This window comes from Pseudomonas mosselii, from assembly GCF_005796105.1.
GTDB classification, from domain to species: domain Bacteria; phylum Pseudomonadota; class Gammaproteobacteria; order Pseudomonadales; family Pseudomonadaceae; genus Aquipseudomonas; species Aquipseudomonas mosselii_C.
In genome coordinates this window covers 169,780-225,446 of the sequence record NZ_VAUO01000009.1, presented here as the reverse complement: position 1 = coordinate 225,446, position 55,667 = coordinate 169,780, and the positions used below count along the sequence as shown (strand labels likewise).

Sequence of the window (55,667 nt, the reverse complement as noted above, 5' to 3'; positions counted from 1 at the left end):
TGACGAGGCCAAACAACGGTGCCGCCGCATCCAGCATCAGGTTGTCGTAGCCGCCCCGCAACTGAAAGTCCGGGTCAGCTGGGTACCCCTGATAGGTGGGTTCTCGCTCTGGAAAAGTTGCCTCGGATGCTGTGGCGTCATCGGGTAAAGACTTCTCAAGCATCGATTGCAACTGCTCGGCTTGAGCAGAGGCGGCTTCATTGCGTGCCAGGTTGTTCTCTTGCATCTCACTCACTCCTGATTGCCCAGAACTGCAACTCAAGCCCAGGGAACTCCCCTGCGATATGAATCCCGAAACCGTTGGCCGTGTTCATGCAGGCCCACGCCGGGTCGAAGTAGCTGAACCCTGTATGGAAGGGCAGATCGCGAGGGGCTACAGGTAGCGGATGCAGCGCAATGCCGGGCAACTGCTTGTGCACCAGATCATTCAAGGTCTCCAGGGAGGTGACCTTGGCTTTCTGCAAAAACAGCCGACGCAGTGTTGGCGGCGGCAGGTCAGCACGCACGGCCAGAATGAAGTCCGCGTCATCGATCAGGCGGCGGTCTTCGAGTGTCGTCAGTGCTGGCTTATCCAGCAGCTTGCCGAAGTCGACATCGTCGGCGTCGCTGACAAGTTCCAGTTCGAGGGTGAACGGTGCGCTGAGCGCCTCCGTAAGTTTGAATGTCACCACATCGAATTCGGCGTCGCTGCTCAGCGGCTCGAAGCTGTAGTGCAGATTGGCTGGGTGTCGCATTGACCGCTCCTTGTCCAGATTACAACGAGCGCGAGCTCTGGCATGGGCGCTCGGTTGAACATCGGAGAAAGACGGTAAATACGAGTAGCTAGGAAGTAATGCCGGGAAATTCCGAGGTGGTCGTAGGAAACTTCCCTAGATAAGGGCGGGTATCGTGCCGGCCCGCCGAATATCTTGGCGGTTAACAAAACATAACGTCCCGCGCGTTGTTTTCTGTCGGACAATCCCGCTAGCATGGCCGAAAGCTATTCCAGGGCTCTGGAACAGGGTTTTCGCAGTGCCTGGCAATAGATTGACCCGCGACAAGAACACAACAGGGGGCAGTCATGAGAGAGCGGATCAACCCGCGCCGCAGGCTTGCGGTCGGCGCCATGCTGGCGCTGGTGCTGGGCATCGGCGCCAGCGAAGTGCGAGCGGCAGTGGCCGCCGAGGCGTACTCGGTGGAGTCGGCCAAGGCTGCCCAGAGCCTGCTGATCGGCACCACCCATGCTGGCAATCGCCTGGTGGTGGTCGGTGATCGTGGCCACATCCTGTTCTCCGACGACCAGGGCAAGACCTGGACCCAGGCCCGCGTGCCCACCCGGCAATTGCTTACCGCGGTGTTCTTCCTCGACGACAAGCGCGGCTGGGCGGTCGGCCATGACGCGCAGATCCTCGCCAGCAACGATGGTGGCGCGACCTGGAGCAAACAGTTCGAGGACCTGTCGCGCGAGGCGCCGCTGCTCGATGTGCGTTTCCTTGATGCCCAGCACGGCTTTGCCGTCGGCGCCTATGGCGCACTGCTGGAGACCACCGACGGCGGCCAGCACTGGCAAGACGTCGGCGAGCGCCTGGACAACCCTGACCAACTGCACTTGAACGCCATCACCCAGGTCAAGGATGCCGGCCTGTTCATCGTTGGCGAGCAGGGCAGCATGTTCCGCTCTGCCGACGACGGCCAGACCTGGAGCAAGGTCCAAGGCCCCTACGAGGGCTCGCTGTTCGGTGTGATCGGCACTGCCCAGCCACATACCCTGCTGGCCTATGGGCTGCGCGGCAACCTGCTGCGCTCCACCGATTTCGGTGACAGCTGGCAACCCATCGCATTGATGGCCGAGCGCGGTCCGCTCGAATTCGGCCTGGCAAGCGCTACGCTTCTGGGGGACGGCAGCCTGGTACTGGTCGGCAACGGTGGCAGCGTGCTGCGCAGCGTCGATGACGGGCAGACCTTCAGCGTGCGCAACCGCGCTGACCGCATTGCCCTGGCTGGGGTGAGCGGGCTGGCCGATGGCGGCCTGTTGCTGGTGGGGCAGGGTGGTGTGCACCTGGCCACGGCCGATGGTGTAGAGGAGGTACGCCCATGACCAGCCGGGAGAGCTTCGACATGCAGCACAAGGACAAGGCCACCCTGCTGGAACGGCTGATCTTCAACAATCGCCCGGTGGTCATCGCCATCTGTGTGCTGGTGAGCATTTTCCTGTTCTGGCAGGCCACGCAGATCCGTCCTTCCACCAGTTTCGAGAAGATGATCCCGCTCCAGCATCCGTTCATTGAACAAATGATGGAGCACCGCAACGACCTGGCCAACCTGGGCAACACCGTGCGTATTTCGGTGGAGTCGACCAAGGGCGACATCTTCGACAAGGACTACATGGAGACCCTGCGTCAGATCCACGACGAGGTGTTCTACATCCCCGGCGTCGATCGGGCAGGGCTCAAGTCATTGTGGAGCCCCAGCGTGCGCTGGAGCGAGGTCACCGAAGAAGGCTTCTCCGGTGGCGAGGTGATCCCCAACACCTACAACGGCTCCCAGGACAGCCTCGATACCCTGCGTGACAACGTGCTCAAGTCTGGCCAGGTGGGGCGCCTGGTGGCCAACAACTTCAAGTCCAGCATCGTCGATATCCCGCTGCTGGAAAGCTACCCCGATCCGCTGGACCCGGGTCGGCAGGTCAAGCTCGACTACCAGCAATTCTCCCATCAGCTCGAAGAGAAGATCCGCGACAAGTTCCAGGCGCAAAACCCCAACGTGAAGATTCATATCGTCGGTTTCGCCAAGAAAGTCGGCGACCTGATCGACGGCCTGGTGATGGTGGCGATGTTCTTCGGCGTGGCGCTGGTGATCACCTGGGCGCTGCTGTACTGGTTTACCTGGTGCATTCGCAGCACCATCGCCGTGCTCATCACCACCCTGGTGGCGGTGGTCTGGCAACTTGGGCTGATGCACGCGGTAGGCTTCGGGCTTGACCCTTACTCGATGCTGGTGCCGTTCCTGATCTTCGCCATCGGCATCTCCCATGGGGTGCAGAAGATCAACGGCATTGCCTTGCAGTCGAGCGACGCCGACAACGCCCTGACCGCCGCCCGGCGCACCTTCCGGCAGCTGTTCCTGCCGGGGATGATCGCGATTCTCGCGGACGCTGTGGGCTTCATCACCCTGCTGATCATCGATATCGGCGTGATTCGCGAGCTGGCCATTGGTGCGTCCATCGGTGTGGCGGTGATTGTCTTCACCAACCTGATCCTGCTGCCGGTGGCCATCAGCTACGTCGGCATCAGCCAGAAGGCCATCGCCCGTAGCAAGAAGGACGCCACCTGCGAGCATCCGTTCTGGCGCCTGCTGTCGAACTTCGCCAGCCCCAAGGTGGCGCCGGTTTCCATCGTGCTGGCGTTGCTGGCCTTTGGTGGCGGGCTCTGGTACAGCCAGAACCTCAAGATCGGCGACCTCGACCAGGGTGCGCCCGAATTGCGGCCTGACTCGCGCTACAACCAGGACAACAGCTTCATCATCAGCAACTACTCCACCAGTTCCGACGTACTGGTGATCATGGTCAAGACCCCGGCCGAGCAGTGCTCGGTGCACGCGACCATGGCGCCGATCGACGAGCTGATGTGGGCCATGGACAACACCCCTGGGGTGCAGTCGACGATCTCGCTGGTGACCGTCTCCAAGCAGGTCATCAAGGGCATGAACGAGGGCAGCCTGAAGTGGGAAACGCTGTCACGCAACCCGGACATCCTCAACAACTCTATCGCCCGTGCCGACGGCCTGTACAACGCCGATTGCTCGCTGGCGCCGGTGCTGGTGTTCCTCAACGACCACAAGGCCGAAACCCTGGAGCGGGTGACCGCAGCGGCTAAGGCATTCGCCGACAGCCACGACAAGGAAGGCCTGCAATTCCTGCTGGCCGCTGGTAATGCCGGGATCGAGGCGGCCACCAACGAGGTGATCAAGTCGGCCGAGCTGACCATTCTGATCCTGGTCTACCTGTGCGTGGCGGTGATGTGCATGATCACCTTCCGCTCTTTCGCTGCGACGCTGTGCATCGTGCTGCCGCTAGTGCTGACCTCGGTGCTGGGCAATGCGTTGATGGCGTTCATGGGCATTGGCGTGAAGGTCGCGACGCTGCCGGTGGTAGCGCTGGGCGTCGGTATCGGCGTGGACTACGGCATCTACATTTACAGCCGTCTGGAGAGCTTCCTGCGCGCCGGCCTGCCCTTGCAGGAGGCCTACTACGAGACCCTGCGCTCCACCGGCAAGGCGGTGCTGTTCACCGGACTGTGCCTGGCGATCGGCGTGTGCACTTGGATCTTCTCGGCAATCAAGTTCCAGGCCGACATGGGCCTGATGCTGACCTTCATGTTGCTGTGGAACATGTTCGGTGCGCTGTGGCTGCTGCCGGCGCTGGCGCGGTTCCTGATCAAGCCAGACAAGCTGGCGGGCAAGGCCGGCGGGTCGATTTTCGCGCATTGAGACCTCTGGGGCCGCAGCGCGGCCCCATTGGTTATAATGGCCGACTCATTTTCCCGGACATTCCCATGACCCTAGCCACCGCCCTCGCAGCTTGCGACATGCTTCTGATCGACGGCCTGCACGCCTTCGACTTCACCTTCGACGACGCCGGCCTTGTGATCGAGTGCATGGATGGCCGTCAATTACGTCGCTGGACCTTCAGCCCCGAGCAGGTCGCCGCCGCCACGGGGGCGGGTGACGACTGGCAACTGAGCACGGGCGAGGCCGAGCATCGTCTAGTCTGTATGAGTGCTTTGCGTGCCCCGGACGAAGACGACGATGAACCGCCACTGGACGAACCTGCTGATCGCTAGCCTGATGTTTTCCATCCAGGCCCACGGCGCCACATTGCTGGTGGGCACCTACACCGACGGTGCCAGCCAGGGCATCTACCGCTACGCTTTCGACGAACGCACCGGCCATATCGATGCCACGCCGCAGCAGGTGGTCAAGAGCGTCAGCCCCTCGTGGCTGGTGCTGTCGGCCGACCGGCGCTTGCTGTTTGCGGTCAACGAAACCGTCAATGGCCAGGTCAGCAGTTTCGCCCTGGCTCCCAGCGGCCAGATCAGCCCGCTGAACCAAGTGCCCAGCCAGGGTGACGAGCCTACCCACGCCAGCCTCAGCCATGACCAGCGCTACTTGTTCGTCGCCAACTACGCTGTCGCCCCTGATCCCGGAGGCAACCTGGTGGTGTTGCCGGTAACCAGGGACGGCACGCTCAAGCCGGTGGTACAGCAGGTCCGGCATGTGCCCAGCCAGGTCAACCCTGAGCGCCAGGCCGGTGCCCATGTGCATGCGCTGGTGTTGTCACCCGATAGCCGGCACCTGTATGCCTGCGACCTGGGCGCGGACAAGGTATTCATCTACCGTTACGACGGGGCCAGCCCCGAGCACCCGCTGAGCCCGGCGATACCGCCTGCGGTCGCCTTGCCGCCAGGCAGTGGCCCACGCCATCTGCTGTTCGACGCCAAGGGCCAGCACGCCTATCTGACCCTTGAGATGAGCGCCGAAGTGGTGATGTTCGAGGTGCGCGACGGTGATCTGCTGGAGCGCCAACGTCTGCCGTTGACTGACCTCAAGGACCCCGCTGCCAAGGCCGCTGGTGGCTTGCACCTGTCGGCGGACGGGCGTTTTCTGTATGTCAGCAATCGCGGCACCGCCAACCAGATCGTGGTGTATGCGGTGGGTAAGGAGCAGGGGCAGTTGACCCTCTTGCAGCGCCGAGAGGTGGAGGGTGATCACCCACGGGAATTCGCCCTGGACCCCAGTGGCAAATTCTTGCTGGTGGCCAACCAGAAAAGCGACCAGATCGTGGTGCTACAGCGCGACCCGCGCAGTGGCAAGCTGGGCGAAACGGTGCAGAAGTTCGACCAGCCAGCGCCGTCGGACCTCAAGTTCATCGAGTGACGCCAGGTTTTCAGCGTAAAGCAGAACTAGCCTGGGGCAGCGTTATTATCGATCCGGGTGATATTGGCTACTGCCCCAATGAATTTCAGCCAGCGGCTGCATCGGCGTAAGTTTTGACCCAAGGCCCCCGACGGGCCAACGTCAATCCACCGAAATCGAGGTCCGCCATCATGAACTTCAATCTGTTCCCGCTCATTGCTGCCCCCGCCATTTCCGCCTCGGTCGTACTGCCCGCGCAGGCCCAGGCCGAACACTCCGGCAAAGCCTCCAGCACCCACAGCTACACCGAAAAATACCTGCAACAGAGCACGCACTTCCATGCGGCCCTGAGCAAGCACAGCCATTAAGTGTGTAAAGCCATTGGTAATGGCACAAAGCCATGTGATTTAATTTGACGCTGTATTTTTGACTCTCCGAAGGGGCAGAGCATGATGTGGCGAATCACGGCGGTCGTGTTGTTGCTGATGTCCGCGCCGATCCTGGCGATCTGAATTCAATCGGTTTTGGCCATGACGGCCTTGAACACGTCTGACGCCAGCCAGCCCTGTAACCAGCTGCGCAACTGCGGATAAGGCGCCTCGGCGAACCATTTTGGTTCGACCCCGGCAAACTGGCGCAGCAAGGGCAGCAGGGCGGCGTCAGCCAGGCTTGGGTGGTCGGCCAGCAGGTAGGGCCGCCCGCTTAGCAGGCCTTCCAGCTCGGCAAGCCAAGGCTCGGCTTGCAGGCGGTATTGCGCCCGGGTGTACTCGGGGTATCGCTCGGCGTATTTGTACAGGTTCACCTGTGACTTGAACGTGTTGTCGTTACGCGCGATCAATGCCTCACCCTGCTGCGCCGCTGCGGGGTCGTCGAGCAGGCGCCAGTCCTGCGGATCATGCTGGGCCAACGCCCAGCGCATGATATCCAGGCTCTCTTCCAGCACCACGCTCCCGGTATCGAGTACCGGCACCGTGCCCTTGGGCGACAGTGCCAGCAATTCGGCGGGCTTGTGCTTCATCGCCACCTCATGAACCTGTACCGCGCACCCGGCGTAGTGCAGAGCCAGGCGCGCGCGCATGGCCCACGGGCAGCGCCGGAACGAGTAGAGAATCACCCACACACCTCGACATCGCTCAGTCCGTTGCCCTGGCGGCGCACCTGGATTTGCACCGGGATTCGCTCGTGCATCTCTTGGACGTGGGAAATCACCGCCACCTTGCGGCCCTGAGCCTGCAAACCGTCCAGTGCGTCCATGGCCAGTTGCAGCGACTCGGGATCGAGGCTGCCGAAGCCTTCGTCGATGAACAGTGACTCGATGCGTAAGGTGCTCGAGGCCATCGACGCCAGGCCCAGGGCCAGTGCCAGCGAGACTAGGAAGGTTTCGCCGCCTGACAGCGAATGCACCGAGCGCGTCTCGTCACCCATCTCGGTATCGAGCACCAGCAGGCCCAAGGCGCTGCCGCCACGCTTGAGGCGGTAGCGCCTGGCCAACTGGCGCAGTTGGCTGTTGGCGTGGTGCAGCAGCAGGTCGAGGTTGTAGCCCTGGGCGATCTTGCGGAATACATCGCCCGAGGCCGAGCCGATCAGGCTGCTCAAGCGTGCCCAGCGCTGCCACTGCTGGTAGGCCTGCTCGATCTGCTCGGCCAGCGCGCTGCTGGCCTGCTGCCGGCGCTGGTCGTCGGCTTGCTGGGCGCGTAGCTCGGCGCACTGCTGCTCCTGGGCTGCCAATTGGCCTTGTAGGGCGTCGAGGTGTTCCTCCAGGGTGTGTTCGGGCACTTCGTCGTGGGCCAGGGTGCTGTGCTGTTGCAGGCGCTGTTCACGCTCCTGCAACAGCACGCGGCCCTGCTCGACGGCTTTTTCTGCCTGTTGCAGATGCAGGCGCAGGTCGGCGACCTGGGCGTCCTCGAAGGCCAGCAGGCGGTCGAGGCCGGCGTCGTCCAGCTCGGGGTGCTCGGCACGCCAGCGGGCGATGTCGCCTTGCAATTGATGGTGTTCCTGGGCCAAGGCCTGCTGGCGTTCGAGGCTGGCCTTCAGTTCGCTGGCCAGTTGCACACCCTGGGTGCGCAATTCCTGCAACTGCCCTGCGCTCTGCGCTTCGGCCTGGCGGGCCTGCTCCAGGTGCGTGTCCAGGTGTTGCTGCCAGGCTTCGGCGCTGGGCTGCCCGCCGAGCAACTCGGCCAGGGTTGCCTGGATGAGCTGGTGCTGAGCCTGGACAGCGGCCTGTTTCTGCTGCATCTGCTGCTGGCTGAGCTGGCGGGCCTGCTGCTGATCGTGCAGCTTGTCCAACTGCACCTGGCGGGCCAACTGCTCCTGCTGCTCGTCCTTGCGCAGGTCCTGCTGTTGGCGGCGCTGGGCGATCTGCTGGTCGAGGCCGAGGAAGGCGTTGGCCGGATCGTCGCGCAGGGCCTGGAGAATTTCCTGAGGCAGCACGCTGGCCAGGTCGTTCAGGCTCTGCTCAAGTTGCTGCTGGTCGCCGGCCATGGCCTGGTGCTGGTGCTCCAGGTGGCGTTGGGCTTGCTGCTGGGCGTCGCTGGCGGCTTGCAACTGTTGGTTCAGGCGCGCCGCGTCTTTTTGCAGGGTGAGCAAGGTGGCCTGGCGTTTCTCGTCGCGCTCAATCTCATCGCCCAGGCGCCGCAGTTGTGCCTCCAGCCAGACACTGCGGGCGTTGTCATCCTGGGGCGCGAGGGCTGGCCACAGCGCGTGGGCGTGCAGTTGCGCGGTCAGTGCTTGCAGTTGCTCGGTCAGTTGAACCTGTTGTTGCTGGGCATCCTTGAGTTGAGCGTTGATCACACCCAGCTGGGTACGCAGGTCCACCAGGCGGGTATTGAGGCTATCGACCTGCTGGCGGGCAGCGGCCTCTTCGGCCTGGTCATGCCGGCCGAGGCTTTGCAGCAGCGCATCGGGTTGGTGGAACGGGTGTTCGGCGCTGCCGCACACCGGGCAGGGCTCTCCGTCCTGCAACTGCGCGCGCAGTTCCTCGACGCTGGTATTGCGGGCCAGGCGCTGGCGTTCGAGCAACTGGCGGGTGAGGGTCAGGGCCTGTTCGGCGGCTTCGAGTTCAGCCTTGGCGGCGGTGCCTTCGCCGATCAATTGCTGGCGCTGCTGCATGGCTTGCTGCTGGCGTTCGTGCAGGACGTTGAGCTGCTGGCGCATTTCCAGTTCGCGGCCATGCAGGCGCGACAGCTCTTCGACTGCGCGCTGTTGTTTGCGGTTGTCTTGCAGCATGCCGCCGAGCAGGTCGATCTGCTCGGCCAGCGCCTGGGGCTCGGCGCCAGCTTCGCGGAACAGCAGCTCGAAGCTGTCGCGCTGCGCTTGCAGGTGCGCGTTGGCCTGGCTGGCCTGGGCTTGCAGACCGGGCAGTTCCTCCTGGGCCTTGGCCAGACGGCCGCCGACCAGCATCACTTGCTTGAGCTGCGGCAGGTAGGCCTGCCAGGCATCGGCCAGGCCTGCCAGGTGCGCGCTGTCGGCCAGTGCCGCGTCGATCTGCGCCAACTGGTGCAAGGTGCGTTGCTGGTGGTCTTGCAACTGCTGCAACTGCTCCTGCCCCTCGGCCAGGGCCTGGTCGGCCTGCTGGCAGGCTGCGCGGTGCTCGCCCAGTTCCTGATCCAGACGTGCCAGGTCGCCTTGGGCGGCGAAGGCCTGGCGCAGGCGCGGTGCGCTTTCGGCATGCACGGCCTGGCCCTGGGCGAGGGCCTGACGCGCGTCTTCAAGGGCTTGTTCGAGCGTGCGCGTCTGGTTGTCCAGGGCGGCTTGCTGCTGCTGACGCTCGGCGATCTGCGTCTGCAACGGGGTGATCTGCGCGGCCAGGTGCTGCTGGCGGTGGAACTGGTGGCGCTGGGGCGCCAGGCGCTCCAAGCGTTGCAGGTCGAGGCGCTGCTCGCCGAGCTGCTGCCACTGGGTTTCGGCCTCGCTCAGCGCCTCGCGGGCTTGCGTGTGCTGGGCCTGCAACTGGCGCTGTTCATTCAGCCAGGCGCGCTGCTGCTCCAGTTGGCGTTGGCGCGCCTGGTCGGCCTTGAGCTGCTGCTGCGCAAGCTCCAGCGCCTGATCGAGGGCTTCGCGCTCTTCGGCGGCCATCGGCAACAGGTGCTCGGCCTGTTTTTTCAGCTCGTTGTGCGCCTCGGCGGTTTCCCGTGCCTTGCTGAACGCGCGTTGGCCCAGGCGGCTGTAGATCGAGGTGTTGGTGAGTTTTTCCAGCAGTTCGCTGCGCTCTTTGTCCTCGGCCTTGAGGAACGCGCCGAACTCGCTCTGAGCCAGCATCACAGCTCGGGTGAATTGCTCGAAGTTCAGCCCCAGGCGCGCTTCGAGCAGCGGTTTGTATTCTTTCTTGCCGCTGGCCAGCAGTTGCTCGCTGTCCAGGTCGTACAGGCTCTGACGGCTGTGTTGCAGCTTGCCATTGGCCTTGTCGCGGGCGCGGTTGGCCTCCCAGCGGGCGCGGTAGCGTCGGCCGTCCACACCCACGAAGTCGACCTCGGCGTAACCGCTGCCGGTGCCACGACGCAGCAGGTTGCGTGGGTCGCCGGTGAGAATTTCGCCGTCGGCGTCGGGCACCTTGGCTTCCTGGGCGATGCCGCCGAGCCGTGGCACGCTGCCGAACAGTGCCAGGCACAGGGCATCGAGCAGGGTGCTCTTGCCGGCACCGGTGGGGCCGGTGATGGCGAACAGGCCGGCGCTGGCCAGGGGTTCTGCGCTGAAATCGATGTCGATGGGGCCGGCCAGGGACGCCAGGTTCTTCAGGCGGATGGCAAGAATCTTCATGGCTGCTCCTCGGCTTGCAGCACGTCCTGCAACAGTTCGGCAAAGTCGGCCAGGGCCTGTGCGTCGGCGGGGCCGCCATAGGCTTGCTCCCAAGCGCGACCGAACAGGTCTTGTGGGGTCATGCGGGCAAGTTCGACGAACGCCTGTTCGTCGTCCTCCTCGCGTCCGCTCCCGGCATACTCGGCGCTGATGCGCACCAGACGCACGGCTTTGCCGTGCAGGGCGCGTTCGATCTGCTGGCGCAGGTCGGGCTGTGGTTCATCCAGGCGTACCCGGACTTCGAGCCAGGGCTGGCGATTGGGGTCTTCGAGCAGATCGATCACCGGCAGGTCGTTGAGCAGGGGCAGCAGCTCGGCCAGGGGCGCTGGGCCGAGGCGTTGCAAGGCCACGGCGCGCGGCACCAGACGCGGCTCGACGCTGACCAGCTGACTGCCGGAGAATTCCACTTCGAGTACCTGGTGTGGGTAGTTGATCTCGGCGAACGACAGCGGGATCGGCGCACCACTGTAGCGGATGCGCGCCTCGCGGTTGACCTTCTGCGGCTTGTGCAGGTGGCCCAGGGCGACATACCCGATGGCCTTGTCGAACAGCCGCGCCGGTAAGGCTTCGGCGTTACCAATGATCAGACTGCGTTCGGAGTCTTCGCTGACGCTGCCGCCGGCCATGTGCGCGTGGCTGATGGCGATCAGTGCCTGGTCTTTCTTGCGTTTTTTCAGCGCCGCTTCGATCAGTTGTGCATGCACCTGGGTGATGCCTTGCAGGTAATCGTCGCCAAGCCCGGGGCCGGTGACCTCGGCCGGACGCAGGAAGGGCAGGGCCAGGCACCAGGCCTGGACCTTGCCGCGTGCATCGCTCAGCGGGATCAGCAGGCGTTCGGCGTCCAAGCGGCCTTCGTCGAGCCAGTGCACGCGACCCAGGGCATGCGTGCGCAGACGACGCATCAACGGCGCCGGCAGCTCGATGCGCGAGCCGGAGTCGTGGTTGCCGGCGATCATCACGATGTCCAGCTTGGGCTGCTGTTCGTGGGCCTGGACGATGAAGTCGTACAGGCGCTCCTGGGCTTTGACCGGCGGGTTGACGGTGTCGAAAATGTCGCCGGCGATCAGCAAGGCATCGGGCTGGCGCAGGCGCAGTTGGCCCAGCAGCCAGTCGAGGAAGCAGGCATGTTCGAAGTCGCGTTCCTGGCCGTGCAGGCTCTGGCCCAGGTGCCAGTCGGAAGTGTGAAACAGACGCATGAATGACCTGTAGGTGTCGAGTCAGGCAAGGCCTGAAAGGTGCTCGGAAGGGCGCGTATGGTAACCCAACTTGGGCCTGCGCACTGGCATGCGCACGCCTCGGGTTGTTCGCTATCCGGCGAGATGGTTAAATATTTTGAAACAAGGATGTTTGATGATGCACCCTCGCTGTCTCCCACCTCTTCTTCGATGCCCTTCGGATGCAATGGCCCGAGATGTTGTCGTGGGTGAAGCAACCAAGGGGGCAAACGCAATGCTCGGCACCACGGATCTGGCGGCCGTCGATGTCCACTGAACAGTGTTTGAAAGGAAAGAAAATGGAAAGTATTCCGCAACCTCAGCTCGACTTGAATCGCTACAAGCCCAAATGGCAGGAGCGTTTCGCGTTCTTCGAGGCGCATGGCTACCCTGGCAGCCAGGCTTACAATGAGGCATTCAAGGCACTGCCTGCCGGCAAGCGGTTGTTGCTCAACCTGAACTTCATCGCACTCTTCTTTGGCCCGATCTACTTGTTCGTGCTGGGCCTGTGGAAGAAGAATCTAGCGCTGCTGGGCATCACCATGGTGGTGGGCGTGGCGCTCGGCATGTACGAAGTCTTTACCGAGACCGAATTGCCGCGTGCCCTGGACACCGGTCTGAACATTGCCTTTGCGATGATGTGGGCCAGTGTGACCAACTATGCCTATTACCTCAAAGAGGTGAAGGGCCGGCAGGGCTGGAACCCGTTCGAAAAGTAACCATGTCCAAGCCTTGAGCGTACTTGCCGCCGCTCTGTCACTTCGGATATAGCGGGGGCAGGTTGCCCGACTCGCCGCTCGGCGCCTTCACCTGCTCGGCAGGCGGAATGGCGCCAATCGCCCGCCATAGCTCATCGCCCTGCCAGTATTGGCCCGTCTCGCTGTACAACGCCCCGTTCAGCCCATCCAGCGCATCGGACAGCGGCACGAAGCGCGCCGCCATCTCGGCCAGGGTTTCCGGCTGCTGCCGGGCCCACGCATCCAGGGCCTGACGGGTCGCCTGCGGGTCGTTGGCCTGGCAGGCACGTTTGAGATCGTCCAGCAGGGTGCGCGGGCTCGGGCCGCTTTGTGCGGCGCGCAGCACCGCCGGCTGCGAGCGGGCGCGCCACCACAGGGCGAAGCCGAGCACGCTGGTCAGTGCGAACAGCAGCGTGGCCAGTTGCCAAGGCCACAACGGGTGCTGGCGCGTACTGCCGTCGCTGACCGGCGTGTCGGCACTTAGCGCGGGGTTATCCTGCACGTTCAGGGTGCGCGCTGGCAGGCTGCTCTGTTCGAGGTGGTCTTCGAGGGTATTCCACCAACTGACCTCCAGCGCAGGCAGGCTCAGTTCGCCGCTGTGGGTCGGCACCAGGGCCTCGCGTTCCTCGCGGTTGCCGAGCATGCCGCGTTCACTGATCTCGTTGCGCAGCAGGGGTTGGTCGGGGTAACGGCGCAGGCCTACTGCCTCGGTGGCTGGCAGCGGCGGCAGTTGGGTACTGGACAGCCCTTCGGCGCGCAGCGTCACGTTGCGTGTCAGCGAATCGCCGATCTGCGTGGGCTGGCTGGCTGGGTCCGGGTTCCAGCGCTCTTCGAGGGTCAGGCTGCGCGCCGGCAACCACGGGCGATTCTTTGGATAGCTGGCTGGAATCGGCTTGACGGTCAATTGCAGGGGCTGCGAGCTGACCTGCACCTGGCGCCCGACCCGTGGTGTACCTGCAGGTTGCTCGCCGTTGTCGGCGGCGGTGGCGGTAAAGGTCAGTGGCGGGATTTCCAGCGCGCCGCTTTGCTGCGGGTAGATCGCGTAGCGCGTTTCAATGACGCCGTGGCGCACACCGTTGATGTCTTTTTCGTAAGTGCGCGACTCGCCCAGTGGGTCGACCTTGGCATTGTCCAACTGTAGCGGGGTGAGGCTGCTGTCGTCGTACAGCGCCACCGAATGGTAGATGCGCACGGTCAGTACGGCCTGGGCCTGGACGTAGACCTCGGTGCTGTCCAGGGTAGTTTCGATGAACACCTGCGAGGCGATGTCCGGGCGCTGGCTGTCGGCTTGCTGCACTTGCAGCTCGATCGCCTGGCTGCGTGCCTGGCCCAGTTGCAGTTCGGGGATACGCAGGCTGCCGCTACGCCGTGGCAGCAAGGTGATGATCCAGCGTGTGCTGGCGCGGGTTTCGCCATCGAGACTGTGCAGGCTGTTGAGCTGGCGCGTGCCGCGCACCTCGAAGTCGCTGTCCAGGGCGCGCAGGTCGGGCTTGCCGAATTGGGTGACGTCCTGGCTCTCGAGGGTGAGTTCCAGGGTTTCACCGGCCTCCAGGCGCGTGCGGTCGACACTGGCCTGCAGGGTGGGGTCGGCCAAGGCCGCGAGGCTCCACAGCAGACCGAGCAGTAAGGCGCCGAGGCGACTCATCGTGGGGTTTCCTGATGCAATTGCTGTTCATACCAGAATTTGCGCCGTAGCAGCTCGGCCGGGTTGTCGGGGATTTCCCGCAACCATTGTTCCAGAGCCTGGCGCTGTTCGGCGTCGAGGCTGGTGGAGGCCGGCCGTTGAGGCGGCTGGGTGACGCTGTCGTCATTGCCATCGGCGTTACCCGGTGGCGCCTGGGTCGTGCTGGTGCTGTTGTTCGAACCTTGCGCCTGGGCCTGCTCGTCGTTGCCCGGTGAGCCTTCGGCTTGGCCGCTGGACGAGCTGCTGTTGCCCTCGGTCTGCTTGCCGGGGCTGCCTTGGGCGTCAGCGTCGTTGTGTTGCTGCGCCTCGGCCTTGGCCTGACGCTGTTGCAGCAGTTGTTGCACCAGGGCCTGGTTGTCCAGCGCGGCCTTGAGTTCGGGCTGGCGCTCCAGGGCCTGTTCATAGGCGTCCAGAGCCGCTTCCAACTCACCGGCGCGGGCCAGTGCGTTGCCTCGATTGTAGTGGGCGGCGGCGTTGTTGCCCTGGGCGAATGCCGCAGCGGCGCCTTCGAAGTCACCCGCTTGGTACAGGGCCATGCCGCGCCACTGCGGGTTCTCGAAGTGGCGCGCCGCAGCGAGTGGCTGCTGGTGTTCGAGCAGACGTTGGCCCTGCTGGTCGGGGCGTAGCCATAGGTCGTTGAACTCGAAGGCCTGGCTCGGTTGTGGCAGGGCCAGCAACAACGGCAGGCAGAACAGCCAGCCGCGTCTGCCGGCGCAGGCGGCGAGCAGCAGCAGGGGCAGTAGCAGCCAGTAGCCCTGGTCGGCCCAGCTGTCCAACTGCACGGTCTGGCCGTCATCGCGCAGCAGTCGCGGGTTGTCGAACAGGCCTAGGCCGCGCAGGTCGAGGTCGTCGATGCGGGCGTGGCGGTAGCGCCCGCCGGTGCCACTGACGAAGGCCTTGAGCGAAGCGCTGTCCAGGCGTGGCAGCAGGATGCCGCCATGCTCGTCCTTGAGGTATTCACCATTGGCTTGGCGCACCGGCGCACCCTCGGCGCTGCCGATGCCCAGCATCAGCAGGCTCGGGCCCTGGCGCCCAAGAGCCTTGACGATGCCGTCGCGCTCGGCGTTGCTCAGCGAGGAGCCGATCAACAACAATCGGCCTTGGCCGAGGCCGCTCTGGGCCAGCAGTGCCAGGCCTTTCTGCACAGCCAGGTCGGCGCGTTGGCCGGGCTGCGGCATGATCGATGGATCGATGGCTTCGAGCAGGTTGCGGGTAGTGCCCAGATCGTCCGACAGCGGCACCAAGGTGTGGGCCGAGCCTGCATAGACGATCAGCGCGGTCTGGCTGTCGCTGCGGTGTTCGAGCAGGTCGAGGATCTTGCGCCGGGCCTGCTCCAGGCGACTGGGGGGGCTGTCTTTGGCCAGCATCTGCGGGGTGAGTTCGAGCAGGATCACCAATGGATCGGCCGGGCGCTGCCGGGTATCTTCCAGGCGTTGCCAGCTGGGGCCCAGCAGGGCCAGGACGACCAGCAGCCAGGCCAGGCCCAGGGCGATCCACGGCAACTTGCTGGTATTGCCGTTGCCGCCACCGAGCAGCACCGCGTGAAAGGCCTGTGGCAGGATCAGTTGCCAGCGCCCGGCGCGCTTGCGCCGGTGCCAGAGCTTGAACAGCAGCCAGCCGAGCAGCGGAACAACCAGCAGCCAGAGTGGGCGTAGCCATTGCGGCCAAAGGTCGATCATCGCCGCCTCCTCAGGCGCAGGCGCTTGAGGCGCTGGCGCCATTCCGGGTGAGGTTGCAGGAAGCGCGGCTTGCGTAGCAGGCGCTGCAACCGGTTGTCGGGCCATTGCACGGCAATCACCAGCAACAGGCTCAACAGCAGGGCCAAGGCCAGTGGCCAGGCGTACAGTTCCTTGGCGGTGCGTGCCTGGGTGGGCTGCTGGGCTACCGGCTCCAGTTGGTCGAGGGTGTCGCCGATGGCGTCGAGTTCGGCGCCATCGTGGGCACGGAAGTAGGCGCCGTGGGTGATGTCGGCGATTTCCTTGAGTGACGCCTCGTCCAGGTCCAGGCTCGGGTTCAGCCCCAGTAGGCCTGGGGTACCACTGGCTTCGGGGTTGGCGCCGATGCCAATGGTGTAGACCCTTACGCCTTCCTGCGCGGCCAGGCGGGCGGCGGTCAGTGGGTGGATCTGCCCGCCGTTGTTGGCACCGTCGGTGATCAGGATCAGCACGCGGCTTTGTGCCGGGCGCTGGCGCAGACGCTTGACCGCCAGGCCAATGGCATCGCCCACGGCGGTGTTCTTGCCGGCAATGCCGATCTGCGCTTCGTCGAGGAAGGTGCGCACGGTGCGTCGGTCGAAGGTCAGCGGAGCTTGCAGGTAGGCTTGGCTGCCGAACAGGATCAGGCCCACTCGATCGCCCTGGCGGTCCTGGAGAAAGTCGCCCATCAACGCCTTGACCAGGTCCAGGCGGCTGATTTCGTCGCCTTGCCACTGCATGTCGGGGAAGTCCATGGAGCCGGACACATCCACCGCCACCAGCAGGTCGCGTCCGCTGGCCGACACGGGAACCGGCTCACCGAGCCATTGCGGGCGGGCGGCGGCGAGCAACAGCAGCAGCCAGATCAGGATGAACGGCGCCTGCTGCCGCCAGGTCGGCAGGTTCAGCCGGGCGCGACGCCCGGCCAGGCCTTCGAGTTCATCGAGAAAGCCCACCTTCAGCACCGGCTCCCCGCTGTCGGCAGCAGGCAGCACCAGGCGTGCCAGCCACGGCAGGGGTAACAGCACGAAAAGCCAGGGCCAGGCCAGTTCAAACATGCTTGCGGATCCAGGTTTCCACCGCCTGGGCGAGCCCGGCAATGGCTTTGTCGTCGAGCTTGCACTCAGGTTTGTAGGCGCCTTCGACCAATACCATCCAGCGCGTCAGTCCGGCGGCGGGGCAGCGGTTATCGAGAAATGCCAGCCATTGTCGGCCATTGAGGGTATGACTGTTGGCCCCTGGGTAGTGGTTGCGGCACAGGCGTTTGAGCAGGGCGTTGATCTGCTGCAGCCAGGCGCCGGCTGGTGCACCGTCGTAGGGGCGTGGCAGGCGGGCCAACTCGGCCAGGGCTTCCAGGCGCACCGGGTCCAGGGGTTGTTCGGCACGTACCACTTTACGCTTGCCCGGCCGCCAGTGACGCACCCGCCACAGGCCCCACCCCAGCAACGGCAGCAGCGCGAGCAGCAGCCACCATCCAGGCGCCGGTGGCCACAGGCCGATTGCCGGTGGGCTGATCAGCGGTTGCAACTGATCCAACGGGTTCATCTTCTGCGGCTCATCATGATGCGCTCCGCGGGCGTTGGGCATTCAGGTACTCGCGCAATTGCTCGATCATCTCGCTTTGCGTGCTCAGTGGCATCAGCACCACCCGAAGCTTCTGCGCCAGCAGTTCCCAGCGCTCGATGCGTGCTTCGGCCTGTTCGCGGTAGGCCTGGCGCAGGTTGGGGTCGAGGGTGTCGAGTTCGAGCAGGGCACCGCGCTGGGCGAAACGCAGCAGGCCAGCGGCGGGCAGGGCATGGTCGAGGGGATCGCTGACCGGCAGCAGCAACACGTCGCAATGGCGCGAAAGCATGGCCAGGTGTTGCTCGACGTTGGCGCTCAAGGCGCGTTCGTCGCAGATGACAATGGCCAGGCTGCCTGGGCGTAGCACCTCGCGCGCCCGGCGCAGCGCCAGGCCCAGGCTGTCGGGTTGGGGCGCAGCTTCGGTGTGCAGGGCCTGGTTGATCCGCGCCAGGCGGTTGAGTAACTGCAGCAGACTCTGCTTGCTGCGCCGTGGCTTGATCTCGTGGTTTTCGTTGTCGCCGAACACCAGCCCGCCGATACGGTCGTTGTGGCCCAGCGCGGCCCAACCGAACAGCGCGGCTGCCTGAGCGGCAAGCACCGACTTGAACATCAGGCCCGAACCGAAGAACAGCCGCTGGCTTTGCTCGACCATGATGAATATCGGCCGTTCGCGCTCTTCGTGGAACAGCTTGGTGTGGGGCTCCTGGGTACGCGCGGTGACGCGCCAGTCGATGTTGCGCACATCGTCGCCGGCTTGATACACCCGCACCTGGTCGAAGTCCACGCCGCGCCCACGCAGCTTGGAGTGGTGTAGGCCCACCAGCGGGCTGCGCTGGCCGGGCCTGGAAAACAGCTGAATCTCGCGCACGCGGTGGCGCATGTCGATCAGCTCGGACAGGCCGATGCGGATGCCGGGTTCGGCCAGGTGGGTGGTGGGCATGGCGTCAGGCCACGGCGACCACGTCGAGGATGCGTTGCACCACTCGGTCTTGGTCGACCCCGGCGGCCTCGGCTTCGAACGACAGGATGACCCGGTGGCGCAGCACATCGAACAGTACCGCCTGGATATCTTCGGGGCTGACGAAGTCGCGTCCGGCCAGCCAGGCGTGTGCACGTGCGCAGCGGTCCAGGGCAATCGATCCACGCGGGCTGGCGCCGTAGGCGATCCAGTCGGCCAGTTCGCTGTCGAACTTGGCCGGGGTGCGTGTGGCCATGACCAGTTGCACCAGGTATTCCTCCACCGCATCGGCCATGTAAAGACCGAGGATTTCCTTGCGTGCGGCGAAAATCGCCTGCTGGCTGACCCGGCGTTCGGGCTTGACCTCACCCCCCAGGGCCTCGCCGCGCGCCTGCAGGAGGATGCGTCGCTCTACCGCAGCGTCGGGGAAGCCGATCTTCACGTGCATCAGGAAACGGTCGAGCTGGGCCTCGGGCAGCGGGTAGGTGCCTTCCTGCTCGATTGGGTTCTGGGTGGCCATGACCAGGAACAGCGGCGACAGCTCATAGGTGCTGCGCCCCACGCTGACCTGGCGCTCGGCCATGGCTTCGAGCAGTGCCGATTGCACCTTGGCCGGTGCGCGGTTGATTTCGTCGGCCAGCACCAGGTTGTGGAAGATCGGCCCCTGCTGGAACACGAAACTGCCGGTTTCAGGGCGGTAGATTTCGGTGCCGGTGATGTCCGCCGGAAGCAGGTCAGGGGTGAATTGGATACGGTGGAACTGCGCCTCGATGCCCTCTGCCAGCTCCTTGATGGCCTTGGTCTTGGCCAGGCCCGGCGCGCCCTCCACCAGCATATGGCCGTCGGCCAGGAGCACGATCAGCAGTCGCTCGACCAGTTTTTCCTGGCCGAGAATCTGGGAAGAAAGAAAGGTGCGCAGCGCAATCAGCGCTTCACGGTGTTCCATCGTAGACGGTTCCTGGAGATGGGCCTGGGCGCGCAGGGGCGGTCGCCGGGCAGAGGGGTGATACTTTAATGCATCCGGGGGGGCGCCGACCAATGGCGTTGGGTAAAAAACGCGAAAAGTCCGCGCTTACCTTGCGGGTTTGCTGATTCATCGACAGCGCCTTTCGTTGCTTGCTGCATACCTTCGAATCCACGAGGGGCAGGGCAATGGAGTACACCAACACACTGCGGGTGGGCGTCTTCTTCGATGGCACCGGTAACAATCAAGACAATGCCGCTACTCGGCCTGACCAGTCCGACAGGCCTGCGCTGGGCAGTTATGCCAATGCGCGCAGCAACGTCGCGCTCCTGCATGCGCTGTACCCAAGCGGGCTTGTGCAGGGATGTGTCTATTTCAAGTGTTACGTGCAAGGCGTCGGCACCGTTGAGGGCGAGGCCGACTCGTGGTTCAGTCAGGCCACTGGCCGAGGTCCGCACGGCGTCATGGCGCGCGTGTCCGAGGCGTTGCAGCACATCGCGGGGGTGTTGCGCGAGTACCGCGCCGGACAAGCGCAGAGCGAAGACGCTACGCTGGTGTTCGACCTGTTTGGCTTCAGTCGCGGTGCGGCGGCGGCCCGGCACCTGGCCAACCTGCTGACGCAGAGCGCTGCCCGCTTGCCGATGGAGCTGGAAGGGGCGCGGATCATCCATTTCATTGGCCTGTTCGACACGGTGGCGGCTATCGTCGCGCCGCTAAGCGCGAACTTCGACCCGGCCAACACACGCTACGCAGGCCTGCGCCTTGGACTGCGCGATGGCTTGGCCAGGCATCAGGTGCAACTGGTGGCCGCGAATGAGCGGCGACGCAACTTCCCGTTGCTGCGCAGTGGCAACGACATCGTCATGCCAGGGGTGCATTCGGACATCGGCGGCGGTTACCTGGAATCGATGCGCGAGCAGGTGCTATTGACCAAGCCGCGTGCCAACCGCGTCGCGCAGGCGACCCCGGCCGAGCGTACGGCGGTCTACCGTGAGGCCTTGGCCTTGCTGGAATCGAACTTCGCCCAGCTGGAGCATCCCAGGCCTGCGGTGCTGACCTGGGAGAGGCCCCTGGCGCCTAGTCCCGAGCGCTGGGAGGTGGCGCAGAAGGAGGTCTTCGCTGCGGTCTACCGTGAGCGCGAGGTGAGCGGGCACCTGTCGCGGGTGTACCTGAGCATCATGCGTGAGCTGGCGGTGCGCGCCGGGGTGCCGTTCGCGGCACTTGGGCAGGACCCTGCGCATCGGTTGCCTCAGGAACTGCTACCGATCAGCCGCAAACTGCATGCGCAGGCGCTGGGCGAGCACTCGGCGGTGCCCTTGACTGAGGCCGAACACGCCCTGCTTCGCAGGCGCTACCTGCACACCTCAGCGCACTGGAATACCCCGCTGGGCATGCGCGACAGCGCACTGGAGGCTTTGTACATCGATCGACCCGGCGAGGCGGGGCGGATCATTCATGACAATCCTGTCGGGTGAACCACGGTGCCGGTGGGATTTCACAGCTCGCTGACGAAGGTCCCGGTGCCGTCGAGGATATTACGCAAGGTCAAGGCGACCTCTTCAAGGTCGGTGCCCGTGGAGGTCAGCAGGATTTCCAGGCTGGCATCGCCCTTGAGCGCGTCGCGGTCGCCAGCGGCTACCTCGATCAGCAGGCGTTGCGCGCTCAGGGTCACTTTCAGGCCGTCCAGGGTGGACGGTTCGTCGTCCAGGGTCAGGTCGACGGTGTCCTCGTCCGGGTAACGGGTGAGCAGGAACATCTGGCCCTTGTCGCTATGGCAGCACAAGGTCGCCATGTTGTCTTCCTCATCATCGCAAGGGGTAGCGAAGAGCAGGGCGGTTTTCAGCTGCATGACGATTGACCAGTGTCCGGGGAAAGAGCACGCATGCTACCGCATCGCCGCTACAGGGTGCGATCACCCTGTAGCGTTGCGGTCTTGAACGAATATGTCGCAGCGCTGCAAGCCGTGGTGACCGCTGAGTCGTTAAGCTGCCCAATCGATGAGTGTGCCCAGTCACATTCAACGCCTGGTTTACCGTCCGGCTTGCTACGGGTTGGCTATCGTTGATCCGTACACGGCGGACCTACGCGACGCTCCAACTACGACAAAGCCTAAGCGGAGTACCACAGATGGCGTTTTTCACCGCAGCCAGCAAAGCTGACTTCCAGCACCAACTGCAAGCAGCCCTGGCGCAGCACATCAGCGAACAGTCCCTGCCACAAGTGGCGCTGTTCGCCGAACAGTTCTTCGGCATCATCTCTCTGGACGAACTCACCCAGCGCAGGCTGTCGGACCTCGCCGGCTGCACGCTCTCCGCCTGGCGCATCATCGAGCGCTTCGACCCGCAGAACCCGCAAGTGCGGGTCTACAACCCCGATTACGAACGTCACGGCTGGCAGTCGACCCATACCGTGGTCGAGGTGCTGCACCATGACTTGCCGTTCCTGGTCGACTCGGTGCGTACCGAACTCAATCGCTGTGGCTACAGCATCCATACGCTCCAGACCACCGTGCTCAGCACGCGGCGTGGCGCCAAGGGCGAACTGCTTGAGCTGCTGCCCAAGGGCACCCAGGGCGAAGGTGTCAGCCATGAGTCGCTGATGTACCTGGAAATCGACCGCTGCTCCAACCCGACCGAACTGATCACGCTGGCCAAGGAGCTGGAGCAGGTGCTGGCAGAGGTACGCGGGGTGGTCGCCGACTTCGAGCCGATGAAAGCCAAGCTCCACGAACTGCTCGAACTGGTGGAGCACAACGCCTTTGGCCCGGCGCAAAACGACAAGGCCGAGGTCAAGAGCTTCCTGGCCTGGCTACTGGATAACCACTTCACCTTCCTCGGCTACGAAGAGTTCACCGTACAGTCCGACGCAGACGGCGGCCACCTGGTCTACGACGAAGGTTCGTTCCTCGGCCTGACTCGACTGTTGCGCACGGGCCTGACCGCCGATGATCTGCGCATCGAGGGCTACGCCGTGGCCTACCTGCGCGAGCCGCGTCTGCTGTCGTTCGCCAAGGCCTCGCAGCCGAGTCGCGTGCACCGCCCGGCCTATCCCGACTATGTGTCGATCCGCCAGATCGACGAAAACGGCGTCGTGCTCAAGGAGTGCCGTTTCATGGGCCTGTACACCTCGTCGGTGTACGGCGAGAGCGTGCATACCATCCCCTACATTCGCGGCAAAGTGGCCGAAGTGGAGCGTCGTTCGCAGTTCGACGCCAAGGCGCACCTGGGCAAAGAACTGGCCCAGGTGCTTGAGGTGTTGCCGCGCGACGATCTGTTCCAGACCCCGATCGATGAGCTGTTCAGCACCGCTATGTCGATCGTGCAGATCCAGGAACGCAACAAGATCCGCGTGTTCCTGCGCAAGGACCCGTATGGGCGCTTCTGCTATTGCCTGGCGTATGTGCCGCGGGAGATCTACTCCACCGAGGTGCGGCAGAAGATCCAGCAAGTGTTGATGGAGCGTCTGAAGGCCACCGATTGCGAGTTCTGGACGTTCTTCTCCGAGTCGGTGCTGGCTCGCGTACAACTGATTCTGCGGGTCGACCCGAAAAACCGCATCGACATCGACCCGCAGCAGCTGGAAAAAGAGGTGGTGCAGGCCTGCCGTTCGTGGCAGGACGACTTCTCCACGCTGGTGGTGGAAAACTTCGGCGAGGCCCAGGGCACCAGCATTCTCGACGACTTCCCCAAAGGCTTCCCGGCCGGTTACCGCGAACGGTTTGCCGCGCATTCGGCGGTTGTCGACATGCAGCATGTGCTCGGGCTGTCCGAAGCCAAGCCGCTGGCGATGAGCTTCTACCAGCCGTTGACGCAACTGGGCGAGCGTCAGTTGCACTGTAAGCTGTATCACGCCGACACGCCGCTGGCGCTGTCGGATGTGCTGCCGATTCTGGAAAACCTCGGCTTGCGTGTACTCGGTGAGTTCCCCTACCGGTTGCGCCACGCCAATGGCCGCGAGTTCTGGATTCACGACTTCGCCTTTACCTACAGCGAAGGCTTGAACCTGGATATCCAGCAGCTCAACGACACCTTCCAGGATGCGTTCGTGCATATCGTCAACGGCGATGCCGAAAACGATGCCTTCAACCGCCTGGTGTTGACCGCCGGCTTGCCGTGGCGCGACGTGGCGCTTCTGCGCGCCTATGCTCGCTACCTCAAGCAGATCCGCCTGGGCTTCGACCTGGGCTACATTGCCAGCACCCTGAACAACCACACCGACATCGCCCGCGAGTTGACCCGGCTGTTCAAGACCCGCTTCTACCTGGCGCGCAAGCTCACCCAGGAAGACCTGGACGACAAGCAACTGCGCCTGGAACAGGCTATCCTCAGCGCCTTGGACGATGTCCAGGTGCTCAACGAGGACCGCATCCTGCGTCGCTACCTGGACTTGATCAAGGCCACGCTGCGCACCAACTTCTACCAGCCCGATGCCAACGGCCAGAACAAGTCCTACTTCAGCTTCAAGTTCAACCCCAAGTTGATCCCCGAACTGCCCAAGCCGGTGCCGAAGTTCGAGATCTTCGTCTATTCGCCACGGGTCGAGGGCGTGCACCTGCGCTTTGGCAACGTCGCCCGCGGCGGGCTGCGCTGGTCGGACCGTGAAGAGGACTTCCGCACCGAGGTGCTCGGCCTGGTCAAGGCGCAGCAGGTGAAGAACTCGGTCATCGTGCCGGTGGGCGCCAAGGGCGGCTTCCTGCCGCGCCGCCTGCCGCTGGGCGGCAGCCGCGACGAGATCGCTGCCGAAGGCGTGGCGTGCTACCGCATTTTCATCTCTGGCCTGCTGGACATCACCGACAACCTCAAGGATGGCGGTGTGGTGCCACCTGCCAACGTGGTGCGCCACGATGACGACGATCCGTACCTGGTGGTGGCCGCCGACAAAGGCACCGCGACGTTCTCCGACATCGCCAACGGTATCGCCATCGACTACGGCTTCTGGCTCGGCGATGCCTTCGCCTCCGGTGGCTCGGCCGGCTATGACCACAAGAAGATGGGCATTACCGCGCGTGGCGCCTGGGTCGGGGTGCAGCGTCACTTCCGTGAGCGCGGTATCAACGTGCAGCAGGACCCGATCACGGTGATCGGTATCGGTGACATGGCCGGCGACGTGTTCGGCAACGGCTTGCTGATGTCCGACAAGCTCAAGCTGGTGGCCGCGTTCAACCACCTGCACATCTTCATCGACCCGAACCCGGACCCTGCGGTGAGCTTCGCCGAGCGCCAGCGCCTGTTCGACCTGCCACGCTCGGCCTGGAGCGACTACGACGTCAGCCTGATGTCCGAAGGTGGCGGCATCTTCCCGCGCAGCGCCAAGAGCATTGCGATCAGTGCGCAGATGAAAGAGCGCTTCGCCATCGAGGCCGATCGCCTGACCCCGACGGAGCTGCTGCACGCATTGTTGCAGGCACCGGTCGACTTGCTGTGGAACGGCGGCATCGGCACCTACGTGAAGGCCAGCAGCGAGAGCCATGCCGATGTCGGCGACAAGGCCAACGATGCGCTGCGCGTCAATGGTAACGAGCTGCGCTGCAAGGTGGTGGGCGAGGGCGGCAACCTGGGCATGACCCAGCTCGGTCGCGTGGAGTTCGGCCTAAACGGCGGCGCCACCAACACCGACTTCATCGACAACGCTGGCGGCGTGGACTGCTCGGACCACGAGGTCAATATCAAGATCCTGCTCAACGAAGTGGTGCAGGGTGGCGACATGACCGAGAAGCAGCGCAACCAGTTGCTGGGCAGCATGACCGATGAGGTCGCGAGCTTGGTGCTGGGCAACAACTACAAGCAGACCCAGGCGCTGTCGCTGGCCGCCCGCCGTGCCCGCGAGCGGATTGCCGAGTACAAGCGGCTGATGGCCGACCTTGAAGGCCGTGGCAAGCTGGATCGCGCCATCGAGTTCCTGCCCACCGAAGAACAACTGGCCGAGCGCCTGGCCGCAGGTCATGGGTTGACCCGCGCCGAGCTGTCGGTGCTGATCTCCTACAGCAAGATCGACCTGAAGGAGCAGTTGCTCAAGTCGCAGGTGCCGGACGACGATTACCTGACCCGTGACATGGAGACGGCCTTCCCGCCGTCGCTGGTGAGCAAGTTCGCCGAATCCATGCGCCGTCATCGCCTGAAACGCGAGATCGTCAGTACCCAGATCGCCAACGACCTGGTCAACAACATGGGCATCACCTTCGTGCAGCGCCTGAAGGAGTCCACCGGGATGAGCCCGGCCAACGTGGCGGGTGCGTATGTGATCGTGCGCGACATCTTCCACCTGCCACACTGGTTCCGTCAGATCGAGGCACTGGACTACCAGGTGCCTGCCGAGATCCAGCTGACGCTGATGGATGAACTGATGCGCCTGGGCCGCCGTGCGACTCGCTGGTTCCTGCGTAGCCGACGCAACGAGCAGGACGCCGGGCGTGACGTGGCGCACTTCGGACCGAAAATCGCCCAGTTGGGGCTCAAGCTCGACGAGTTGCTGGAGGGGCCGACCCGTGAGCGCTGGACGCAGCGCTACCAGGGCTTCGTCGATGCCGGTGTGCCGGAGTTGCTGGCGCGCATGGTGGCGGGGACCAGTCATCTGTACACCCTGTTGCCGATCATCGAGGCGGCGGACGTGACCGGTCATGACCCGGCCCAGGTGGCCAAGGCGTTCTTCGCTGTGGGCAGCTCGCTGGACCTGACCTGGTACTTGCAGGAAATCGGCAACCTGCCGGTGGAGAACAACTGGCAGGCCCTGGCCCGCGAAGCCTTCCGCGACGACATCGATCTGCAGCAGCGGGCGATCACCATCTCGGTGTTGCAGATGGCCGAGGCGCCCGATGACATGGATGCCCGCGTCGCGCTGTGGTGCGAGCAGCATCGGGTGATGGTGGAGCGCTGGCGTGCCATGCTCGACGACCTGCGCAACGCTACCGGGACTGACTATGCGATGTACGCGGTGGCCAACCGCGAGCTGGTCGACCTGGCGATGAGCGGGCAAGCGGCGGTACCTGCTTGAGCGTGAGCTGAAACGAACAAGCCCCGGCCGATGCCGGGGCTTGTTTTTGGCGGGAACTGGTACTAGGACGTCAGTTGAAGAACGCTGTCAGGCGCGCCGTCCATACGTGGGTGGCCTTGCGGCTCATCGGGAACTTGAGCAGCGGCTGGTTGGGGTCGGCCACGGTCAACTCGATGGCGAAATCCTTGAGCTGCACGGTACGCTCGAAAGTCGGCACGCTCATGCCGGTGGCATTGACCTTGCGGGTGCCACCGCCCATTTCCATGCTTTGCGATTCGCGCCAAGTCACCTGCCAGCTGATGACCCAGGCGTAGTCATGGATGCGATAACTGTCGTCGATCAGCGAGCACACCGCCACTTTGCGGTTTTGTGGGTCGAACACCAGGAAACCCGGGGATGGATAGCCCAGCAGGTGCCCGGCATCGAGCGCGAGCCCTTCGCTGGCGTTGATCTTGGCCACCAGCGCCTTACTCTTGAGCTGCAACTTAGCAAGGAACCTGAAGGAAACCGCAAAGATCGCCCCGGCAATCACCAGCGCCAGCATGGTCCCGCTGGTCAGCAGCTGCCAGAGCGAGGCGTACGGCATTTTCGCAGGCCCGACATCGAACAGCGCCAGCAGCATCGACAGACCAAGCCCTGCGGTTGCCAGGCCGGAAATTCCAGCCACCGGAGTGGCCAGGCCTGCCAGTGCACCCACGGCGGCACCTTTCATTACACTCGACACACAACACCTCCTTATGAAAACTTCGCGGGCCAATCCATGGCTTTCGTCCAGGCGTTATAGCCGCGCTGATGGGGAACAGTGGGACAGCGCTCAAGCCCGGGGGTTCCCGGCTTTGGCTGAGGTCGTTAACAGTTTTTGCAGCGGATGTGCGCCGGTTGGCGCAGCGCTTACTTGAAACGCCGCTCCACGCCTTTTTCCACGAGGATCTTCGCGGAAATCTCTTCCACCGAGAAATGCGTGGAGTTGATGTTGGGAATGTTCTCGCGGCGGAACAGGTTTTCCACCTCGCGCACCTCGAACTCGCACTGGGCGAAGCTCGAATAGCGGCTGTTGGGCTTGCGCTCGTGGCGGATGGCGGTGAGGCGGTCGGGGTCGATGGTCAGGCCGAACAGCTTGTGCTGGTACTTCTTCAGCACTGCCGGCAGTTGCAAGCGCTCCATGTCGTCTTCGGTCAGCGGGTAGTTGGCGGCGCGAATGCCAAACTGCATGGCCATGTACAGGCAGGTCGGGGTCTTGCCGCAGCGCGACACGCCTACGAGAATCAGGTCGGCTTTGTCGTAATAGTGCGTACGCGCGCCATCGTCGTTGTCCAGGGCGAAATTGACGGCCTCGATGCGCTCCATGTAGTTGGAGTTGCCGCCAATGGAGTGGGACTTGCCCACGGAATACGACGAATGGGCGGTCAATTCCTGCTCGAGCGGGGATAAAAACGTCGAGAAGATGTCGATCATGAAGCCATTGGAGGTGGCCAGGACTTCGCGGATGTCCTGGTTGACGATGGTGTCGAAGATGATCGGACGCACCCCGTCGCGCTCGGCTGCGGCGTTGATCTGTTGGACCATGGCGCGGGCCTTGTCCAGCGAATCGATATAGGGGCGCGTGAATTTATTGAACGGAATGCTCTCGAATTGCGCGAGCAGACTTTGCCCCAGGGTTTCTGCAGTGATACCGGTGCCGTCGGAGATGAAGAACGCGGTTCGTTTCATTTGCGCCAGGGGCCTTAAGCTGCTGAATGTTTCTGGATATGATAGGTTCGGTTTGCCGAACGCGGTTGCTCGGCATTCTCACTTATTTTCCAGGTCCAGGCCACCTGCGTGCGGCCCAGTCGCAGAACCGACAGGCGCACGCCCTTGAGCTTTTCCAACACAGTTAGTGGAGAGATCACCTTGGTAGAGTACGTAGTTTCCCTCGATAAGCTCGGCGTCCATGATGTGGAGCATGTGGGGGGCAAGAACGCATCCCTGGGCGAGATGATCAGTAACCTTGCCGGTGCCGGCGTTTCGGTGCCGGGTGGCTTTGCCACTACGGCTCAGGCGTACCGTGATTTTCTCGAACAAAGTGGCCTGAACGACAAGATCCACGCAGCTCTCGACGCGCTGGACGTTGACGATGTCAACGCCCTGGCCAAGACCGGCGCGCAGATCCGCCAGTGGGTCATGGAGGCGGACTTCCCGGCCCGCCTGGACGCTGAAATCCGTGCAGCCTTCGCCGAAATGGCCGGTGGCAACGACAACATGGCCGTGGCCGTGCGTTCCTCGGCCACCGCCGAAGACTTGCCGGACGCCTCGTTCGCCGGGCAGCAGGAAACCTTCCTCAACATCCGTGGCGTCGACAACGTGATCCGCGCGGCCAAGGAAGTGTTCGCCTCGCTGTTCAACGACCGCGCCATCTCCTACCGCGTGCACCAGGGCTTCGACCACAAGCTGGTGGCACTGTCCGCAGGTGTGCAGCGCATGGTGCGTTCGGAAACCGGCACTGCCGGTGTGATGTTCACCCTCGACACCGAGTCGGGCTTCCGCGACGTGGTGTTCATCACCGGCGCCTACGGCCTGGGTGAAACCGTGGTGCAAGGGGCAGTCAACCCCGACGAATTCTACGTGCACAAACAGACCCTGCAGGCCGGTCGCCCAGCGATCCTGCGCCGCAACCTGGGCAGCAAGGCGATCAAGATGGTCTATGGCGAAGAAGCCAAGGCCGGTCGTTCGGTCAAGACCGTCGAAGTCGACCGTGCCGAGCGTGCGCGCTTCTGCCTGACCGACGCCGAAGTCGTCGAGCTGGCCAAGCAGGCCATGATCATCGAGCAGCACTACCAGCGCCCGATGGACATCGAGTGGGCCAAGGACGGTGACGACGGCAAGCTGTACATCGTTCAGGCGCGTCCCGAGACCGTGAAGAGCCGCGCCAGCGCCAATGTCATGGAACGCTACCTGCTCAAAGAGAAGGGCACCGTGCTGGTCGAAGGCCGTGCCATTGGCCAGCGCATCGGCGCCGGCAAGGTCCGCGTGATCAACGACGTGTCGGAAATGGACAAGGTCCAGCCCGGCGACGTACTGGTTTCCGACATGACCGACCCGGACTGGGAACCTGTGATGAAGCGTGCCAGCGCCATCGTCACCAACCGTGGCGGGCGTACCTGCCACGCCGCCATCATCGCCCGTGAGCTGGGCATTCCGGCGGTCGTGGGCTGCGGCAACGCGACCCAGGTGCTCAAGGACGGCCAGGGCGTGACCGTGTCCTGCGCCGAGGGCGACACTGGCTTCATCTTCGAAGGCGAGCTGGGCTTCGACGTCAAGCAGAACTCGGTGGATGCCATGCCGGAGCTGCCGTTCAAGATCATGATGAACGTCGGCAACCCGGACCGCGCCTTCGACTTCGCCCAGTTGCCCAACGAAGGTGTGGGCCTGGCGCGTCTTGAGTTCATCATCAATCGCATGATCGGCGTGCACCCCAAGGCGCTGCTCAACTACGCCGGACTGCCGCCGGAACTCAAGGACAGTGTCGACAAGCGCATCGCCGGCTACAACGATCCGGTCGGGTTCTACGTCGAGAAACTGGTCGAGGGCATCAGTACCCTGGCGGCGGCGTTCTACCCGAAAAAGGTCATCGTGCGCCTGTCGGACTTCAAGTCCAACGAATACGCCAACCTGATCGGCGGCAAGCTGTACGAGCCCGAAGAAGAGAACCCGATGCTGGGCTTCCGGGGCGCTTCGCGTTACATCAGCGAGTCGTTCCGTGACTGCTTCGAACTCGAATGCCGCGCGCTCAAGCGTGTGCGCAACGAAATGGGCCTGACCAACGTCGAGATCATGGTGCCGTTCGTGCGCACCTTGGGCGAGGCGAGCCAGGTTGTCGACCTGCTGGCCGAGAACGGCCTGGCCCGTGGCGACAACGGCCTGCGTGTGATCATGATGTGCGAGCTGCCGTCCAACGCGATCCTGGCCGAAGAGTTCCTGGAATACTTCGATGGCTTCTCGATTGGCTCCAACGACCTGACCCAGCTGACCCTGGGCCTGGACCGCGATTCGGGGATCATCGCCCACTTGTTCGATGAGCGAAATCCTGCGGTCAAGAAGCTGCTGGCCAACGCCATCGCCGCGTGCAACAAGGCTGGCAAGTACATCGGCATCTGCGGCCAAGGCCCCTCGGACCACCCGGACCTGGCCAAATGGCTGATGGAACAAGGCATCGAGAGCGTCTCGCTGAACCCGGACTCGGTACTTGAGACGTGGTTCTTCCTGGCCGAGGGCCAAGGCGCGGCCTGATGGACTGATCACGGGTGCCGTTGGCGCCCGTGCAGCGATTCGTGGGAGCGGCGGTTCGACGCTGCGACTTGCTTTGCGATGGCGTCAGCGCAGACACTAGGGCGCTGGCCTGATGCTATCGCCCGGCATGTCGGGGCGCCGAACCGCCGCTCCCACGTTTTCATCCCCTACAAGTTCGTGAATTCATGCAAAGCAGCAGTACCCAATTTCCCGTCGCGTTGCTCAGTGCCGAGCGCCGTGGCGACCTCAGTGAAGACGTCTACCGGATCAAGGCCGGCAACAGCCCCGATGCGAGCGTCGAAATCGCCGTCACCCGTCTGGGCCTTGCCGACCAGCAGCGTGCTCAGGGCGTGCCGGTCATTCTTTTGCACGGCAGCTTTTCCAATCGCCGCTTCTGGTTCTCGCCCAAGGGTATCGGCCTGGGGGCGGCCCTGGCCCGCGCCGGGTTCGATGTATGGATCCCGGAGATGCGTGGCCATGGCTTGTCGCCGCGCAATCGCGACTGGCGGCACAACCGCGTGGCTGACTACGCGCGCTACGACCTGCCGGTGATTGGCGCCTTCGTCCATGAACAGACCCGGCAGGTGCCGCACTGGTTGGGCCATTCCCTGGGCGGCACGACCCTGGCGGCGGCGCTGGGTGGCGGTTACCTGGGCCGTGAGCGCGTGGCCAGTGTGGCGCTGTTCGGCAGCCAGGTCAGCCGCGTCTATTGGCCGCTCAAGGTGCCGCCGGTGGCGTGGGGCGCGAAGCTGCTGCTCAAGCGCTTCGCGCAGATTTCCGGCTCGCGCCTCAAACGGGGCCCGGAGGACGAGCCAATCGGCCTGGCCCTGGAGAGCCTGCGTTGGAACAGCCTGTTCGGCCGCTTTGGCGACAAGGACCACGATTGGTGGGCGGGTCTTGCCGAGGTCGAAGTGCCGTTGCTGGCGGTGGCCGGTGCGGGGGACTTCCAGGACCCGGTGTGGGCGTGTCGCAAGCTGTTCGAGCAGTTCGGCGGCGATGCCAAGCAGTTCCTGCGCCTGGGGCGCGAGGAAGGCTTCGAGGCATTCGGGCATGTCGACATGCTGGTCAGCAAGGCCGCGCAGGCCCAGGTGTGGCCATTGGTTGAGCGCTGGTTGCACGATCCACTGCTGGCCGTGCATCCCTCGACCGTGGCGGCTGAGCCGGTGGCAGCGGCCTGACGCAGGCCGCCTGCGCGAAGGACCGATACGGGCGAACAGCGAGCTGACTGCTGGGTCTTGGATGACTGGCGGGGGCGGGCGGTGTAGCCTTGGCTTCACACCCGCTTTCGTTATGACTGACAGGAGCTTGCCATGCAGCATTACGTAACGCCCGACCTGTGCGACGCCTACCCGGACCTGGTTCAGGTGCTCGACCCGATGTTCAGCAACTTCGGTGGCCGCGATTCGTTCGGTGGCCAGATCGTCACGATCAAGTGCTTCGAGGACAACTCGCGGGTCAAGGAGCAGGTCGAACTCGACGGCACCGGTAAGGTGTTGGTGGTCGACGGTGGCGGTTCGCTGCGCCGCGCGCTGCTGGGTGACATGCTTGCCGAGAAAGCGGCCAAGAATGGCTGGGAAGGTTTGCTGATCTATGGCTGTGTGCGCGACGTGGATGTGCTGATCCAGACCAATGTGGGCGTGCAGGCCCTGGCCAGCCATCCGATGAAGACCGACAAGCGCGGCGTTGGCGATCTGAACGTCGCCGTGACCTTCGCCGGGGTGACGTTCCGTCCGGGGGAGTACGTGTATGCCGACAACAATGGCGTGATCGTCTCGCCAAGCCCGCTGAAAATGCCGGAGTGATGCGCCAGGTGCGCTGATGGAGCTTTGATGTTCGAGGAAGACAACGCGCAGTGGGGGCTGGTGCATGCCTTGGTGCTCGATGGTAAGGGGGGCGCACGTGCGATCGCCCGTACCGAATTGGACAGCCTGCAATTGCAGACGCAGGAAAGCCTCTGGTTGCACTGGGACCGCAGTCATCCCCAGACCCGTACCTGGCTGCTGCAAGACAGCGGCCTGAGCGCGTTCGCCTGCGACTTGCTGCTGGAGGAAAATACCCGCCCGCGGCTGCTGCAGATGGCCAACGAGCAAATGCTGCTGTTTCTGCGTGGGGTCAACCTCAACCCTGGCGCCGAGCCTGAAGACATGGTCTCGGTGCGTATTTTCGCCGAGGCGCAGCGGGTTATCTCGCTGCGCCTGCGGCCGTTGCGCGCCAGTGACGAGGTGCTCCAGCAACTGGATGAAGGGCGCGGGCCCAAGTCGTCGTCCGAGTTGTTACTGCTGATGGGCGAGCTGTTGACCGAGAAGGTCCAAGCGCTGGTCAGCGAATTGTCCGAGGCGGTCGATGAGGAAGAAGAGAAGGTGGAAACCGACGAACGGTATTCCCCTGAGCACGGTAGCCTGCAACAGATCCGTCGCCGGGCCGCAGGCCTACGCCGCTTTCTCGCCCCGCAGCGGGACATCTACGCGCAGCTGTCGCGCAACAAGTGCAGCTGGTTCGCCGACCCTGCTGCCGATTATTGGAACGAGCTGAACAACAGCCTGATCCGCTACCTCGAAGAACTCGAGCTGGCACGTGAGCGCGCAGCATTGGTGCTGGAGAGCGAAGACCGGCGGCGCAGCGAGCGGATGAACCGCACCATGTACCGTTTCGGCATCATCACCTGCATCTTCCTGCCCATGAGCTTCGTTACCGGGTTGCTGGGTATCAACGTTGGCGGCATCCCTGGCGCCAGCAGTCCCTATGGGTTTTTGGTCGCCAGCCTGATCGTGCTGGGATTGGCGTTGGGGCAGTGGTGGCTGCTGCGTACATTGAAGTGGGTATAAAGAGCGTGCGTGCAGGTAGGTGCGCGCTTGGCACAGATGCCGCAGGGCAATGTGTGACCGATTGCGCGGCGATCTCGTCTCTGACTCACATTGCGCGAGGTGCCTATGCACGATCCGTTTGAAGAATCCCTGCGCGACCTGCTCAAGGCGTCACCGTCCGGTGAGGACCGTGACGATGCCGCATGCCTGGGTCGCGTGCTCAAGACCGCCAACCGTCAGGTTGGTGCGGGTGATCTGTTCAGTCTGCTGGGCCGTTGGAGCCAGGCGCTGCTGATCGCTGTCAATAATGGCTCGGCGCATGTCGCGCCGGTGCGTCGCACCGCTACCCGCAAAACTGTAGATAAGGCCGATTGAATATGGAACTCGATCTCTGGACCCAGAGTCTGGTCACTGCCATGACTGCCCTTTGGACCAAGGTGGCGAACTTCATCCCCAACCTGTTCGGCGCGCTGGTCGTGGTGCTGTTGGGCTTCGTCGTTGCCAAGCTGCTGGACACCTTGCTGTCCAAGCTGCTCGCCAAGTTCGGCCTGGACCGCCTGATGAGCGGCACCGGCTTGACCAAGATGCTCGCCCGGGTGGGCATCCAGGTCCCGATTTCCACCCTGATCGGCAAGATCGTGTACTGGTTCGTGCTGTTGATCTTCCTGGTCTCGGCGGCCGAATCCCTGGGCCTTGAGCGCGTGTCGGCGACCCTCGACATGCTCGCCCTGTACCTGCCCAAGGTGTTTGGCGCAGCCCTCGTGCTGCTGGCTGGCGTGTTGCTGGCGCAAGTGGCCAACGGCTTGGTGCGCGGCGCGGCCGAGGGGATCGGTCTTGAGTATTCCGCAGGGCTTGGGCGTATCGTCCAGGGCCTGGTGATCATCATCAGTATTTCGGTGGCGATCAGTCAGCTTGAGGTCAAGACCGACCTGCTCAACCACGTGATCGTGATCGGTTTGATTACCGTTGGTCTGGCCGTTGCGCTGGCCATGGGCCTGGGTAGCCGCGAAATTGCCGGGCAAATCCTGGCCGGTATCTACGTGCGCGAACTGTTCCAGGTCGGCCAACACGTGCAGATTGGCGAGGTAGAAGGCCATATCGAAGAGATCGGCACGGTCAAGACGACCCTGCTGACCGATGAGGGCGAACTGGTCTCGCTGTCTAATCGTGTCCTGCTCGAGCAGCGTGTGAAAAGCCGCTAATCGCCCAAAAGCTGTTAATGTATGCCGCCGCAAAAATCGGCCCCTGGGGCTGAGCGGCGACACTGACCTGACTGTCGGCCCGATCCGTTTTGAATAAAGTCCACACGCCGCCCATGCGCTACGACCCACGTGAACTCACCGACGAGGAGCTGGTGGCGCGTTCGCATGAGGAGCTGTTCCATGTGACGCGCGCCTACGAAGAGCTGATGCGCCGTTACCAGCGCACGCTGTTCAATGTGTGCGCGCGTTATCTGGGGAACGATCGCGATGCCGACGATGTCTGTCAGGAAGTGATGCTCAAGGTGCTGTACGGGTTGAAGAACTTCGAGGGCAAATCCAAGTTCAAGACCTGGCTCTACAGCATCACCTACAACGAATGCATCACCCAGTACCGCAAGGAGCGTCGTAAACGTCGGCTGATGGATGCCTTGAGCCTGGACCCTGTAGAAGAGGCGTCCGAGGAGAAGGCACCGAAAGTCGAAGAAAAAGGCGGGCTGGATAAATGGCTTGTGCACGTCAACCCGATCGACCGCGAGATCCTGGTGCTGCGATTTGTCGCAGAGCTGGAGTTCCAGGAGATCGCCGACATCATGCACATGGGCCTGAGCGCCACGAAAATGCGATACAAACGTGCGCTCGACAAGCTTCGGGAGAAATTTGCAGGTTTGACTGAAACTTAGTCGCCAGCAAATATCTCTAACGATTCGGCTGGGTCTGCTAGACTAGCCGTCGAGTTGTCCCCCGGATTTTGGTGGGACTGCTTAACTATCACCAGATGGGGATTTAACGGATGAAACTGAAAAACACCTTGGGCTTGGCCATTGGTTCGCTTGTAGCCGCCGCTTCGTTCGGCGCTCTGGCACAAGGTCAAGGCGCCGTCGAAGTTGAAGGCTTCTACAAGAAAGAATTCTTCGACAGCCAGCGCGACTTCAAAAACGACGGCAACCTGTTCGGCGGCTCGATCGGTTACTTCTTGACCGACGACGTTGAACTGCGTCTGGGCTACGACGAAGTACACAACGCTCGTGGCGAAGACGGCAAGAACATCAAGGGCTCGAACACCGCCCTGGATGCCGTTTACCACTTCAACAACCCGTACGACGCCATCCGTCCGTACGTATCGGCTGGTTTCTCGCACCAGTCCCTGGGCCAGACCGGCCGTGGTGGTCGTAACCAGTCCACCTTCGCCAACGTTGGCGCTGGCGCCAAGTGGTACATCACCGACATGTTCTACGCCCGTGCTGGCGTTGAAGCCCAGTACAACATCGACCAGGGCGACACCGAGTGGGCCCCGAGCGTTGGTATCGGCCTGAACTTCGGTGGCAGCCCACAGCGCACTGCTGAAGCTGCTCCTGCTCCAGTTGCCGAAGTCTGCTCCGACAGCGACAACGATGGCGTCTGCGACAACGTCGACAAGTGCCCTGACACCCCAGCCAACGTTACCGTTGACGCTGACGGCTGCCCGGCTGTTGCCGAAGTCGTTCGCGTTGAGCTGGACGTCAAGTTCGACTTCGACAAGTCGGTCGTCAAGCCAAACAGCTACGGCGACATCAAGAACCTGGCTGACTTCATGAAGCAGTACCCACAGACCACCACCACCGTGGAAGGTCACACTGACTCCGTTGGTCCAGACGCTTACAACCAGAAGCTGTCCGAGCGTCGTGCCAACGCTGTCAAACAAGTCCTGACCCAGCAGTACGGCATCGAATCGAGCCGTGTTGACTCGGTTGGCTACGGTGAGACCCGTCCGGTCGCCGACAACGCCACCGAAGCTGGCCGCGCCGTTAACCGTCGCGTAGAAGCTCAGGTAGAAGCCCAGGCCAAGTAATTGGTTTGATGCTTCACGAAAAACCCGGCCTTGGCCGGGTTTTTCTTTGCGTGAAATTTCTCAAGGCAAACAACGTCCCCCAGGATCTCAGCCCCATGCACCTGGGGCTGCTGCGCAGCCCTTCGCGGCACGAGGCCGCTGCTACAGGGGCGCGGTGTCTACTTATTCAGTGCTTGAGCAGCACTAGCAGCAACAGCAGATTCAGCGCCAGCGCCAGTAGGGCGATGGTGCGCCACACTTTGAGCGGTTCGCGTTCCAGTAGCGGGCGTGGACGTTCTACCGATTCCTGGCGATCGCCACGTTCGAGCAACAGCAACCATTGCTCAGCGGTCTCGAAGCGCTGTGCAGGCTCCGCGGCCACCGCCTGCAACAGGTTGCGTTGCAGCCATTCTGGAAGGTCCGGCCGGTAGCGCGCGGGATTGATCGGCACGCCGAAGCGCGGGCGCTGGAAGGCTTCGACTTCGCCGTAGGGGTAGTGTCCGGTGAGCAATCTGTAGAGTGTCACGCCCGCCGCGTACAAGTCCTGGCGGGGGCCTGGAGGGGCGCCTTCGAAGGCCTCTGGGGCAATGAACGACGGGGTGCCGGGCAGTGCGTTGGGCGGATCTTCGGACAGGCCAGGGCAGTAGGCCAGGCCGAAATCCAATAGGCGCAACTGACCATCGCTGCCCAAGTGCAGGTTGTCGGGCTTGATGTCACGGTGCAGCAGGTTGCGTCGGTGCAGCACCCCCACCGCCTGCAACAGCTGCCGGGCGACTTCCAGCCATTGGGCCAGCGGCATCGGCGGGTGCCCGGCGAGGGTAAGTCCGGGGTACTCGCGCATCAGGTAATACAGGTGCTGACGTTGCCCGGCGGGGTGCACTTCAGGAAAGTGGCGGCCCGCCAACCGACGCAGGAACCACTCCTCCAGCAACAGTGCCTGGGCCGCGCCGGGTTCCTGGTCGCGGGCCTGGGGCAGGGTCTTGAGCAGCCAGGGCTGGCCCTGGCTGTCCTGGACCCTGTACAGCAGCGCCTGACGGCTGTGGGCCAGCAGGCTGCCAACCTGCCAGCCATCGATCAATTGGCCCTCGCGCAGGGCGCCGGGCAGCGGCCAGTGCTGCAATTGTGCAAGGGTATCGCCGAGATTGGCGGCGCCCACGGCATCGACCTGGACCAGCAGCGCGCTGGCGTTGTCCTGGCTGCCTGCGTGGTGAGCGGTGGCTACCAGGGTATCGGCGGCCTCCTGCAGATCGGGGTGCTCGCGCAAGATGGTCTGGATGCGTTGATCGCCCAAACAGGCCCAGACCCCATCGCTGAGCAAAACGAAGCGTTCGCCCTCGTTCAACTCGCCCTCGCGGTAGTCCACCAGCAGGTGCTGGTCCAGGCCCAGGGCACGCTTAAGCACGTGCTGCATGCCGGGTTGGTCCCAGACGTGGTCCTCGCTCAGGCATTGCAGGCGTCCGGCCTGCCAGCGGTAGACCCGACAGTCGCCGACGTGGGCGAGCGTGAAGCGTCGTCCGCGCAGCACCAAGGCGCTGAGGGTGGTCAGCAGAGGCTGGCCGTTGCCTTGGGCGCGCAACCAGCGGTTCTGCGCCAGCAGCAACTTGTCCAGTGCCTGTGCCACGCCCCAGGTCGCGGGGGTGGCGTAATAGTCCAGGGCTAGCGCCTGCAAGCTGGCGCGCGCCGCCAATCCGCCGTCGGCGCACTGGCTCACACCATCGGCCAGGGCAAACAGGTAGCCCTTGCTGGCCGCCAGCTCCGGCGCCGGAGTGACCAGGCGCAGGGCGTCCTGGTTTTCCTCGCGAGGGCCGGTGGCGCTGGCTTGGGCGAAGCTCAGGCGCAAGTTCATACCCGTGCTGCGGTGACTGCTGCCGAGCCCCAGGTGGTGCGCCAGCGCTGCTTGACGCCGTGCAGGCCGAACCAGGCCAGCACGCCGAGGCTTGCGAACAGCCACAGCCCCAGTTGGTAGTCGCCGCTGTGCTGCTTGATCGCGCCAAGGCCTGCGGCCAGCAGGAAGCCGCCGATACCACCGGCCATCCCGATCAACCCGGTCATGACCCCGATCTCCTGGCGGAAACGTTGCGGCACCAGTTGGAACACCGCGCCATTCCCGGCGCCCAGCCCGAGCATGGCGCTCACGAACAGTGCCAGGGCGGCGGCTGCGCTGGGTAGGTTGAAGCCCACCGCAGCGATGCACAGGGCCGCCACGCTGTACATTGCCAGCAGCGTGCGAATGCCGCCGAAGCGGTCAGCCATCGCGCCGCCGAGTGGACGCATCAGGCTGCCGGCAAACACGCAAGCGGCGGTGTAGTAGCCAGCGGTCACCGGGCTCAGGCCGTACTGGTCGCTGAAGTAGCCGGGCAGGGCGCTGGCCAGGCCGATGAAGCCGCCAAAAGTGACGCTGTAGAAGAACATGAACCACCAACTGTCGCGATCACCCAAGGCTTTGAGGTAATCGGCCATAGCCTTGGGCTTGGGACGCTGGGGGGCGTTGCGCGCGAGCAAGGCGAACAGTGCCAGGGTCAGCAGCAGCGGCAGCACGGCGAAACCGAACACATTGGTCCAGCCAAAGCTTGCCGCCAGCACTGGCGCCAGCAGGGCGGCGAACACCGTGCCCGAGTTACCGGCCCCGGCGATGCCCATTGCCTTACCTTGATGTTGGGGGGGATACCACTGCGAGGCCAGCGGCAAGGAGACGGCGAACGAGGCGCCGGCCACGCCGAGGAACACGCCCAGCAGTAGGGCGTGTTCATAGCTGTGAACGCCCAGTTTCCAGGCGCAGGCCAAGGCGACGATCACGACCACCTGGCCGATCAGGCCGGCGGTCTTGGGCGACAGGCGATCGACCAGCAAGCCCATGATGAAGCGCAGTACGGCACCCGCGAGGATCGGCGTGGCCACCATCAGGCCGCGTTGTTGGGCGGTCAGGTGCAAGTCGGCGGCAATTTGCACCGCCAGGGGGCCGAGCAGGTACCAGACCATGAAGCTCAGGTCGAAGTACAGGAAGGCGGCGAACAGCGTGGGCACATGCCCGGATTTCCAGAAGCTCGTATTCATCGAACACCTCGTTCGGCGTACAACGTAAAGGGCGGAAACGAAAAAGACGCCGCTACCCGGTCCACTTGCGTGGAGGGGAGCGACGTCTTTGTCGGAGAGTGTGGGGCAACCGCCGTTGGCTACCTGAGGTTCACTGAGCAAGAGCCGGGCCAATGTTGCACGTGGCAGGTTCGATGGCTCGGCAGATGTGCTATCCGCCGAGCATCTCCGACATGGCGATGATCTGCTCGGCCACCTGGATCAACTTCTGCTGACGGCTCATGGCTTGGCGGCGCATCAAGGTGTAGGCCTGTTCCTCGTTGCACGACTTCATTTTCATCAGCAAACCCTTGGCTTGCTCGATGCGCTTGCGTTCGGCCAACTGCTGGTCGCGCGCCAGCAGTTGGGCCTTGAGCGCCTGGTCGCTCTCGAAGCGGGCCATGGCCACATCGAGGATTGGCTGCAAGCGCGTGGCCTGGATGCCTTCGACGATATACGCGCTGACGCCGGCCTGGATCGCCTGGCGCATGGCCGTTGGATCATGCTCGTCGGTGAACAGCACGATGGGGCGAGGACGGTCGCGGCTGACCATCACCACCTGTTCCATCACATCGCGTCCCGGTGACTCGGTATCGATCAGCACCACGTCCGGGTGCACCGTTTCGACGCAGGCCGGCAGGTCGATGGTCAGTCCGGTGGCCTCGATCACTTCGAAGCCGGCTTCGACCAGCGCGGCTTTGAGGCGGCCGACTTTCTTTTCGGTGTCGTCGATCAACAGAACCCGTAGCACGGCCATCTCCTCAGCGCCCCACGCGAGCAGGGGCGCCCGCGTCCAGTGCATGCAGGCTGAAGCTGCGTGCGTAGCCATAAGGGTCGCTGCCGTCCCAGCGGCTGCCATCGATCAGCAGACTGCTGCGCATCGGCGCCTGGGCGCAGGGCACGTCCAGTGCGTCGGCGGCCTCGCGGTACAGGTCCAGTTGCTGGACCTGCTGCGCCACGCCGAGGTAGTCCGGGTCCTCGCGCAGGATGCCCCAGCGGCGGAACTGAGTCATGAACCACATGCCATCGGACAGGTACGGCAGGTTGGCCCGGCCTTGGTCGAACAGGCGCAGGGCATGGGCGTCTTGCCAGTGATTGCCCAAGCCATCCTGATAGTCGCCCAGCAGCCGTCCTTCGATGCTCGCCACGGCGGTGTCCAGGTAGCCGCTGGCGCTGAGCAGCTGGGCCGTGCCACGCCGGTTCTCCAGGCTGCCCTCGATGAATCGGCTGGCGCTGAGGATTGCCTTGATCAGGGCTCGCGCGCTGTTGGGATACTGTTCGACGAAGCCACGCGCGCACGCCAGGACTTTTTCTGGATGGTCCGGCCAGATCGACTGGCTGGTGGCCAGGGTAAAGCCTTGGTGTTGCGCCACGGCGTTGGCCGCCCACGGCTCGCCCACACAGAAGCCGTCGATACGCCCAGCCTGCAGGTGGGCGACCATCTGCGCCGGTGGCACCACCACGCTGTCGACGTCGAACAGCGGGTGGATGCCTTGGCTGGCCAGCCAGTAATACAGCCACATGGCGTGGGTGCCGGTGGGGAAGGTCTGGGCGAAGGTCAGGCGCGCACCGCCCTGGTGCACCAATCGGGCTAGCGCCTCGGGATTGGTCACGCCCTTGCGTTGCAGGGATGCCGACAGGTTGATGGCCTGGGCGTTCTGGTTCAGCCCCATGAGCACCGCCATGTCGCGGGCGGGGCCGCCGGCAATCCCCAGTTGCACGGCATACACCAACCCGTACAAGCAGTGGGCGGCATCCAGTTCGCCGCTGACCAGCCTGTCGCGCAGCCCGGCCCAGGATGCCTGGCGGTGCAGGTTGAGGGTCAGGCCCTGCTGTTGGGCAAAGCCCTGGGTTGCGGCCACGACCACCGAAGCGCAGTCGCTCAAAGCCATGAAACCGATGTCCAGGCTGGGTTTTTCCGGCGCGTCGCTGCCGTTGACCCAGGCCAGCGGTGATGTCGGGAGGGGGGTATTCAAGGAAAACCTCGGGGTTTCGGATGGGGCTGCATACCGGCTTCGAAGCAACCCATGTGCCAGGGCCCTGTCGCCCTGGCGGCACGCTGGCTATAATCGCCCCCTCACACACCGCGAGTCCGCCCGCCCATGTATACCCTGGCCCGCCAGCTGCTGTTCAAGCTCTCCCCGGAAACCTCCCACGACCTGTCGCTGGACCTGATCGGCGCTGGAGGCCGTCTGGGCCTCAACGGCCTGCTGTGCAAACAGCCTACGGCGTTGCCGGTCAATGTCATGGGCTTGAACTTCGCCAACCCTGTCGGCCTGGCCGCAGGGCTGGACAAGAATGGCGCGGCCATCGATGGCTTTGCCCAACTGGGCTTCGGTTTCGTCGAAATCGGCACCATCACCCCGCGCCCGCAGCCAGGTAACCCCAAGCCGCGCCTGTTCCGCTTGCCGGAGGCGACGGCGATTATCAACCGCATGGGTTTCAACAACCTGGGGGTCGATCACCTGCTGGCACGGGTACGCGCAGCCCGTTACAACGGCGTGCTGGGCATCAACATTGGCAAGAACTTCGATACCCCGGTCGAGCGCGCCCAGGATGATTACCTGATCTGCCTGGAGAAGGTCTACAACGACGCCAGCTACATCACGGTCAACGTCAGCTCGCCAAACACCCCGGGCCTGCGCTCGCTACAGTTCGGCGACTCGCTCAAGCAACTGCTCGATGCCTTGGCCGAGCGCCGCGAGCAGTTGGCCAGCGCCAACGGCAAGCGTGTCCCGCTGGCCATCAAAATTGCCCCGGACATGAGCGATGAAGAAACTGCCCTGGTGGCCGCTGCGCTGGTTGAGTCGGGCATGGACGCAGTGATCGCAACCAACACCACGCTGGGTCGTGAAGGGGTCGAAGGGCTGGAGTTCGGCGCTGAAGCGGGTGGCCTGTCGGGGGCACCGGTACTGGAAAAGAGCACGCACACGGTAAAAGTGCTGGCAGGCGAGCTGGCCGGTAAACTGCCGATCATCGCAGCCGGTGGTATTACCGAGGGTCGCCATGCGGCTGAGAAGATCGCCGCCGGTGCGAGCCTGGTGCAGATCTACTCGGGCTTCATCTATAAGGGCCCGGCACTGATCCGCGAAGCGGTGGATGCGATCGCAGCGATGCCGCGTTGAGGGCGGGCGTCTGCAAAGCGGTGTGAGGCGCGATAAAAAAGGGGCCCCGTATGGGGCCCCCTGGGCCGCAGCCCGCCGCACGGATAGTGCGCGCATGGTGACTCGAATTCAGTGTCCTCGTTCAGCCAACGGCGTGATTTTCGTTGAGTCTATGAATGCCAGCAGTGCCGGTCATGCCGTCCCAGTTGTCGCCGCGACCTTCACGCCAGCCGTTGATCCAGGCTTGGCGAACAGAGGGAAGATTGAAGGGGCAAAGTTCGCGGGATTTGCCGGTGACCCCATACTGGTAGCCACGTGAATATGCTCTTTCCAACGGATCACGCTTAAGTCTTCTCATAGGGTGTTGCCCTCACTTGTTGACTGTAATGTCCCGTCGGCCTCTCCGAGGCCGGGCAGAATCGTTCTGCCGGTGTGCGCCCGCTGCCGGCGTGGCGGGCTGAAAGTGCCGCCCCTTTGCGGAACGGCCTGAGACCAGTTCTAACGAATGAGCGTCACAGTGGGAATGATCGATTTGTCATAAGGACGTAACGTTTTCGTGGCTACGGGGATAAGTAAACGAATGCGACTGAACCGCGTTCGCGGCTAACCCAGCTAAGATTGGGCTTCTGGCGAAGTTGACGTCATTTTGCCAGCGCCGTCAGTCGCTGGCGGTAATAATCAGTAATACGACGAAGGGTCATATCCTGGCGCTGCGTCGAGGAAATTTTCGTACTGCCGGATGATCAAAGCCTGCGCGCCACCGCGCGACAGGTTGCCACTGTCCGGTGGCCTGGCCTGGCGAGTGCTTCGCAGGCCACCTGCGGGTCTGTCGAAAGGCCGCGCAGGCAAACAGCGGCAGCCGATGCGTCGGCCTGCCATCTACCTAGCCCATGGCTCTGGATGACACATGTCGGACCGTTTCGAACTTTATCTCACCTGCCCCAAAGGCCTTGAAGGCCTGCTTGCCGATGAGGCCCGTCAGTTGGGGCTGAGCGAGGTGCGTGAACACACCTCGGCCATTCGCGGCGATGCCGACATGGAAACCGCCTACCGCCTGTGCCTGTGGTCGCGCCTGGCGAACCGGGTATTGCTGGTGCTCAAGCGCTTCTCGATGAAGAACGCTGACGACCTGTACGACGGTGTCCACGGGTTCGACTGGACCGATCACCTGGCAGCCGACGGGACCCTGGCGGTGGAATTCAGCGGGCATGGCTCGGGCATCGACAACACCCATTTCGGTGCCTTGAAAGTCAAGGATGCGATCGTCGACAAGCTGCGCAACCGCGAGGGCTTGCGCCCGTCCGTAGACAAGCTCGATCCGGATGTCCGGGTGCATCTGCGCCTGGACCGAGGCGAGGCGATCCTCTCGCTGGACCTGTCTGGCCACAGCCTGCATCAGCGCGGCTATCGCCTGCAGCAGGGTGCCGCGCCGCTTAAGGAGAACCTGGCTGCCGCCGTGCTGATCCGCGCCGGATGGCCCCGCATCGCGGCTGAGGGTGGCGCCCTGGCCGACCCGATGTGTGGCGTGGGTACTTTCCTGGTCGAGGCGGCGATGATCGCCGCCGACATCGCGCCCAACCTCAAGCGCGAGCGCTGGGGCTTCAGCGCCTGGCTCGGGCATGTGCCGGCCCTCTGGCGCAAGCTGCACGACGAGGCGCAGGCCCGTGCCCAGGCCGGACTGGCCAAGCCGCCGCTGTGGATTCGCGGCTACGAGGCCGACCCACGGCTGATCCAGCCGGGGCGCAACAACGTCGAGCGTGCCGGGTTGGGCGATTGGGTGAAGATCTATCAGGGTGAGGTGGCCAGCTTCGAGCCGCGCCCAGACCAGAACCAGAAAGGCCTGGTCATCAGCAACCCGCCCTACGGCGAGCGTCTGGGTGATGAGGCCAGCCTGCTGTACCTCTATCAGAACCTCGGCGAGCGCTTGCGTCAGGCCTGCATGGGCTGGGAAGCCGCGGTGTTCACTGGCGCGCCGGAGTTGGGCAAGCGCATGGGTATCCGCAGCCATAAACAGTACGCGTTCTGGAACGGCGCGTTGCCGTGCAAGCTGCTGCTGTTCAAGGTGCAGCCTGATCAGTTCGTCACGGGCGAGCGGCGTGCGGCCCAGCCGCAAGACGGCGAGGCGCCACGCCAGGCGCCGCTGGCCAGTGAGCCGGCGCGGCTGTCCGAAGGTGCGCAGATGTTCGCCAACCGCCTGCAAAAGAACTTCAAGCAGTTGGGCAAGTGGGCCCGCCGCGAGCAGGTGGACTGCTACCGGGTGTACGACGCCGACATGCCCGAGTACGCCCTGGCAGTGGACCTGTACCACGACTGGGTGCACGTGCAGGAATACGCCGCGCCCCGCTCGGTCGACCCGGACAAGGCCCAGGCTCGCCTGCTCGACGCCCTGGCGGCGATCCCGCAGGCGCTGGGCATCGACCAGCAACGCGTGGTGCTCAAACGCCGCGAGCGCCAGAGCGGCACTCGCCAGTACGAACGCCAGGCCACCGAGGGGCGTTTCCAGGAGGTTAGCGAAGGCGGCGTCAAGCTGCTGGTCAACCTGACCGACTACCTGGATACCGGTCTGTTCCTCGACCACCGCCCGATGCGCATGCGCATCCAGCGCGAGGCCGCCGGCAAGCGTTTTCTCAACCTGTTCTGCTACACCGCCACCGCCTCCGTGCATGCGGCCAAGGGCGGTGCGCGCAGCACCACCAGTGTCGACCTGTCCAAGACCTACCTGGACTGGGCGCGGCGCAACCTCTCGCTTAACGGTTTCTCCGAGCGCAACCGCCTGGAGCAGGGCGATGTCATGGCCTGGTTGCAGAACGCGACCGACAGCTACGACCTGATCTTCATCGACCCGCCGACGTTCTCCAATTCCAAGCGTATGGAAGGGGTGTTCGATGTGCAGCGTGATCATGTCGAGTTGCTCGACCTGGCCATGGCCCGTCTGGCACCTGGCGGCGTGCTGTACTTCTCCAACAACTTCCGCAAGTTCCAGCTCGATGAGCACTTGGCGACGCGCTATGCGGTGGAGGAAATCAGCGCCCAGACGCTGGACCCGGACTTCGTGCGTAACAATCGCATTCACCGCGCCTGGCAATTACGCCTACGGTGAGTCACAAGGGGCTGGCGTCGCTGCTGGCCATTGGCTATAAGTAGGGCAGGGCTGAACCATTCGCAGGACGCTGAAGCTGAAGTTGCTGAGAGCCCTCTATGTGGAAGGTACCTGCAAAGTGGATTGGCCCGCTCGGTGACGAGTTGTCGGCCTGGGGCGTGGCGATGGCCGCGCTGGTCGCCGGTGGTTTGCTCACCGGCGCGCTGGCACTCGCCACCCAGTCGTTCTATACCCAGCAGTTGCGCCAGCGCTTCGAGCTGTTGGCCAGCGAGCGCTACAGCCGTATTGCCGAACGTTTCGAGGAGCAGGAGCAGCGCCTGGACGGGCTGCGCCGTTTCGTCAGTTATTCCACCGAAATCACGCCCAGCGAGTTCGCCGGCTACACCCGTCCGTTGCTGCGCCGTACCCAGGCGTTCTCCTGGGCGCCGCGGGTGGAGGGCAAGCAGCGTCAGGTCTTCGAGCGCCAGGCGCGCGAGCGTCTAGGGCAGCCTTACGCGATTCGTGATCGTAGCGCCGAAGACGGCTGGCAGGTCGCGCCGCCGCGTGAGGTGTATTACCCGATCCTCTACACCCAGGCGGTCAACCGGCAGGACCAACCTTATGGTTTGGACCTGCTGGGTCAGCCGCTGCGTGCAGCCACCCTGGCACGTGCCACTCGCCCTGACAGCATGGCGGTGTCGGCGCCGATGGACATGCTCAGCGTGCATGTCCAGTCCGGCTACCCCCTTGGCTTGTTGATCGTCGCACCGGTGTTCACTGGCGCGCACTCTGCAGGCGACGCGCCCAGCGGTTATGTGATGGCTTTGCTCAGCGTGCACCAACTGATCGCCGAGAGCCTGCCGACCGAGGCCGACGATGACTTGGTGGTGCGTATCTACGACCTGTCCACCGACAATGCCCATGAAGTGCTATTCGATTCAGGCAACGCACCAGCACCGATGGCGCTGGTCAGCAGCCAACTGCTACGCCTGGCCGATCACCACTTCCAACTGGACATCCGCCCCAGCCAGGACTTCCTGCTGGCCAATCGTTCCTCGGCGGTACCTGTGGTGAGCCTGTTGGGCGGATTGCTGAGTGTGCTGCTGGCGGTGCTGCTGTACAGCTTGTTCAGCCAGCGTCAGCGCGCCCTCGAACTCGTAGCGCGGCGCACGGCCGAGCTGCGGGTGAGCGAGCAATCGCTGCGCGAGACGCATAACCAGTTGCGTAACGTGCTCGACGCCGCGACTCAGGTGGCGATCATCGCCACCACGCTCAAGGGGGTGATCGGGACGTTCAATGCCGGCGCTGAGCGCATGCTCGGCTATGCGGCCGATGAGGCGCTGGGGCGCCTGACCCTGGAAGATCTCGTCCAGCCCGAAGAGCTGCATCGACGTGCGCATGCCCTGAGCCTGCGTCATGGGCGCGACATCGATGCCGGTCAGGCGATGTTCGCCGAGACCTTGCAGGAGGGAGGGGTACAGTCGGGCGAGTGGACCTTGGTGCGCAAGGACGGCAGCCACTTACTGGCCAACATGCTGGTGACCGCTGTGCTGGACGAACAGGGCTTGTGGGTCGGTTACCTGGCGATCTGCATCGACGTCACCGAGCAGCGCCGGGTGCACGAGGCGCTGGCAGCCCGCGACCGGTTGTTGAAAAAACTCAGTGCCGAAGTGCCGGGCGGGATCTACCAGTATCGCTTGGATGCCGATGGCCATTCGTGCTTCCCCTATGCCAGCGAGGGCCTGCTGGATATCTACGAGATCGATCTGCACGTGCTGCGTGAGGATGCCTGCGCTGCGTTCGAGCGGATCCATCCTGATGATCTGGAGCGGGTTCGGCTTTCGGTGCGTTACTCGGCCGAGCACCTGACCCCGTGGCGCGAGGAGTATCGGGTGCGTTTGCCCCGAGCCGGCCTGCGCTGGGTTCGTGGAGAGGCGACACCGGAAATTGGCGAGCACGGCTGTACGATTTGGCATGGCTACCTGACGGATATTTCCGACCTCAAGCGGGTGGAGGAGGAGTTGCGTGCCTTGGCCATCACCGATGTGCTGACGGGGATCTACAACCGGCGTTATTTTCAGGACCGGCTGCGTATCGAGTTGGATCGCGCACGCCGCGAGCGTCTGGATCTGGCGGTGATCATGCTGGATATCGATCACTTCAAGCGGATCAATGACCAGTTCGGGCATGCGGTGGGTGATGTGGTTCTGCGTAGCTTGTGCCAGCGCATTAGCCACCGGTTGCGACGTACCGATGTGTTTTGTCGCCTCGGGGGAGAAGAGTTCATGGTGCTATGTCCGGGCAGCGATGCCGAGCAGGCCAAGCAACTGGCCCTGGAGCTGTGGCAAGGTGTGCGTGGTGTGCCGGTGGAGGGCGTTGGGCGAATAACGGCGAGCTTCGGGGTAGCGGGCTGGCGAGAAGGCGAGGGGGCGGATGCCTTGCTGTTACGCGCCGATGCCGGGGTCTACGCGGCCAAGCAGGCTGGGCGGGATCGGGTCGAAGGAGAATTGCCTTGAGGTGCGGGGTGTCACTGCGTATTTCGAGGAAGTTGTGTATTCGTTCACGCGACTGACTGGATCGCCATCGCGAGCGAATACACCCGCGACGGCGCCAGAACAGACGCTGCCTGACTAACGGCTAGCCAGGCATGTGGTAGGGCTCAAGGCGCGATGTTTGCCGTGCCGCTAGTCAGCTTCGGCTGGCGATACAGCTCCAGCAGCACTTGGTCCAACACCTGCGAGGCCCCCCAGGGTTTTGGATCGTTGAGGATGGCCGCGACGGCCCAGGTGTGGCCATTGCTGTCACGGCTAAAGCCTGCGATCGCCCGTACCGTGTTGAGCGTGCCAGTCTTGATATGCCCTTCGCCGCTCATGGCGGTGCGTTTCAAGCGCTTGCGCATGGTGCCGTCCATCCCCACCAACGGCATCGAGCTGATGAACTCGGCGGCGTAGGGGCTCTTCCATGCAGCCTGCAGCAGAGCGGCCATTTCCCGGGTGCTGACCCGTTCGGCGCGCGACAGACCCGAGCCGTTCTCCATCACCAGATGCGGTGCGGTAATGCCTTTCTTGGCCAGCCACTGGCGCACGACACGTTGGGCTGCACGCGCATCGTCGCCGTCTGCGTCGCTACGGAACTGTGCGCCGATGCTCAGGAACAGTTGCTGGGCCATGGTGTTATTGCTGTATTTGTTGATATCGCGAATCACTTCCACCAGGTCGGGCGAGAAGGCCCGGGCCAGCAGGCGCGCCGACTTGGGCACGTCTTCGATGCGGTCACGACCCTGGATGCTGCCGCCCAGCTCGCTCCAGATGGCGCGCACCGCGCCGGCGGCGTAGGTGGAGTGGTCCAGCAGCGACAGATAGGTCTGCGAGTTGCAGCCCTCGCCGAGCTGACCGCTGACCGTCACGCTGACGCCGTCGGCCTGTGGGACCGGGTTGTAGCGCACATCCCCGCTGCACTGTTTGCCGGGGGTGGCCTTGACTTGGTTGTCGATGCGGATGTTGGCGATCGGCGGTTCCACCGACACCAACACCTTGCCGCCATCGTTGCGCGCCACGAAGCGCAGGGCCTTGAGATTGACCAGCAGCGAGTCGGGCTTGACCAAAAATGGCTTGTTTTCGTCGCCCCCGTCGTCATTGAACTGCGGCAGGTTGGGCTGCACGAAATGGCTGCGGTCCAGCACCAGGTCGCCGGTCACCGTGCGCACGCCGTTGGCGCGCAGGTCACGCATCAGCAGCCAGAGTTTTTCCATGTTCAGCTTGGGGTCGCCGCCGCCTTTGAGATATAGGTTGCCGTTGAGCACGCCGTTGCTCAGGGTGCCGTCGGTATAGAACTCGGTCTTCCACTGGAAGGTCGGGCCCAGTAGCTCCAAGGCGGCATACGTGGTGACCAGCTTCATGGTCGAGGCCGGGTTCACCGACACATCGGCGTTGAACACCGTGGCATTGCCAGGACCGTCGAGCGGCAGCATCACCAGGGACAGGGCTGAGTCTTGCAGTTTGTTCTTGGCCAGGGCCTGTTGCACCTTTGGCGGCAGGCTGGTGTTGACGGCGGCGGCTTGGCTGGTCAGCGAGAAGGGTAGGAACAGGCTGGCGAGCAGCAGTGGACGAAGCGTCTTGATCATGGATACGAATACCCTGCTGGCGAGGGGAAAGACAAAGGGGCTGTAAGAAATGGTGGCCCCAGACGGAAATAAGGTACGCATTATGCCCCAAGCGCAGGCGACTGGGACCTTGTTCGATGCAAATGCGCCTTTAGCGCCAATAAACTGGTAAAGTGCCGGCCGTAATTACTTGAGAGGATTGTTCCATGGCTACCAACCGTTCCCGTCGTCTGCGCAAGAAGCTGTGCGTGGATGAATTCCAGGAGTTGGGTTTCGAACTGAACCTGGGCTTCAAGGAAGACCTGTCCGATGAAGCCATCGATGCCTTCCTCGACGCCTTCCTGGCTGAAGCCATGGATGCCAATGGCCTGGACTACGTCGGCGGTGACGACTTTGGCCTGGTCTGCCTGGCCAAGCGTGGCTCGGTCAGCGAAGAGCAGCGCGCCACTGTCGAAGCGTGGCTCAAAGGCCGCAGCGAGCTGACCAACATCGAAGTCAGCCCACTGCTGGATGCCTGGTACCCGGAAAAGCCGATCAACCCGGCTTCCTGATACCGGTGGCGGCATACCTGGCTGTATGCCGCTTCACTCCCCCTCGGTCGGGCTGTCGTTCAGCCTGGCCAGGGTGTTCTCTACGCGGCGCATGTGCCGCGCCAGTACCTGGCGACGCATTTTAGCCTCGGCCACGGTCAGCCCCGGTGCTTGTAGCGCTTCACACGCCTCGATCAATGACGCCGCCTCCAGCATACGTGCGGCGCTGAGGATCTTGTGCGCCTGGGCGGCACCTGCCTCGGGGGTGCGTTGCAGGTCGATCGCCATCAGGATCTGCAGGTCTTCACGCAGGCTCTGGCGCAGCGTGTCGAGCAGCCGTTCGCGGTCATCGGGATCGCCGCCGCTGATGGCGCACAGGCCGTCGAGGTCGCAGCACGGCGCGCGTTCACCCGTGCCGCAACGGGTGGGATGCAGACCGTGGGTCAGGGCTGCCAGGCGTCGACCTAGTGCCTGCAAGCCGATGGGCTTGAGCAGGCAATCGTCCATGCCGGCGTCCAGGCACTGTTGGCGGACCTCGGGCTGGGCGTTGGCGGTGTAGCCGAGGATCACACAAGGCGTCTTGCCATCGAGGCGTTCCTCCCGGCGTACCCTGCGTGCCAGCTCGTAGCCGTCCAGGTGCGGCATATTGCAGTCGACGATCAGCACGTCATAGTTGCCTGCACGCCACTTGCACAAGCCCTCGTTGCCATCACGGGCGCTATCCTGGCACAGCCCCAGATAGCTCAGTTGGCGTGTCATCAGTTGAAGATTGGCGGGGTGGTCGTCGATTACCAGGATATTCAGGCAGATGTCAGGGCGATCGATGCCTGCGTCGTCGGTCGATGGCGGGGCGGGCGGCTCGACGCACTGCAAAGGCATCGTCAGCCTGACCCGCGTGCCAACGCCCTGCAGGCTTTGCAGGGTCATCTCGCCGCCCATCATGGTGCACAGGTTGCGGCTGATCACCAAGCCCAGCCCGCTGCCGGCCCGCGCGCCGTCGCTGGAGGGGTTTGCCTGTACGAACGGGGTGAACAGACGTTGCAGGTCGTGCTCGTGGATGCCGATGCCGCTGTCGCGGACTTCGAGGTCGAGGATGGGCTTGCCCGGTTCTCCACCGTTGTCGAGCCTGGCGCTGATTCGGACCTGGCCTTGTTCGGTGAACTTGATCGCATTGCTCACCAGGTTGGACAGTACCTGCTTGAAACGCAGTGGATCGAGCATCGCGTGGCAACGGACTTCGTGGGCGACCACCACCTTCAGTGTCACGCCCTTCTGCCGTGCCAGGCCATCGAATACCCGGCCTACTGATTCGATCAAGTTGGCTAGGTCGACCGGCTCGGGTGCCAGGGACAGCTGCCCGGACTCGATGCGGGCGATGTCGAGGATGTCGCCAATCAAGGCCAGCAGGTCCTTGGCCGAGTGGTGAGCCACTTGTAGCGCTGGCCGGTCAGGTTGGCCATGCTCGGCACGTTTGAGTGCCAGTTCGAGCATGCCGATAAGGGCGTTCATCGGCGTGCGGATCTCGTGGCTGATGGTGGCCAGGAACGTGCTCTTGGCACGGTTGGCGTCATCGGCCTGTTGCTTGGCCAGGCGCAGGTCCTGGACCAGTGCGCGGCGTTCGCTGATGTCGATCCAGCCGCCGATGATGCCCTGCATTTCCCCCAGCGAGTCGCGATAGGGCAAGATCCAGTGGTAGATAGTCAGTTCCTGGTCCTTGAGTCGCAGCGGGCGGTCGAGGATCATCGGTCGCCCCTCTTCCATTACCCGTCGATAGTCATCCTGGATCTGATGGACGTACGTGCACTGGCTGAACAGGGTGTCTTGCAGACGCTTGCCGAGGATCTGCTCAAGGCTGGTGCCAACGGCCTCGAGGTAGCTGTCGTTGCAGCTCTTCAGGCGGCCTTCGCGGTCTCTCACGTACATTGGATGCGGCGTGCCGTTGAGCAGGGCGCCCATGAACTCCAGCTGATCGCTCAGTGCTCGCTCGGCCAGTTGGCGCTGCTTGATCTGGCGCCGCAGGCGGGCATTCCAGACCAGTGCCACGACCAGCAGCGCAGCGATGATCGTGACCACTTGCAGGATCAGCCTGCGCGAGTTGCGCCAGTAGGTATCGTTGTGCACGTCATGGTTGCGCCAGCGGCTGTTGATGATCCCCAGTTCTTCAGGGGAAACACTGAGCAGGGCCTTGTCCAGAATCGATGCCAGCTCCCCGGCCTGTGGCCGGGTAGCCATCGAGAATGTCGCGGGTTCGGTGCCGACGGTGGTGCGGATCACCAGTCGATCGTTGCTGGCCAGCATGTGATTGGCATCGATGAGGGTCGCGACTGCGGCGTCCACCGCGCCGCTGCCCAGCAGAGCCATGGAGTAGAACGTGCTGTCGGTGGCGACCTGGTGAATGTGCGGATGCTGGCGGTTGAGCAACGCTGCCACGTCGCTGTCGCGTGGCACCGCGACATGTTTGTCGATCAGTTGCTTGAGGTTGGTGGGTTGATCGGTGCCTTCACGGCTGACCAGTACGTAGGCGCTTTCGAGGTAGGGTCTGCTGACGCGCAGTGCAAGGTTGCGGTGGGTGTCGGTCGGGAGCGTGGCGATGATGTCTGCGCGCTCGGTCAGGAGCTGATTGATCATGTCGCTTTCGCCGCTGGCGCGCTGAATGTCGAAATGCAGGCCCGTGCGCAAGCGAATGACTTCGAGCAGATCGGCCACGATGCCCCGCAGGCGTCCGTTACTGTCGAAGTAGGTCAGGGGGGCGGCGGTATCGTTGACCACCACACGCATCTTCGGGTGCTCGCGAAGCCAGCGTTCCTCGAGCGGTGACAGCTGGAGCTTGAGGTCGGTCAGCAGGCTGCCGCTGCTGGCGCTCCAGCGCTTGAAGATGTCACTGCGGCTAACCTTACCCTGGGCTTCCAGGGCAAGGTTGATCAAGCTCAGAAGCATCGGGTTGTCGTCGCGCAGCGCGAAGCTGAAGCCGACCATTTCATGTTTGCCGAAGCTGGCCATGCGCAGGCGCGGCAGGTGCCCCTGGCTGATCAGGTAATGGGTGGAGATGGTATCGCCGATGAACACGTCGGCTTGTTCGAAGGCCACGGCATTCAAGGCCTGGGTCGAGGATTCGAAGGTGATCAGCTGCGCGCCGGGGTAGCTTGCGCGGATCTCCTGCGATGGCAGGTAGTGGTAGAGCATGCTCAGGCGCATGCCGTCCAGGCCGGTGTTCAGGGCACGGGTTTCGTCCTCGCGGGTTACCAACACCGGCTGGTCGACGGCATAGGGGTGAGAAAGCACCAGCCCCTGGCGGGCGGATTCGTAGCCGTTGGCACTGCCGAGCAGGTCGATCCGCCCGCTTTTCAACGCGGCGACCGCCGCTGGGCGGCTTGGGAAGCGCTGCACCCGCACCGGCAGGCCCAGCGCACTGGCGATCAGGCCGGCGTAGTCGGCAGTCAGGCCCTGATATTCACGTCCACCGGTGGTGATGTCGAATGGCGGGTAGTCCGGGGCCGAGGTGCCCAGTACCAGTTCCTGACGCGTCGCCAGCCATTGACGTTGTTCCAGGGAGAGGGTGGGCTGCTGCGAGGTGCGGGTCAAGCGGCTCAGTAGCGTGAATGTTTTGCCGTCGTCGATGGCTGCGTCGCTAGATGGCGTGCACGCGCCCAGCCATAACCACAGGCACAACAGAGAGGTTGCCAATGGCCTTTGCATGATGCCCTCAGACCAGCGCGTTGCGTTTGGCGACGTCGATCAGTTCCACGAGTGTGCTCGCGCGTAACTTGTGCATCAGGCGTTTCTTATAGGTGCTGACGGTCTTGTTGCTTAGGAACATGCCTTTGGCGATTTCCTTGTTGCTACGCCCTTGGGCAAACAGTTGCAACACCATCAGTTCACGGTCATTGACGTGACGGAACAGTGCGAGTTCGTCGCTTTGTGCCGTTTGAGTGGGCTTGAGTGCCAGGCTGGGGAAATAGTTGTAACCAGACAGGACTGCTTTTATCGCGCTCAGCAGTTCACCGAGATCCTCTTGTTTACATACATAACCGGCCGCGCCGGAGTGCATGCAGCGGATGGCGAACAGCGCTGGCGATTGTGCGGTGAGCACCAGCACCTTGAAGGGAAAGGTCATGGATTGGAAGCGCGAGAGCATTTCGAGCCCGTCCAGTTTGGGCAGGCTGATGTCGAGTATGACCAGGTCCGGGCGGGCTTCGCGAATCATCTGCATGGCATCGACGCCATTGTCTGACTCGCCGACGATCCGGTAATTCTGGTTTTCCAGCAACATGCGGATAGCCAGTCGGATGACGGGATGGTCGTCGACAATAAATACTGAGTGCATGTTCAAGATTCCAGTCGGCTTGGCGAAAGAGTGGAAACATTAACTCAGTTGGATGTCGGTGGGGCAGCGAAGTTTGGTCGAAAACTACTATATAGGAAATGTCCTACGTCGAGCCCGATGAGATGCTACAAGTTGTGAAATGTTTTGTGCTGATGTTGGCACTTTGGTCAGGTTTTACTTTTTTTATTGTGTGGGTGTTCAATATTAAATTTGAAAGTAAGAAGTTTCTTACTTTTGAAGCGATGACCGACCTTGAGCTTGAGGCGGTCATCGTCCGCAGATTTCAGGTCGGGGTTGAGCGGCCGGTCATCTCGCAGGCCATTTCGCTGGCATAGCTGTCTGTCATACCCGCGATGAAATCGATCATCCGCAGGAATGCGGCATGCAGCGAACCGTGTGGATCAGGGGCATTGTTGCCAATCAGGTCCAGCACTCGGCGGCTCTTGAACGACGGCGTGCGCCCGCCATGCTGCTCGAGTGCGGCGCCGCAGAAGGTGTTGAGGAGAATTTCCAGCGTGGTGTAGGCGCCGATTTCGTGCAGCGTCTTGCGCTTGTCCTGAAAGATTTTCTTGCGTGCCATGTCCTTGGCCTGGAGCACGCAGCGTTGCGCCGGGCCGTGCATGTGCTCGACCAGGTCGCCTGCCAGGCGCCCAGCCAACAGCGCCTGCTGTTGTTCGACGAAGGCCAGCGCAGCGGCGTTGGTCAGGTGTTCGATGGCCTTGCCGCGCAGGATCGCCAGCTTGCGTCGGCGCGAGTCGCGTGGGCCGAGCTGCCGGTAGGTTTCCGGCAAGTCGTCGCCTACCAGGTCCAGCAGCAGTGCCTCGACTTCGGCGTACTGCAGCAAGTCCATTTCCAGGCCGTCTTCGAGGTCGATCAGGGCATAGCAG

The 55,667-nt window shown here is 63.5% G+C and carries 41 protein-coding genes and 2 pseudogenes (1 of these 43 running past the window's edge); 20 read left to right on the top strand and 23 right to left on the bottom strand.

What is annotated here, in order from left to right; all coding sequences use genetic code 11:
- Positions 1-226: pseudogene (locus tag FEM01_RS24435) on the bottom strand (type IVB secretion system protein IcmH/DotU); the annotation flags it as partial.
- Between the two features lies 1 nt (position 227).
- Positions 228-554 (bottom strand): annotated as a pseudogene (gene tssK / locus FEM01_RS18795) (type VI secretion system baseplate subunit TssK); the annotation flags it as partial.
- Positions 555-1,060: 506 nt separating this feature from the next.
- Between tssK and FEM01_RS18790 the strand changes: the two are divergent.
- The 5 genes from FEM01_RS18790 to FEM01_RS24220 all read left to right on the top strand — a co-directional run bounded on the left by FEM01_RS18790 (position 1,061) and on the right by FEM01_RS24220 (position 6,260).
- A complete protein-coding gene (locus FEM01_RS18790; protein WP_138220977.1) occupies positions 1,061-2,077 on the top strand; it encodes a WD40/YVTN/BNR-like repeat-containing protein in 1,017 nt (338 codons plus the stop codon).
- A complete protein-coding gene (locus FEM01_RS18785) occupies positions 2,074-4,467 on the top strand; it encodes an efflux RND transporter permease subunit (RefSeq protein ID WP_138220976.1) in 2,394 nt (797 codons plus the stop codon). Before FEM01_RS18790 ends, FEM01_RS18785 begins: the two co-directional genes overlap by 4 nt.
- Positions 4,468-4,532: 65 nt before the next feature.
- Positions 4,533-4,820 (top strand): DUF5629 family protein, encoded by a 288-nt coding sequence (locus tag FEM01_RS18780; RefSeq protein ID WP_138220975.1) that lies wholly within the window; start codon positions 4,533-4,535, stop codon positions 4,818-4,820.
- Complete coding sequence (locus tag FEM01_RS18775) at positions 4,786-5,913, top strand: lactonase family protein (protein WP_138220974.1); 1,128 nt, start codon at positions 4,786-4,788, stop codon at positions 5,911-5,913. The genes FEM01_RS18780 and FEM01_RS18775 overlap by 35 nt, the downstream gene beginning before the upstream one ends.
- Before the next feature lie 170 nt (positions 5,914-6,083).
- The gene (locus FEM01_RS24220) at positions 6,084-6,260 is read left to right on the top strand and encodes a hypothetical protein (protein WP_171030992.1); all 177 of its coding nucleotides are present in this window, start codon (positions 6,084-6,086) and stop codon (positions 6,258-6,260) included.
- Positions 6,261-6,406: 146 nt separating this feature from the next.
- On the opposite strand, the gene FEM01_RS18770 is transcribed toward FEM01_RS24220, so the two are convergent.
- Genes FEM01_RS18770 through FEM01_RS18760 form a run of 3 tightly spaced genes read right to left on the bottom strand, consistent with a single transcriptional unit; the run spans position 6,407 to position 11,882 of the window.
- Entirely contained in the window at positions 6,407-7,006 is a 600-nt protein-coding gene (locus FEM01_RS18770; RefSeq protein ID WP_138220973.1) for a glutathione S-transferase, read from the bottom strand.
- Complete coding sequence (locus tag FEM01_RS18765; RefSeq protein WP_138220972.1) at positions 7,003-10,647, bottom strand: AAA family ATPase; 3,645 nt, start codon at positions 10,645-10,647, stop codon at positions 7,003-7,005. The genes FEM01_RS18770 and FEM01_RS18765 overlap by 4 nt, the downstream gene beginning before the upstream one ends.
- A complete protein-coding gene (locus tag FEM01_RS18760; RefSeq protein WP_138220971.1) occupies positions 10,644-11,882 on the bottom strand; it encodes an exonuclease SbcCD subunit D C-terminal domain-containing protein in 1,239 nt (412 codons plus the stop codon). Before FEM01_RS18760 ends, FEM01_RS18765 begins: the two co-directional genes overlap by 4 nt.
- 317 nt (positions 11,883-12,199) lie before the next feature.
- On the opposite strand from FEM01_RS18760, the gene FEM01_RS18755 reads away from it, so the two are divergent.
- The gene (locus FEM01_RS18755; protein WP_138220970.1) at positions 12,200-12,619 is read left to right on the top strand and encodes a DUF2628 domain-containing protein; all 420 of its coding nucleotides are present in this window, start codon (positions 12,200-12,202) and stop codon (positions 12,617-12,619) included.
- A 37-nt stretch (positions 12,620-12,656) separates the two neighbouring features.
- Here the strand turns inward: FEM01_RS18755 and FEM01_RS18750 are convergent, their stop codons facing one another.
- Genes FEM01_RS18750 through FEM01_RS18725 form a run of 6 tightly spaced genes read right to left on the bottom strand, consistent with a single transcriptional unit; the run spans position 12,657 to position 19,482 of the window.
- Positions 12,657-14,282: a BatD family protein gene (locus FEM01_RS18750; protein ID WP_138220969.1), complete on the bottom strand. Its 1,626-nt coding sequence runs from the start codon at positions 14,280-14,282 to the stop codon at positions 12,657-12,659.
- Positions 14,279-16,000, bottom strand: a complete 1,722-nt coding sequence (locus tag FEM01_RS18745) for a VWA domain-containing protein (RefSeq protein WP_138220968.1) — start codon at positions 15,998-16,000, stop codon at positions 14,279-14,281. Before FEM01_RS18745 ends, FEM01_RS18750 begins: the two co-directional genes overlap by 4 nt.
- Entirely contained in the window at positions 15,997-17,073 is a 1,077-nt protein-coding gene (locus FEM01_RS18740) for a vWA domain-containing protein (protein ID WP_138220967.1), read from the bottom strand. The genes FEM01_RS18745 and FEM01_RS18740 overlap by 4 nt, the downstream gene beginning before the upstream one ends.
- Positions 17,066-17,560, bottom strand: a complete 495-nt coding sequence (locus FEM01_RS18735) for a DUF4381 domain-containing protein (RefSeq protein ID WP_138220966.1) — start codon at positions 17,558-17,560, stop codon at positions 17,066-17,068. Before FEM01_RS18735 ends, FEM01_RS18740 begins: the two co-directional genes overlap by 8 nt.
- A gap of 13 nt (positions 17,561-17,573) precedes the next feature.
- Positions 17,574-18,518: a DUF58 domain-containing protein gene (locus FEM01_RS18730; protein ID WP_138220964.1), complete on the bottom strand. Its 945-nt coding sequence runs from the start codon at positions 18,516-18,518 to the stop codon at positions 17,574-17,576.
- A gap of 4 nt (positions 18,519-18,522) precedes the next feature.
- Positions 18,523-19,482, bottom strand: a complete 960-nt coding sequence (locus FEM01_RS18725) for an AAA family ATPase (protein ID WP_134693940.1) — start codon at positions 19,480-19,482, stop codon at positions 18,523-18,525.
- Between the two features lie 206 nt (positions 19,483-19,688).
- Here FEM01_RS18725 and FEM01_RS18720 point away from each other — a divergent pair, with 206 nt between their 5' ends.
- On the top strand, positions 19,689-20,975 hold the full coding sequence (locus FEM01_RS18720; RefSeq protein WP_138220963.1) for a T6SS phospholipase effector Tle1-like catalytic domain-containing protein: 1,287 nt from the start codon (positions 19,689-19,691) through the stop codon (positions 20,973-20,975).
- A 20-nt stretch (positions 20,976-20,995) separates the two neighbouring features.
- Here FEM01_RS18720 and FEM01_RS18715 read toward each other — a convergent pair whose 3' ends face one another.
- Positions 20,996-21,349, bottom strand: coding sequence for a hypothetical protein (locus FEM01_RS18715; RefSeq protein ID WP_138220962.1), 354 nt, complete (start codon positions 21,347-21,349; stop codon positions 20,996-20,998).
- A 278-nt stretch (positions 21,350-21,627) separates the two neighbouring features.
- Between FEM01_RS18715 and FEM01_RS18710 the strand changes: the two genes are divergently transcribed.
- Positions 21,628-26,490 carry an NAD-glutamate dehydrogenase gene (locus FEM01_RS18710; RefSeq protein WP_138220960.1) on the top strand — a complete coding sequence of 1,621 codons (4,863 nt, stop codon included), beginning with the start codon at positions 21,628-21,630 and terminating at the stop codon, positions 26,488-26,490.
- Between the two features lie 70 nt (positions 26,491-26,560).
- Here the strand turns inward: FEM01_RS18710 and FEM01_RS18705 are convergent, their stop codons facing one another.
- Positions 26,561-27,214 carry a hypothetical protein gene (locus FEM01_RS18705; protein WP_138220959.1) on the bottom strand — a complete coding sequence of 218 codons (654 nt, stop codon included), beginning with the start codon at positions 27,212-27,214 and terminating at the stop codon, positions 26,561-26,563.
- 167 nt (positions 27,215-27,381) lie between these two features.
- Positions 27,382-28,200, bottom strand: coding sequence for a posphoenolpyruvate synthetase regulatory kinase/phosphorylase PpsR (gene ppsR / locus FEM01_RS18700; RefSeq protein ID WP_138220958.1), 819 nt, complete (start codon positions 28,198-28,200; stop codon positions 27,382-27,384).
- A gap of 180 nt (positions 28,201-28,380) precedes the next feature.
- On the opposite strand from ppsR, the gene ppsA reads away from it, so the two are divergent.
- From ppsA to FEM01_RS18660, 8 genes are all read left to right on the top strand, one after another.
- On the top strand, positions 28,381-30,756 hold the full coding sequence (gene ppsA / locus FEM01_RS18695; RefSeq protein ID WP_138220957.1) for a phosphoenolpyruvate synthase: 2,376 nt from the start codon (positions 28,381-28,383) through the stop codon (positions 30,754-30,756).
- 185 nt (positions 30,757-30,941) lie between these two features.
- Positions 30,942-31,934 carry an alpha/beta fold hydrolase gene (locus FEM01_RS18690; protein ID WP_138220956.1) on the top strand — a complete coding sequence of 331 codons (993 nt, stop codon included), beginning with the start codon at positions 30,942-30,944 and terminating at the stop codon, positions 31,932-31,934.
- Between the two features lie 132 nt (positions 31,935-32,066).
- Positions 32,067-32,558, top strand: a complete 492-nt coding sequence (rraA, locus tag FEM01_RS18685; RefSeq protein WP_138220955.1) for a ribonuclease E activity regulator RraA — start codon at positions 32,067-32,069, stop codon at positions 32,556-32,558.
- Between the two features lie 27 nt (positions 32,559-32,585).
- The gene (locus FEM01_RS18680; RefSeq protein ID WP_138220954.1) at positions 32,586-33,581 is read left to right on the top strand and encodes a CorA family divalent cation transporter; all 996 of its coding nucleotides are present in this window, start codon (positions 32,586-32,588) and stop codon (positions 33,579-33,581) included.
- A gap of 105 nt (positions 33,582-33,686) precedes the next feature.
- Positions 33,687-33,935 carry a CrfX protein gene (locus tag FEM01_RS18675; protein ID WP_138220953.1) on the top strand — a complete coding sequence of 83 codons (249 nt, stop codon included), beginning with the start codon at positions 33,687-33,689 and terminating at the stop codon, positions 33,933-33,935.
- A 2-nt stretch (positions 33,936-33,937) separates the two neighbouring features.
- Complete coding sequence (locus FEM01_RS18670) at positions 33,938-34,762, top strand: mechanosensitive ion channel family protein (RefSeq protein ID WP_138220952.1); 825 nt, start codon at positions 33,938-33,940, stop codon at positions 34,760-34,762.
- Positions 34,763-34,875: 113 nt separating this feature from the next.
- On the top strand, positions 34,876-35,442 hold the full coding sequence (gene sigX, locus FEM01_RS18665; RefSeq protein WP_138220984.1) for an RNA polymerase sigma factor SigX: 567 nt from the start codon (positions 34,876-34,878) through the stop codon (positions 35,440-35,442).
- Positions 35,443-35,552: 110 nt separating this feature from the next.
- Complete coding sequence (locus tag FEM01_RS18660; RefSeq protein WP_138220951.1) at positions 35,553-36,590, top strand: OmpA family protein; 1,038 nt, start codon at positions 35,553-35,555, stop codon at positions 36,588-36,590.
- 166 nt (positions 36,591-36,756) lie between these two features.
- Here the strand turns inward: FEM01_RS18660 and FEM01_RS18655 are convergent, their stop codons facing one another.
- From FEM01_RS18655 to FEM01_RS18640, 4 genes are all read right to left on the bottom strand, one after another.
- Positions 36,757-38,415 carry a bifunctional protein-serine/threonine kinase/phosphatase gene (locus FEM01_RS18655; RefSeq protein WP_138220950.1) on the bottom strand — a complete coding sequence of 553 codons (1,659 nt, stop codon included), beginning with the start codon at positions 38,413-38,415 and terminating at the stop codon, positions 36,757-36,759.
- The gene (locus FEM01_RS18650; protein ID WP_138220949.1) at positions 38,412-39,623 is read right to left on the bottom strand and encodes a nitrate/nitrite transporter; all 1,212 of its coding nucleotides are present in this window, start codon (positions 39,621-39,623) and stop codon (positions 38,412-38,414) included. Before FEM01_RS18650 ends, FEM01_RS18655 begins: the two co-directional genes overlap by 4 nt.
- Positions 39,624-39,813: 190 nt before the next feature.
- Positions 39,814-40,392: an ANTAR domain-containing response regulator gene (locus FEM01_RS18645; protein WP_138220948.1), complete on the bottom strand. Its 579-nt coding sequence runs from the start codon at positions 40,390-40,392 to the stop codon at positions 39,814-39,816.
- A 10-nt stretch (positions 40,393-40,402) separates the two neighbouring features.
- Positions 40,403-41,617 (bottom strand): CmpA/NrtA family ABC transporter substrate-binding protein, encoded by a 1,215-nt coding sequence (locus FEM01_RS18640; protein WP_138220947.1) that lies wholly within the window; start codon positions 41,615-41,617, stop codon positions 40,403-40,405.
- 126 nt (positions 41,618-41,743) lie between these two features.
- Here FEM01_RS18640 and FEM01_RS18635 point away from each other — a divergent pair, with 126 nt between their 5' ends.
- A complete protein-coding gene (locus tag FEM01_RS18635) occupies positions 41,744-42,766 on the top strand; it encodes a quinone-dependent dihydroorotate dehydrogenase (protein ID WP_138220946.1) in 1,023 nt (340 codons plus the stop codon).
- Positions 42,767-42,887: 121 nt separating this feature from the next.
- On the opposite strand, the gene rmf is transcribed toward FEM01_RS18635, so the two are convergent.
- Positions 42,888-43,103, bottom strand: coding sequence for a ribosome modulation factor (gene rmf, locus FEM01_RS18630; protein WP_003248687.1), 216 nt, complete (start codon positions 43,101-43,103; stop codon positions 42,888-42,890).
- Between the two features lie 549 nt (positions 43,104-43,652).
- Here rmf and rlmKL point away from each other — a divergent pair.
- Both rlmKL and FEM01_RS18620 read left to right on the top strand, forming a co-directional pair.
- Positions 43,653-45,845: a bifunctional 23S rRNA (guanine(2069)-N(7))-methyltransferase RlmK/23S rRNA (guanine(2445)-N(2))-methyltransferase RlmL gene (gene rlmKL, locus FEM01_RS18625; RefSeq protein ID WP_138220945.1), complete on the top strand. Its 2,193-nt coding sequence runs from the start codon at positions 43,653-43,655 to the stop codon at positions 45,843-45,845.
- Positions 45,846-45,943: 98 nt separating this feature from the next.
- Positions 45,944-48,340 (top strand): sensor domain-containing diguanylate cyclase, encoded by a 2,397-nt coding sequence (locus FEM01_RS18620; protein WP_138220944.1) that lies wholly within the window; start codon positions 45,944-45,946, stop codon positions 48,338-48,340.
- 143 nt (positions 48,341-48,483) lie between these two features.
- Here the strand turns inward: FEM01_RS18620 and dacB are convergent, their stop codons facing one another.
- Positions 48,484-49,947: a D-alanyl-D-alanine carboxypeptidase/D-alanyl-D-alanine endopeptidase gene (dacB, locus tag FEM01_RS18615; RefSeq protein WP_138220943.1), complete on the bottom strand. Its 1,464-nt coding sequence runs from the start codon at positions 49,945-49,947 to the stop codon at positions 48,484-48,486.
- A 185-nt stretch (positions 49,948-50,132) separates the two neighbouring features.
- Between dacB and FEM01_RS18610 the strand changes: the two genes are divergently transcribed.
- The gene (locus FEM01_RS18610; protein ID WP_138220942.1) at positions 50,133-50,477 is read left to right on the top strand and encodes a YggL family protein; all 345 of its coding nucleotides are present in this window, start codon (positions 50,133-50,135) and stop codon (positions 50,475-50,477) included.
- A gap of 33 nt (positions 50,478-50,510) precedes the next feature.
- Here FEM01_RS18610 and FEM01_RS18605 read toward each other — a convergent pair whose 3' ends face one another.
- From FEM01_RS18605 to FEM01_RS18595, 3 genes are all read right to left on the bottom strand, one after another.
- The gene (locus FEM01_RS18605) at positions 50,511-54,152 is read right to left on the bottom strand and encodes a transporter substrate-binding domain-containing protein (RefSeq protein WP_138220941.1); all 3,642 of its coding nucleotides are present in this window, start codon (positions 54,150-54,152) and stop codon (positions 50,511-50,513) included.
- A 7-nt stretch (positions 54,153-54,159) separates the two neighbouring features.
- Positions 54,160-54,780: a response regulator transcription factor gene (locus tag FEM01_RS18600; protein WP_138220940.1), complete on the bottom strand. Its 621-nt coding sequence runs from the start codon at positions 54,778-54,780 to the stop codon at positions 54,160-54,162.
- Positions 54,781-55,063: 283 nt separating this feature from the next.
- A protein-coding gene (locus tag FEM01_RS18595) for a deoxyguanosinetriphosphate triphosphohydrolase (protein WP_138220939.1) crosses the window boundary here: on the bottom strand, positions 55,064-55,667 show its 3' portion. 728 nt of this gene lie beyond the right edge of the window; the window shows 604 of its 1,332 coding nt (coding positions 729-1,332); its start codon lies beyond the right edge, outside the window; its stop codon occupies positions 55,064-55,066.

Coding starts and splice junctions, on each gene's coding strand:
- FEM01_RS18790 (WP_138220977.1), top strand. CDS start 1,061: ATGAGAGAGCGGATCAACCCGCGCCGCAGGCTTGCGGTCGGCGCCATG.
- FEM01_RS18785 (WP_138220976.1), top strand. CDS start 2,074: ATGACCAGCCGGGAGAGCTTCGACATGCAGCACAAGGACAAGGCCACC.
- FEM01_RS18780 (WP_138220975.1), top strand. CDS start 4,533: ATGACCCTAGCCACCGCCCTCGCAGCTTGCGACATGCTTCTGATCGAC.
- FEM01_RS18775 (WP_138220974.1), top strand. CDS start 4,786: ATGAACCGCCACTGGACGAACCTGCTGATCGCTAGCCTGATGTTTTCC.
- FEM01_RS24220 (WP_171030992.1), top strand. CDS start 6,084: ATGAACTTCAATCTGTTCCCGCTCATTGCTGCCCCCGCCATTTCCGCC.
- FEM01_RS18765 (WP_138220972.1), bottom strand. CDS start 10,647: ATGAAGATTCTTGCCATCCGCCTGAAGAACCTGGCGTCCCTGGCCGGC.
- FEM01_RS18760 (WP_138220971.1), bottom strand. CDS start 11,882: ATGCGTCTGTTTCACACTTCCGACTGGCACCTGGGCCAGAGCCTGCAC.
- FEM01_RS18755 (WP_138220970.1), top strand. CDS start 12,200: ATGGAAAGTATTCCGCAACCTCAGCTCGACTTGAATCGCTACAAGCCC.
- FEM01_RS18750 (WP_138220969.1), bottom strand. CDS start 14,282: ATGAGTCGCCTCGGCGCCTTACTGCTCGGTCTGCTGTGGAGCCTCGCG.
- FEM01_RS18745 (WP_138220968.1), bottom strand. CDS start 16,000: ATGATCGACCTTTGGCCGCAATGGCTACGCCCACTCTGGCTGCTGGTT.
- FEM01_RS18740 (WP_138220967.1), bottom strand. CDS start 17,073: ATGTTTGAACTGGCCTGGCCCTGGCTTTTCGTGCTGTTACCCCTGCCG.
- FEM01_RS18735 (WP_138220966.1), bottom strand. CDS start 17,560: ATGAACCCGTTGGATCAGTTGCAACCGCTGATCAGCCCACCGGCAATC.
- FEM01_RS18730 (WP_138220964.1), bottom strand. CDS start 18,518: ATGCCCACCACCCACCTGGCCGAACCCGGCATCCGCATCGGCCTGTCC.
- FEM01_RS18725 (WP_134693940.1), bottom strand. CDS start 19,482: ATGGAACACCGTGAAGCGCTGATTGCGCTGCGCACCTTTCTTTCTTCC.
- FEM01_RS18720 (WP_138220963.1), top strand. CDS start 19,689: ATGGAGTACACCAACACACTGCGGGTGGGCGTCTTCTTCGATGGCACC.
- FEM01_RS18715 (WP_138220962.1), bottom strand. CDS start 21,349: ATGCAGCTGAAAACCGCCCTGCTCTTCGCTACCCCTTGCGATGATGAG.
- FEM01_RS18710 (WP_138220960.1), top strand. CDS start 21,628: ATGGCGTTTTTCACCGCAGCCAGCAAAGCTGACTTCCAGCACCAACTG.
- ppsR (WP_138220958.1), bottom strand. CDS start 28,200: ATGAAACGAACCGCGTTCTTCATCTCCGACGGCACCGGTATCACTGCA.
- FEM01_RS18690 (WP_138220956.1), top strand. CDS start 30,942: ATGCAAAGCAGCAGTACCCAATTTCCCGTCGCGTTGCTCAGTGCCGAG.
- rraA (WP_138220955.1), top strand. CDS start 32,067: ATGCAGCATTACGTAACGCCCGACCTGTGCGACGCCTACCCGGACCTG.
- FEM01_RS18680 (WP_138220954.1), top strand. CDS start 32,586: ATGTTCGAGGAAGACAACGCGCAGTGGGGGCTGGTGCATGCCTTGGTG.
- FEM01_RS18675 (WP_138220953.1), top strand. CDS start 33,687: ATGCACGATCCGTTTGAAGAATCCCTGCGCGACCTGCTCAAGGCGTCA.
- FEM01_RS18670 (WP_138220952.1), top strand. CDS start 33,938: ATGGAACTCGATCTCTGGACCCAGAGTCTGGTCACTGCCATGACTGCC.
- sigX (WP_138220984.1), top strand. CDS start 34,876: ATGCGCTACGACCCACGTGAACTCACCGACGAGGAGCTGGTGGCGCGT.
- FEM01_RS18660 (WP_138220951.1), top strand. CDS start 35,553: ATGAAACTGAAAAACACCTTGGGCTTGGCCATTGGTTCGCTTGTAGCC.
- FEM01_RS18655 (WP_138220950.1), bottom strand. CDS start 38,415: ATGAACTTGCGCCTGAGCTTCGCCCAAGCCAGCGCCACCGGCCCTCGC.
- FEM01_RS18650 (WP_138220949.1), bottom strand. CDS start 39,623: ATGAATACGAGCTTCTGGAAATCCGGGCATGTGCCCACGCTGTTCGCC.
- FEM01_RS18635 (WP_138220946.1), top strand. CDS start 41,744: ATGTATACCCTGGCCCGCCAGCTGCTGTTCAAGCTCTCCCCGGAAACC.
- rmf (WP_003248687.1), bottom strand. CDS start 43,103: ATGAGAAGACTTAAGCGTGATCCGTTGGAAAGAGCATATTCACGTGGC.
- rlmKL (WP_138220945.1), top strand. CDS start 43,653: ATGTCGGACCGTTTCGAACTTTATCTCACCTGCCCCAAAGGCCTTGAA.
- FEM01_RS18620 (WP_138220944.1), top strand. CDS start 45,944: ATGTGGAAGGTACCTGCAAAGTGGATTGGCCCGCTCGGTGACGAGTTG.
- dacB (WP_138220943.1), bottom strand. CDS start 49,947: ATGATCAAGACGCTTCGTCCACTGCTGCTCGCCAGCCTGTTCCTACCC.
- FEM01_RS18610 (WP_138220942.1), top strand. CDS start 50,133: ATGGCTACCAACCGTTCCCGTCGTCTGCGCAAGAAGCTGTGCGTGGAT.
- FEM01_RS18605 (WP_138220941.1), bottom strand. CDS start 54,152: ATGCAAAGGCCATTGGCAACCTCTCTGTTGTGCCTGTGGTTATGGCTG.
- FEM01_RS18600 (WP_138220940.1), bottom strand. CDS start 54,780: ATGCACTCAGTATTTATTGTCGACGACCATCCCGTCATCCGACTGGCT.